59 protein-coding genes and 1 tRNA gene (1 of these 60 running past the window's edge) are annotated in these 54188 nt (G+C 66.1%); 28 read left to right on the top strand and 32 right to left on the bottom strand.

From position 1 onward, the window contains the following. From lon to AC1DNE_RS27510, 5 genes are all read right to left on the bottom strand, one after another. On the bottom strand, positions 1 to 1028 hold the 5' portion of the coding sequence (gene lon, locus AC1DNE_RS27530) for an endopeptidase La (protein ID WP_441470349.1). It extends 1399 nt beyond the left edge of the window; the window shows 1028 of its 2427 coding nt (coding positions 1-1028); the start codon lies at positions 1026 to 1028; its stop codon lies beyond the left edge, outside the window. A gap of 349 nt (positions 1029 to 1377) precedes the next feature. Continuing rightward, positions 1378 to 2646 carry an ATP-dependent Clp protease ATP-binding subunit ClpX gene (gene clpX / locus AC1DNE_RS27525; RefSeq protein WP_441470350.1) on the bottom strand — a complete coding sequence of 423 codons (1269 nt, stop codon included), beginning with the start codon at positions 2644 to 2646 and terminating at the stop codon, positions 1378 to 1380. Positions 2647 to 2919: 273 nt separating this feature from the next. Then, entirely contained in the window at positions 2920 to 3543 is a 624-nt protein-coding gene (locus AC1DNE_RS27520) for an ATP-dependent Clp protease proteolytic subunit (RefSeq protein ID WP_441470351.1), read from the bottom strand. Positions 3544 to 3705: 162 nt separating this feature from the next. Next, entirely contained in the window at positions 3706 to 5136 is a 1431-nt protein-coding gene (gene tig, locus AC1DNE_RS27515) for a trigger factor (protein ID WP_441470352.1), read from the bottom strand. A gap of 91 nt (positions 5137 to 5227) precedes the next feature. Beyond that, positions 5228 to 5312 (bottom strand) — tRNA-Leu (locus tag AC1DNE_RS27510). A gap of 189 nt (positions 5313 to 5501) precedes the next feature. Between AC1DNE_RS27510 and AC1DNE_RS27505 the strand changes: the two genes are divergently transcribed. Then, positions 5502 to 6938: a multicopper oxidase family protein gene (locus tag AC1DNE_RS27505; RefSeq protein ID WP_476767348.1), complete on the top strand. Its 1437-nt coding sequence runs from the start codon at positions 5502 to 5504 to the stop codon at positions 6936 to 6938. 10 nt (positions 6939 to 6948) lie between these two features. On the opposite strand, the gene AC1DNE_RS27500 is transcribed toward AC1DNE_RS27505, so the two are convergent. From AC1DNE_RS27500 to AC1DNE_RS27490, 3 genes are all read right to left on the bottom strand, one after another. Beyond that, positions 6949 to 7473: a gluconokinase gene (locus AC1DNE_RS27500; protein WP_476767347.1), complete on the bottom strand. Its 525-nt coding sequence runs from the start codon at positions 7471 to 7473 to the stop codon at positions 6949 to 6951. A gap of 5 nt (positions 7474 to 7478) precedes the next feature. Further along, positions 7479 to 8474 carry a phosphogluconate dehydrogenase (NAD(+)-dependent, decarboxylating) gene (gene gnd, locus AC1DNE_RS27495; protein ID WP_476767346.1) on the bottom strand — a complete coding sequence of 332 codons (996 nt, stop codon included), beginning with the start codon at positions 8472 to 8474 and terminating at the stop codon, positions 7479 to 7481. 73 nt (positions 8475 to 8547) lie between these two features. Next, positions 8548 to 9420 (bottom strand): AraC family transcriptional regulator, encoded by an 873-nt coding sequence (locus AC1DNE_RS27490; RefSeq protein ID WP_476767345.1) that lies wholly within the window; start codon positions 9418 to 9420, stop codon positions 8548 to 8550. Here AC1DNE_RS27490 and AC1DNE_RS27485 point away from each other — a divergent pair. The 3 genes from AC1DNE_RS27485 (at position 9419) to AC1DNE_RS27475 (ending at position 10698) form a co-directional block, all read left to right on the top strand. Beyond that, positions 9419 to 9829, top strand: a complete 411-nt coding sequence (locus AC1DNE_RS27485; protein ID WP_476767344.1) for a DUF2000 family protein — start codon at positions 9419 to 9421, stop codon at positions 9827 to 9829. The two genes, AC1DNE_RS27490 and AC1DNE_RS27485, sit on opposite strands and share 2 nt — an antisense overlap. 100 nt (positions 9830 to 9929) lie before the next feature. After that, positions 9930 to 10358, top strand: coding sequence for a MerR family transcriptional regulator (locus AC1DNE_RS27480; RefSeq protein ID WP_441470358.1), 429 nt, complete (start codon positions 9930 to 9932; stop codon positions 10356 to 10358). Then, positions 10294 to 10698: a carboxymuconolactone decarboxylase family protein gene (locus AC1DNE_RS27475; protein WP_441470359.1), complete on the top strand. Its 405-nt coding sequence runs from the start codon at positions 10294 to 10296 to the stop codon at positions 10696 to 10698. The genes AC1DNE_RS27480 and AC1DNE_RS27475 overlap by 65 nt, the downstream gene beginning before the upstream one ends. A gap of 48 nt (positions 10699 to 10746) precedes the next feature. Here the strand turns inward: AC1DNE_RS27475 and urtE are convergent, their stop codons facing one another. From urtE to urtA, 5 genes are all read right to left on the bottom strand, one after another. Then, complete coding sequence (urtE, locus tag AC1DNE_RS27470) at positions 10747 to 11442, bottom strand: urea ABC transporter ATP-binding subunit UrtE (RefSeq protein WP_441470360.1); 696 nt, start codon at positions 11440 to 11442, stop codon at positions 10747 to 10749. Between the two features lie 188 nt (positions 11443 to 11630). Then, positions 11631 to 12395 (bottom strand): urea ABC transporter ATP-binding protein UrtD, encoded by a 765-nt coding sequence (gene urtD, locus AC1DNE_RS27465; RefSeq protein WP_441470361.1) that lies wholly within the window; start codon positions 12393 to 12395, stop codon positions 11631 to 11633. Positions 12396 to 12400: 5 nt separating this feature from the next. Continuing rightward, positions 12401 to 13513: an urea ABC transporter permease subunit UrtC gene (gene urtC / locus AC1DNE_RS27460; protein WP_476767349.1), complete on the bottom strand. Its 1113-nt coding sequence runs from the start codon at positions 13511 to 13513 to the stop codon at positions 12401 to 12403. Positions 13514 to 13536: 23 nt separating this feature from the next. Then, the gene (gene urtB, locus AC1DNE_RS27455) at positions 13537 to 15138 is read right to left on the bottom strand and encodes an urea ABC transporter permease subunit UrtB (RefSeq protein WP_441470362.1); all 1602 of its coding nucleotides are present in this window, start codon (positions 15136 to 15138) and stop codon (positions 13537 to 13539) included. A 299-nt stretch (positions 15139 to 15437) separates the two neighbouring features. Then, positions 15438 to 16733, bottom strand: coding sequence for an urea ABC transporter substrate-binding protein (gene urtA, locus AC1DNE_RS27450; protein ID WP_441470363.1), 1296 nt, complete (start codon positions 16731 to 16733; stop codon positions 15438 to 15440). A gap of 625 nt (positions 16734 to 17358) precedes the next feature. Here urtA and rnr point away from each other — a divergent pair. The 6 genes from rnr (at position 17359) to AC1DNE_RS27420 (ending at position 22144) form a co-directional block, all read left to right on the top strand. Beyond that, entirely contained in the window at positions 17359 to 19674 is a 2316-nt protein-coding gene (gene rnr / locus AC1DNE_RS27445; RefSeq protein WP_476841290.1) for a ribonuclease R, read from the top strand. Further along, positions 19674 to 20120: a DUF983 domain-containing protein gene (locus tag AC1DNE_RS27440; protein WP_476767231.1), complete on the top strand. Its 447-nt coding sequence runs from the start codon at positions 19674 to 19676 to the stop codon at positions 20118 to 20120. Before rnr ends, AC1DNE_RS27440 begins: the two co-directional genes overlap by 1 nt. Further along, complete coding sequence (locus tag AC1DNE_RS27435) at positions 20117 to 20851, top strand: NUDIX hydrolase (RefSeq protein WP_441470366.1); 735 nt, start codon at positions 20117 to 20119, stop codon at positions 20849 to 20851. The genes AC1DNE_RS27440 and AC1DNE_RS27435 overlap by 4 nt, the downstream gene beginning before the upstream one ends. Positions 20852 to 21016: 165 nt before the next feature. Next, positions 21017 to 21184 carry a 50S ribosomal protein L33 gene (gene rpmG / locus AC1DNE_RS27430; RefSeq protein ID WP_038367996.1) on the top strand — a complete coding sequence of 56 codons (168 nt, stop codon included), beginning with the start codon at positions 21017 to 21019 and terminating at the stop codon, positions 21182 to 21184. A 354-nt stretch (positions 21185 to 21538) separates the two neighbouring features. Continuing rightward, the gene (locus tag AC1DNE_RS27425; RefSeq protein ID WP_476767230.1) at positions 21539 to 21814 is read left to right on the top strand and encodes a hypothetical protein; all 276 of its coding nucleotides are present in this window, start codon (positions 21539 to 21541) and stop codon (positions 21812 to 21814) included. A 171-nt stretch (positions 21815 to 21985) separates the two neighbouring features. Further along, the gene (locus tag AC1DNE_RS27420) at positions 21986 to 22144 is read left to right on the top strand and encodes a hypothetical protein (RefSeq protein WP_441470368.1); all 159 of its coding nucleotides are present in this window, start codon (positions 21986 to 21988) and stop codon (positions 22142 to 22144) included. A gap of 446 nt (positions 22145 to 22590) precedes the next feature. Here AC1DNE_RS27420 and AC1DNE_RS27415 read toward each other — a convergent pair whose 3' ends face one another. Further along, on the bottom strand, positions 22591 to 23967 hold the full coding sequence (locus AC1DNE_RS27415; protein ID WP_476767229.1) for a PleD family two-component system response regulator: 1377 nt from the start codon (positions 23965 to 23967) through the stop codon (positions 22591 to 22593). A gap of 18 nt (positions 23968 to 23985) precedes the next feature. Continuing rightward, positions 23986 to 24357, bottom strand: a complete 372-nt coding sequence (locus tag AC1DNE_RS27410; protein ID WP_441470415.1) for a response regulator — start codon at positions 24355 to 24357, stop codon at positions 23986 to 23988. 129 nt (positions 24358 to 24486) lie between these two features. Between AC1DNE_RS27410 and AC1DNE_RS27405 the strand changes: the two genes are divergently transcribed. After that, a complete protein-coding gene (locus AC1DNE_RS27405) occupies positions 24487 to 24777 on the top strand; it encodes a DUF3572 domain-containing protein (protein ID WP_476767228.1) in 291 nt (96 codons plus the stop codon). Next, entirely contained in the window at positions 24774 to 26123 is a 1350-nt protein-coding gene (locus AC1DNE_RS27400; protein WP_476767227.1) for a DNA polymerase IV, read from the top strand. Before AC1DNE_RS27405 ends, AC1DNE_RS27400 begins: the two co-directional genes overlap by 4 nt. Here AC1DNE_RS27400 and AC1DNE_RS27395 read toward each other — a convergent pair. Further along, positions 26080 to 26940 carry a cell envelope integrity EipB family protein gene (locus AC1DNE_RS27395; protein WP_476767226.1) on the bottom strand — a complete coding sequence of 287 codons (861 nt, stop codon included), beginning with the start codon at positions 26938 to 26940 and terminating at the stop codon, positions 26080 to 26082. The genes AC1DNE_RS27400 and AC1DNE_RS27395 overlap by 44 nt on opposite strands. A 194-nt stretch (positions 26941 to 27134) precedes the next feature. On the opposite strand from AC1DNE_RS27395, the gene AC1DNE_RS27390 reads away from it, so the two are divergent. From AC1DNE_RS27390 to AC1DNE_RS27355, 8 genes are all read left to right on the top strand, one after another. Beyond that, positions 27135 to 27608, top strand: a complete 474-nt coding sequence (locus AC1DNE_RS27390) for a RidA family protein (RefSeq protein ID WP_441470373.1) — start codon at positions 27135 to 27137, stop codon at positions 27606 to 27608. Beyond that, on the top strand, positions 27608 to 28384 hold the full coding sequence (locus AC1DNE_RS27385) for a glycerophosphodiester phosphodiesterase family protein (RefSeq protein WP_476767225.1): 777 nt from the start codon (positions 27608 to 27610) through the stop codon (positions 28382 to 28384). The genes AC1DNE_RS27390 and AC1DNE_RS27385 overlap by 1 nt, the downstream gene beginning before the upstream one ends. After that, positions 28381 to 29619, top strand: a complete 1239-nt coding sequence (locus AC1DNE_RS27380) for a GNAT family N-acetyltransferase (RefSeq protein WP_476767224.1) — start codon at positions 28381 to 28383, stop codon at positions 29617 to 29619. The genes AC1DNE_RS27385 and AC1DNE_RS27380 overlap by 4 nt, the downstream gene beginning before the upstream one ends. After that, on the top strand, positions 29612 to 30388 hold the full coding sequence (locus tag AC1DNE_RS27375; protein WP_441470376.1) for a 2'-5' RNA ligase family protein: 777 nt from the start codon (positions 29612 to 29614) through the stop codon (positions 30386 to 30388). The genes AC1DNE_RS27380 and AC1DNE_RS27375 overlap by 8 nt, the downstream gene beginning before the upstream one ends. An 87-nt stretch (positions 30389 to 30475) precedes the next feature. Further along, entirely contained in the window at positions 30476 to 30904 is a 429-nt protein-coding gene (locus tag AC1DNE_RS27370; RefSeq protein ID WP_441470377.1) for an HIT family protein, read from the top strand. Between the two features lie 62 nt (positions 30905 to 30966). Then, positions 30967 to 31437 carry a carboxymuconolactone decarboxylase family protein gene (locus AC1DNE_RS27365; protein WP_441470378.1) on the top strand — a complete coding sequence of 157 codons (471 nt, stop codon included), beginning with the start codon at positions 30967 to 30969 and terminating at the stop codon, positions 31435 to 31437. A 69-nt stretch (positions 31438 to 31506) separates the two neighbouring features. Continuing rightward, positions 31507 to 31974 (top strand): carboxymuconolactone decarboxylase family protein, encoded by a 468-nt coding sequence (locus AC1DNE_RS27360; protein ID WP_441470379.1) that lies wholly within the window; start codon positions 31507 to 31509, stop codon positions 31972 to 31974. 21 nt (positions 31975 to 31995) lie between these two features. Beyond that, on the top strand, positions 31996 to 32886 hold the full coding sequence (locus tag AC1DNE_RS27355; RefSeq protein ID WP_441470380.1) for a sigma-70 family RNA polymerase sigma factor: 891 nt from the start codon (positions 31996 to 31998) through the stop codon (positions 32884 to 32886). Here the strand turns inward: AC1DNE_RS27355 and AC1DNE_RS27350 are convergent. The 5 genes from AC1DNE_RS27350 to clpS form a co-directional block, all read right to left on the bottom strand. After that, positions 32883 to 33245 carry an AzlD domain-containing protein gene (locus AC1DNE_RS27350; RefSeq protein ID WP_441470381.1) on the bottom strand — a complete coding sequence of 121 codons (363 nt, stop codon included), beginning with the start codon at positions 33243 to 33245 and terminating at the stop codon, positions 32883 to 32885. The genes AC1DNE_RS27355 and AC1DNE_RS27350 overlap by 4 nt on opposite strands. Beyond that, positions 33242 to 33967, bottom strand: coding sequence for an AzlC family ABC transporter permease (locus AC1DNE_RS27345; protein WP_441470382.1), 726 nt, complete (start codon positions 33965 to 33967; stop codon positions 33242 to 33244). Before AC1DNE_RS27345 ends, AC1DNE_RS27350 begins: the two co-directional genes overlap by 4 nt. 148 nt (positions 33968 to 34115) lie before the next feature. Then, positions 34116 to 34355 (bottom strand): hypothetical protein, encoded by a 240-nt coding sequence (locus AC1DNE_RS27340; protein ID WP_476767223.1) that lies wholly within the window; start codon positions 34353 to 34355, stop codon positions 34116 to 34118. Between the two features lie 55 nt (positions 34356 to 34410). Beyond that, a complete protein-coding gene (clpA, locus tag AC1DNE_RS27335; RefSeq protein ID WP_476767222.1) occupies positions 34411 to 36939 on the bottom strand; it encodes an ATP-dependent Clp protease ATP-binding subunit ClpA in 2529 nt (842 codons plus the stop codon). Positions 36940 to 36984: 45 nt separating this feature from the next. Further along, positions 36985 to 37326 (bottom strand): ATP-dependent Clp protease adapter ClpS, encoded by a 342-nt coding sequence (gene clpS, locus AC1DNE_RS27330; RefSeq protein ID WP_441470385.1) that lies wholly within the window; start codon positions 37324 to 37326, stop codon positions 36985 to 36987. 575 nt (positions 37327 to 37901) lie between these two features. On the opposite strand from clpS, the gene kdsA reads away from it, so the two are divergent. Together kdsA and AC1DNE_RS27320 are read left to right on the top strand one after the other, a co-directional pair. After that, complete coding sequence (gene kdsA / locus AC1DNE_RS27325; RefSeq protein WP_441470386.1) at positions 37902 to 38771, top strand: 3-deoxy-8-phosphooctulonate synthase; 870 nt, start codon at positions 37902 to 37904, stop codon at positions 38769 to 38771. Further along, positions 38764 to 39960 carry an MFS transporter gene (locus AC1DNE_RS27320; protein WP_441470387.1) on the top strand — a complete coding sequence of 399 codons (1197 nt, stop codon included), beginning with the start codon at positions 38764 to 38766 and terminating at the stop codon, positions 39958 to 39960. Before kdsA ends, AC1DNE_RS27320 begins: the two co-directional genes overlap by 8 nt. A 216-nt stretch (positions 39961 to 40176) precedes the next feature. Here AC1DNE_RS27320 and queF read toward each other — a convergent pair whose 3' ends face one another. Then, positions 40177 to 40632 carry a preQ(1) synthase gene (gene queF / locus AC1DNE_RS27315; RefSeq protein WP_441470388.1) on the bottom strand — a complete coding sequence of 152 codons (456 nt, stop codon included), beginning with the start codon at positions 40630 to 40632 and terminating at the stop codon, positions 40177 to 40179. Positions 40633 to 40900: 268 nt separating this feature from the next. Between queF and AC1DNE_RS27310 the strand changes: the two genes are divergently transcribed. Further along, entirely contained in the window at positions 40901 to 41095 is a 195-nt protein-coding gene (locus tag AC1DNE_RS27310; RefSeq protein WP_441470389.1) for a hypothetical protein, read from the top strand. A 14-nt stretch (positions 41096 to 41109) separates the two neighbouring features. On the opposite strand, the gene AC1DNE_RS27305 is transcribed toward AC1DNE_RS27310, so the two are convergent. Next, complete coding sequence (locus AC1DNE_RS27305; protein ID WP_441470390.1) at positions 41110 to 41235, bottom strand: hypothetical protein; 126 nt, start codon at positions 41233 to 41235, stop codon at positions 41110 to 41112. Positions 41236 to 41439: 204 nt separating this feature from the next. On the opposite strand from AC1DNE_RS27305, the gene eno reads away from it, so the two are divergent. Then, the gene (gene eno / locus AC1DNE_RS27300; protein WP_441470391.1) at positions 41440 to 42723 is read left to right on the top strand and encodes a phosphopyruvate hydratase; all 1284 of its coding nucleotides are present in this window, start codon (positions 41440 to 41442) and stop codon (positions 42721 to 42723) included. A gap of 21 nt (positions 42724 to 42744) precedes the next feature. On the opposite strand, the gene AC1DNE_RS27295 is transcribed toward eno, so the two are convergent. Next, on the bottom strand, positions 42745 to 43401 hold the full coding sequence (locus tag AC1DNE_RS27295) for a hypothetical protein (RefSeq protein ID WP_441470392.1): 657 nt from the start codon (positions 43399 to 43401) through the stop codon (positions 42745 to 42747). Between the two features lie 171 nt (positions 43402 to 43572). Between AC1DNE_RS27295 and AC1DNE_RS27290 the strand changes: the two genes are divergently transcribed. After that, the gene (locus AC1DNE_RS27290) at positions 43573 to 44529 is read left to right on the top strand and encodes a DMT family transporter (protein ID WP_441470393.1); all 957 of its coding nucleotides are present in this window, start codon (positions 43573 to 43575) and stop codon (positions 44527 to 44529) included. On the opposite strand, the gene AC1DNE_RS27285 is transcribed toward AC1DNE_RS27290, so the two are convergent. From AC1DNE_RS27285 to AC1DNE_RS27275, 3 genes are all read right to left on the bottom strand, one after another. Then, a complete protein-coding gene (locus AC1DNE_RS27285; RefSeq protein ID WP_476767221.1) occupies positions 44473 to 45258 on the bottom strand; it encodes a hypothetical protein in 786 nt (261 codons plus the stop codon). The two genes, AC1DNE_RS27290 and AC1DNE_RS27285, sit on opposite strands and share 57 nt — an antisense overlap. Further along, positions 45255 to 46418, bottom strand: coding sequence for a tRNA guanosine(34) transglycosylase Tgt (gene tgt, locus AC1DNE_RS27280; protein ID WP_476767220.1), 1164 nt, complete (start codon positions 46416 to 46418; stop codon positions 45255 to 45257). The genes AC1DNE_RS27285 and tgt overlap by 4 nt, the downstream gene beginning before the upstream one ends. Before the next feature lie 186 nt (positions 46419 to 46604). Beyond that, entirely contained in the window at positions 46605 to 46961 is a 357-nt protein-coding gene (locus AC1DNE_RS27275; protein ID WP_476767219.1) for an ArsC family reductase, read from the bottom strand. Between the two features lie 125 nt (positions 46962 to 47086). On the opposite strand from AC1DNE_RS27275, the gene AC1DNE_RS27270 reads away from it, so the two are divergent. After that, on the top strand, positions 47087 to 47677 hold the full coding sequence (locus AC1DNE_RS27270) for a phosphoribosyltransferase family protein (protein WP_441470397.1): 591 nt from the start codon (positions 47087 to 47089) through the stop codon (positions 47675 to 47677). Positions 47678 to 47691: 14 nt separating this feature from the next. On the opposite strand, the gene AC1DNE_RS27265 is transcribed toward AC1DNE_RS27270, so the two are convergent. The 3 genes from AC1DNE_RS27265 to AC1DNE_RS27255 form a co-directional block, all read right to left on the bottom strand. Then, a complete protein-coding gene (locus AC1DNE_RS27265; RefSeq protein ID WP_476767218.1) occupies positions 47692 to 48396 on the bottom strand; it encodes a glutathione S-transferase N-terminal domain-containing protein in 705 nt (234 codons plus the stop codon). A gap of 390 nt (positions 48397 to 48786) precedes the next feature. Next, complete coding sequence (gene guaA / locus AC1DNE_RS27260) at positions 48787 to 50355, bottom strand: glutamine-hydrolyzing GMP synthase (RefSeq protein WP_441470400.1); 1569 nt, start codon at positions 50353 to 50355, stop codon at positions 48787 to 48789. Positions 50356 to 50400: 45 nt separating this feature from the next. Next, positions 50401 to 51699 carry an RsmB/NOP family class I SAM-dependent RNA methyltransferase gene (locus AC1DNE_RS27255; protein ID WP_476767217.1) on the bottom strand — a complete coding sequence of 433 codons (1299 nt, stop codon included), beginning with the start codon at positions 51697 to 51699 and terminating at the stop codon, positions 50401 to 50403. Between the two features lie 182 nt (positions 51700 to 51881). Here AC1DNE_RS27255 and AC1DNE_RS27250 point away from each other — a divergent pair, with 182 nt between their 5' ends. Together AC1DNE_RS27250 and AC1DNE_RS27245 are read left to right on the top strand one after the other, a co-directional pair. After that, positions 51882 to 52022, top strand: coding sequence for a hypothetical protein (locus AC1DNE_RS27250; RefSeq protein ID WP_441470402.1), 141 nt, complete (start codon positions 51882 to 51884; stop codon positions 52020 to 52022). A gap of 168 nt (positions 52023 to 52190) precedes the next feature. Then, positions 52191 to 53351, top strand: coding sequence for a glycerophosphodiester phosphodiesterase (locus AC1DNE_RS27245; RefSeq protein WP_441470403.1), 1161 nt, complete (start codon positions 52191 to 52193; stop codon positions 53349 to 53351). Positions 53352 to 53464: 113 nt separating this feature from the next. On the opposite strand, the gene AC1DNE_RS27240 is transcribed toward AC1DNE_RS27245, so the two are convergent. Next, positions 53465 to 53743, bottom strand: coding sequence for a PepSY domain-containing protein (locus tag AC1DNE_RS27240; protein ID WP_476841289.1), 279 nt, complete (start codon positions 53741 to 53743; stop codon positions 53465 to 53467). A 166-nt stretch (positions 53744 to 53909) separates the two neighbouring features. Continuing rightward, positions 53910 to 54188: AAA family ATPase (locus tag AC1DNE_RS27235; RefSeq protein ID WP_465247581.1), on the bottom strand; the 279-nt coding region annotated here is incomplete at its 5' end.

Raw genomic sequence — 54188 nt, 5'->3', positions numbered from 1 at the left:
TCGACGATGCGATCCTTGACCTTGTCCAGGCCGAAGTGATCGTCGTCCAGCACCAGCTGGGCGGCGTTGAGGTCCTTCTTGATCTTCGAGCGCTTGCCCCACGGGATGCCGAGCATCCAGTCGAGATAGTTGCGCACGACAGTCGCCTCCGCCGACATCGGCGACATCTGGCGAAGCTTCTTCAGCTCGGCCGTCGCCTTGTCGCGGGCTTCCTTGGTCAGCTTGGTCCGGGCGATGCGCTCTTCCAGCTCGGCCAGCTCGTCACGGCCTTCCTCGCCGTCGCCCAGCTCCTTCTGGATCGCCTTCATCTGCTCGTTGAGGTAGTACTCGCGCTGGGTCTTCTCCATCTGACGCTTGACGCGCGAGCGGATGCGCTTCTCGACCTGGAGCACGGACATCTCGCTTTCCATGAGCGAGAGCACCTTCTCCAGACGATGAGCGACGTTGGTGATCTCCAGCACGCCCTGGCGATCGGCGATCTTGACCGCCAGATGCGAGGCGACCGTATCGGCGAGCTTGGCCGGCTCGTCGATCTGCGAGACCGCAGCGACGATCTCTCCCGAGATCTTCTTGTTGAGCTTCACATAGCTCTCGAACTCGCTGACGACCGAGCGGGCCAGCGCCTCGACCTCGACCTTCTTGCCTTCCTCCTCGGCCTGGCCGGTGGCCTCCGCCTCGTAGTAGGATTCGGTCGCGGAATAGGACACCGCCTTGGCGCGGCCGACGCCCTCGACCAGCACCTTCACGGTGGAGTCGGGCAGCTTGAGAAGCTGCAGCACGCGGGCGAGCGTGCCGATTTCATAGATATCCTTGGTCTGCGGGTCATCGTCGCCGGCGTTCTTCTGGGTCGCCAGCAGGATGAGCCCGTCCGTCTTCACCACTTCCTCGAGCGCGCGGATCGACTTCTCGCGCCCCACGAAGAGCGGGACGATCATATGCGGGAAGACGACGATGTCGCGCAAAGGCAGAACCGGGTAGGTGCCGGTCTCGCCTGGGACGAAGGGAGCGCGTGGCGTCGAGCCAGTCATGGCAGTTCCTTTGCAGTTGCGCCCGGCGGACCCCCAAGATGGGCGGAGCGATCGGACGTATGCGGCCGGAGCGACCATTCGCTCCTCCGCCCCTGCGCATCGCACCCTAGCTAGGCATGCGACTCTCGCAAGTGCACCTAAAGTGGAGACTTCCTCGCCGGCTTTCAAGCGAGGTATCCGGGCCATGCACCGCTGTCCTGCAGCGGGCGAAGGGCGGAAACCACGACCTGCGACGGTTCAGTCCCGGACGGAGCTGTCGCAGTGCGGCACTGCGATCAGCCCATGCCCATCACAACGCAAAACGCGCGCCAATGGCGCGCGTCGCGTTGTCGCAAGGCCTGAGAAAACCTCAGGCCGAGGCCGTCTTGGTTTCGTCCTCGCGCTCGGCGTAGATGAACAGCGGCCGCGCCTTGTTCTCCACGGCCTCCGGCCCGATCACGATCTGCTCAACGCCCTCGAGCCCGGGCAGCTCGTACATGGTCTCGAGCAGAATGCCCTCCATGATCGAACGCAGGCCGCGCGCGCCGGTCTTCCGCTCGATCGCCTTGCGGGCGATCAGGCTGACGGCCTCGTCGGTGAAGGTGAGCTGGGTGTCCTCCATCTCGAAGAGACGCTGATACTGCTTGACCAACGCGTTCTTCGGCTCGGTCAGGATGGTCTTCAGCGCCGGCTCGTCAAGGTCTTCCAGCGTCGCCAGGACCGGCAGGCGGCCGACGAATTCCGGGATCAGGCCGAACCTCAGCAGATCCTCGGGCTCGACCTCGCGGAAGATCGCGCCCGTGCGGCGCTCGTCGGGCGCCTTGACGGTCGCGCCGAAGCCGATCGAGGTGCCCTTGCCGCGGCTCGAAATGATCTTGTCGAGACCGGCGAAGGCGCCGCCGCAGATGAAGAGGATGTTGGTCGTGTCGACCTGCAGGAATTCCTGCTGCGGATGCTTGCGCCCGCCCTGCGGCGGCACGGAGGCGACGGTGCCTTCCATGATCTTCAGCAGCGCCTGCTGGACGCCCTCGCCCGACACGTCGCGGGTGATCGAGGGGTTGTCCGACTTGCGGCTGATCTTGTCGATCTCGTCGATATAGACGATGCCGCGCTGGGCCCGCTCGACATTGTAGTCGGAGGCCTGGAGCAGCTTGAGGATGATGTTCTCGACATCCTCGCCGACATAGCCGGCCTCGGTCAGCGTCGTGGCGTCGGCCATGGTGAAGGGCACGTCGAGGATACGGGCGAGCGTCTGCGCGAGCAGCGTCTTGCCCGAGCCGGTCGGCCCGATCAGCAGGATGTTCGATTTGGCCAGCTCGACGTCGTTGTGCTTCGTCGCGTGGCTGAGGCGCTTGTAGTGGTTGTGGACCGCTACCGAGAGCACCTTCTTGGCGTGATCCTGGCCGATGACATAGTCGTCCAGAACCTTGCGGATCTCCTTAGGCGTCGGCACGCCGTCCTTCGACTTCACCAGCGCGGATTTCGATTCCTCGCGGATGATGTCCATGCAGAGCTCAACGCATTCATCGCAGATGAACACGGTCGGGCCCGCGATGAGCTTGCGGACCTCGTGTTGGCTCTTGCCGCAGAAAGAGCAGTACAGCGTGCTCTTCGAGTCGCCGCCGGGCTTATTAGCCATTGTCCATCTCCAGTTCCGGAGACCGGGACCACACCAGCCGAGGCGGATGCAACCGTCGTCTCTCCGTCATAAATAAGCGCTCAGATCACGATGATTAGGTTAACGACCCGTTCCGATACATCCGGATACGCTGGGCCAATCCAAACCGGATCATAGTGGAGCGCTAGTCCGCTCACCCCCGACCCCATGCAAACACGGGGCCGATCTGCTTTCAATATGGCCCCTGTGAGCCGGCGCGCCAACCCACAGGTTCCACACCCCGCGTCGCAGGGCTCAGGCCGCCTCTTCCGGCCGCTTCTCGATGACCTGATCGATCAGACCGAACTCCTTGGCCTGCTCCGCGGTCATGAAATTATCGCGCTCCAGCGCGTTGTGGACGTCCTCGTAGGGACGGCCGGTGTGCTTCACGTAGATTTCATTGAGCCGCTTCTTCAGGCTCTCGACTTCCTTGGCATGGATCAGGATGTCGGTGACCTGGCCCTGATAGCCGCCGGAGGGCTGGTGAACCATGATGCGGGCGTTCGGCAGCGCGAAGCGCATGTCCTTGGCGCCGGCCGTCAGCAGCAGCGAGCCCATCGAGGCGGCCTGGCCGACGCAGAGCGTCGTCACCGGGCAGCGGATGAACTGCATCGTGTCGTAGATCGACAGGCCGGAGGTGACCACGCCGCCGGGCGAGTTGATGTAGAAGGAGATCTCCTTCTTGGGGTTCTCGGCCTCGAGGAAAAGCAGCTGGGCGACGACCAGCGAGGCGGAGAAGTCCTCGACCGGGCCGGTCAGGAAGATGATGCGCTCCCGCAGCAGGCGCGAGTAGATGTCGAAGGCGCGCTCGCCCCGGCTCGACTGCTCGACCACCATCGGGACGAGATTGTTGTAGGTCTCGATCGGATCGCGAAGCATTGATCTGTCCTCGATGAGTGCGCCGGATTGCGGCGGTTTTGTCGAATCAGCGGCTGTCTCGGAAGACATTCACATAAGCACGCCGAACGTGACTGAAAAGGGAAGCGCCGCCGGTCACGAAGGCCGGCGGCGCGAATGCTGAAATTAAGGTTGCCGGCAGCCTCAGGCGGAGGCTTCGTCGGCCTTGTCCTCGGCCTTCTTGCTCTTCTTGGCAGCAGCCTTCTTCGGCTTGGCCTCGGCGGTCTCCTCAGCCTCGTCGTCGGCGTAGAGCGCCTCGCGTGACACCGTCTGATCGGCGACCTTCACCTGGCCGAGCAGATGGTCGACGACCTTCTCCTCGAAGATCGGGGCGCGGATCTCGGCGAGCGCCTGCGGGTTCTTGCGGTAGAACTCCCAGACCTCCTTCTCCTGGCCCGGGAACTGGCGGGCGCGCTCGATCAGGGCCTGGGTGACCTCGTCATCCGAGATCTGGACCTTGGCCTGCTCGCCGATCTCGGCCAGCACGAGGCCGAGGCGCACGCGGCGCTCGGCGATCTTGCGGTAATCCGCGCGGGCGGCGTCCTCGGTGGTGTCCTCGTCGGCGAAGGTCTTGTTGGCGGCCTTCATGTCGGCCTCGACCTGGCTCCAGACGCTGCTGAACTCCTGCTCGACCAGGGTCGGCGGCAGCTCGAAGGTGTACTTGCCGTCGAGCGCGTCGAGCAGGCCCTTCTTGAGCTTGCGACGGGACTGAGCCTGGAAGTCGCGGCCGATCTGCTCGCGCACGGCGGTCTTCAGGGCGTCGAGCGACTCCATGCCGAAGGCCTTGGCGAGCTCGTCGTCGATCTTGGCCGCATCGGCCTTCTGGATCTCGGTGACGGTGACCTCGAACTCGGCGGGCTGGCCGGCGAGGTGGGCCGCCCCGTAGTTCTCCGGGAAGGTGACCTTGATCGTGCGGGTCTCGCCCTGCTTCGCGCCTTCGAGCTGCTCCTCGAAGCCAGGGATGAACTGGCCGCCGCCGAGATCGAGCGGGATCCCCTCGCCGGTGCCGCCCTCGAAGGCCTTGCCGTCGATGGTGCCGACATAGGAGATGATCAGGCGGTCGCCGCTCTCGGCCTTGGACTTCTCGCCCTTCGGCGAATAGGTGCGGTTGCCGGCAGCCATGCGCTCCAGCGCGGCGTCGACATCGGCGTCAGGAACCTCGGCGACGGGCTTCGTCAGCGAAACGTCGGAGATGTCCGCAAGTTCGATCTTCGGCAGCACCTCGAGCGCGACGGTGAAGGCGAGATCGCCCTTGGCCTCCATCGCGGCCTCGATCTCTTCCTTGTTCTCGGGGAAGCGGATCTGCGGCTCGAAGGCGAGCTTCAGGTTGTTGTCGGCGACGATCTTCTGGTTGGCTTCGTTGACGGCGTTCTGCAGCACGTCCGACATCACCGAACGGCCATAGAGGCGGCGCAGATGCGCGACCGGCACCTTGCCGGGACGGAAGCCGTTGATCTTGGCCTTGCCCTGAAGGTCCTGCAGGCTGTCGTCGAGCCTGGTCTTCAGGTCGGCGGCGTTCAGCACCACCTGGAATTCGCGCTTGAGGCCCTGGGACAGGGTTTCGGTCACGTTCATTTTTTTACCGCCAACAGCTCGTTTACGTCTCAATGTCCAAAGCGCGACGCCGGTTCCGACCGCCGCCGCGCTCGCGAAAAAACCATGCCGATGGTGCGGGCGGAGGGACTCGAACCCCCACGACTTTCGCCGCTGGTACCTAAAACCAGTGCGTCTACCAATTCCGCCACGCCCGCCGGCCCGATAGCGCTGCGCGCGAGCAAACGCAGCGCGGCCATCGTCAAGCCGCAGCGCTATACGCATTTCGGCCGCGCCATGCAGCAAAAAAATGACGGTTCTGCAAAGAACGCCTTTGGCGGCGGTTTTTGCCGCGGGCGCCGCCGCGCCTCTCGCTTCGGAGGCCTGCCCGGATTATGCGATATCCCATGACGATATCGCGCCCTGCCCGACCACCGCTTCCGTCCCGTCGGCTCGTGCTCGCCGGCCTTGGCGGCGCCGGGCTCTTCCCGGCAGCGAAGGGCTTCGCACAGGCACCGGCCGACGCACCGAAAGCGCCGGATGCCGCGCAGCCCCGCGCGCTCACGGCCGCATCAGCCAAAGCGCGGCTGCGCCCGACGCCACCGGTCGACACCGAGATCTGGGCCTTCGATGGCGCAACACCGGGCCCGACGCTGCGAATCAAGCAGGGCGAAACGCTGAGCCTGAAACTGGAGAACCGGACCACCGCTCCGCTCGGGCTGCATTGCTACGGCCTGCGCGGCCAAGCAGCACGCGACGGCGTCGGCGGCTTCAGCCAGCCGCCGATCCCTCCCGGCCAGACCGGCGAGATCCGCCTGACCCCGCCGGACGGCGGCACCCTGCTCTACCGGCCACTGGTCCTCGGCGGCTCGTCGGAGCCCTGTGGCCGCGGTCTGAGTGGCCTGCTGATCGTCGAGGAGCCGGAGCCGCCTGCGGTCGAGCTCGACCTGCCCGTGCTGGTGACGGACTGGCTCCTGGGTGACGACCAGTCGCTTCAGCCCTTCGTTCTGCAAGGGAACCCCGCCGCTTCCGCCGGACGGCTCGGCAGCTGGCTCACTGTGAATGGCCGCTCGCCGCCCCTGCCGGTGACGGCAAGGCCGGGCGCGCGGATCCGACTGCGCCTCGCCAATGCCTGCAACGCCCGGATCATGCGGCTGCGCTTCGACGGCGGCAAGCCGACCGTGATCGCGGTCGACAGCCAGCCGACGGAGAGCTTCGAGCCGGTCCGCTCGCAACTGCCCTTCGCGCCGGGAACGCGCTACGACGTGATCCTCGACCTGCCGGTGGAAGTCGGTGCCTCGGTCAACGTCACCGCCCTGATCGGGCCGGGCCTGCCGCTGGTGCGAATCGTGACCGCGGGAGAGCCGAGGGTCCCGCCCGCCGCAATTCCCCAGCTCAAGCTCAACCCGACGCTGCCCGCAGCTGTCCGCATGCAGGATGCCACGCGCCCGGAAATCGTGATCGAAGGCGGCGCGAAGCTCTCCGACGACCAGAAGCTCGATTTCTCGGGCCTCGACCTCGCCAGGCCTTGGCTCATCAATGGCGGGGTCGGCAGCCTCGACAGCAAGCCCCTGTTCAGCGTGAAGCGCGGCACGCCGATGGTGATCGCCATCGACAACCGCACCGCCTTCATCCAGCCGATGCACGTCCATGGCCACAGCTTCCGGCTGCTGCACCCGCTCGACGACGGCTGGGAGAACTACTTCCTCGACACGGTGCAGATTCCGGAGCGAAAGAGGCTGCACATCGCCTTCATCGCAGACAATCCCGGCCGCTGGCTGATCTCCTCGACCGTGCTGGAACGCTTCGACCTCGGCGTCTGGACCTGGTTCGAGGTGACGTGAGGCCGGGCCGTCAGAGGCCCAACCGGTCGACCACGTCCTGCACGATCGCGTCCTTGCTGTCCTCAACCGAGACGACCAGCGGCCGCTCGTCCGGTCGGGGCTCCTCCAGCGCCGCGAACTGGCTGTCGAGCAGCGCCGGCGGCATGAAATGGTGCTGGCGGGCGGCCATGCGCCGGCCGATCAGCTCGCGCGAGCCCTTGAGATAGACCAGCGCCACGTCCGGCCGATCGCCGACGATCACCTGCCGATAGGCGCGCTTCAGCGCCGAGCAGGTGACAATGCCGTGCTCGTCCTTCCCCCTCAGATCGTCGATCCAGGCGGCGATGGCAGCGAGCCAGGGCTTGCGATCCTCGTCGGTCAGCGGCGTGCCGCCGGCCATCTTGGCGACGTTCTCGGGAGGGTGGAAGGAATCGGCGTCGCGGAAGGGCCAGCCGAGACGCGCGGCCAGCCGCTCGCCCAGCGAGGTCTTGCCGGAGCTGGCGACGCCCATGACGACGATCACGGCCGGATCGCCGTCCTTATGCTCTGCACTCACGCTGATCAGCCCTGCTTCTTCGGCTCGACATGGCCGCCGAAGCCGGCGCGCATGGCGGAGAGGATCTTCTCGCCGAACGTATGGTCCACCCGCGAGCGGAAGCGCGCGAACAGCGCCGAGGTCAGCACTTCGGCCGGCGTCGCCGTCTCGACGGCGGCATCGACCGTCCAGCGCCCCTCGCCCGAGTCCGAGACGTTGCCGGTGTAGGAGGACAGCTCCTCATCTGCCGCCAGCGCCTCCGCCGTCAGGTCGAGCAGCCAGGAGGTGACGACCGAGCCGCGCCGCCAGACCTCGGCGATCTCGGTGACGTCGAAGTCGAAGCCGTATTCGGCCGGCAGGCCCTCCTTGGCGGAGGCATTGCGGAGCAGGTCGAAGCCTTCGGCGAAAGCCTGCATCATGCCGTACTCGATGCCGTTATGGACCATCTTGACGAAGTGGCCGGCGCCGGTGGGACCACAATGCAGATAGCCCTGCTCAGCCGTCGGGTTGCGGCCCTCGCGATGCCGGGTCGGTTCGATGTCGCCCTTGCCAGGCGCCAGCGCCTTGAAGATCGGCTCCAGCCGGTCGAAGGCCGCCTTGTCGCCGCCGATCATCAGGCAGTAGCCACGCTCCAGCCCATGGACGCCGCCGGAGGTGCCGATGTCCATGTAGTGGATACCCTTGGCCGCGAGTTCCTTGCCGCGGCGGACATCGTCCTTCCAGAAGGCGTTGCCGCCATCGATGAGGATGTCGTCGGCACCGGCAAGGCTGGCGAGCTCGGCGAGCGTCGCCTCGGTGATCTTGCCGGCCGGCAGCATCACCCAGATCGCGCGCGGCGCCTTGAGCTTGGCGACCATGTCCTTGAGATCGGCCGCCACGATCGCGCCGTCGGCGGCGAGCGCCTGCCCGGGCTTCGGATCGCGGTCATAGACCACGCATTCATGGCCGGCGCGCATCAGGCGGCGCACGATGTTGGCCCCCATGCGGCCGAGGCCGATCACTCCAAGCTGCATATCCGACACTCCGCGAAGCCCGCTTTTATCGCTGCTTCAAGCATGGAGGCGGCGGGCGGGGCAAGCCGGCGCAGTTCGGACGCTAGCCTTCGACGCGCTTCTGGAGGGCGCGCCAACGCCCCGGCGTAACGCCATAAGCGCGGCGGAACTGGCGGGTCAGATGGCTCTGGTCTGCGAACCCACAGGCGAAGGCGGCGTCCGCGAGGGAGACGTCCCGCACCAGCATGCGGCGAGCGCGCTCGAGCCGGCGCATCACCAGATAATTGTAGGGGCTCGTGCCGAAGGCGGCGCGAAACTGGCGCGCCAGCGCAAAGCGGTCGAGCCCGGCAACAGCTTCGAGCCGCGCCGAATCGACGGCCTCCGTCGCGTGGGCATCGAGATAGTCGCGCGTCCGCTCCAGCGCGACCGGGTCGATGCGCTGCGCCCGGGAGCAAGCCGCCGAGGGATCGAGCGCGAGCAAGGCCCCGGCCAGCCGCTCGAGCATGTCATCGACGGCCATCGGATCGAGCGGCATCTCCAGGTCGCGCAGCGCGCGAGCAATGGCGCCTGCCAGCCGCGCGTCCTGCGACACCGCAGCCGAGACGAAGGGCAAGGCCCGGCCGCGCTCGCCCATCGCATCGCGGATCAGCCGCGGCTCGACATAGAGCATGCGGTAGCGGAAACCCTCGGCGATGCCGGAACGCCCGTTATGGACCTCGTCCGGGTGGATGACGATCGCGTGTCCGCTGAGGCTGTCTCGCCGGGTGCCGCGATAATCGAAGGACTGCACGCCCGAGAGCGTGAGGCCGAAGGCATAGGTGTCGTGGCGGTGTGGATCATAGGCGTAGCCGCGGAAGAAGGCCTCGATCCGCTCGATCCCGGGCGCGCCGGTGCCGAGGCGGATCCAATCCTGCCGCTCCGGTCCGCACGATCGTTCAAGACGGGCCTTCCCGGCCTCGGTTAGCGATGAGCCCATGCGCTACGATACCAAGATCGCCCTCGTGGTTCGCGAAAATCTCGCAGCCTGGCAGAAACTCAACGTCGCCAGCTTCCTGGCCGGCGGGCTCGTCGGAGCAACCCCGGAAATTTCCGGAGACCCATACCACGACGGATCAGGCCGGTTCTACGGCCCGCTGATCCGACAGCCGGTACTGATCTTCGCCGCCACGAGCGAGGAGCTGAAGCAAGTGCTGCAACGCGCCCAGGGGCGCGGCGTGCGGGCTCACCTCTACACCAACGAGCTGTTCGCAACCGGCAACGACATCGATAACCGCGCGGCGGTGGCCGGCGTCGCGACCGACGATCTCGACCTTGTCGGCCTCGGGCTCCACGCCGAGCGCAAGGAAATCGACAAGATCGTCAAGGGGCTGAAGCTGCATGGGTGAGATTTCGATTCAGCCGGCGGATTTTCCGGGAATGAGCGCTTGACTTAGAGTGCGCTCGAACCCGTAGCTTCCCGGGCGTCGTGATGAGAAGCGTGTGCTCATGAAGATCGGCGAACTGGCCAGGCGTTCAGGACTATCGGCCCATACGATCCGCTACTACGAGCGGATCGGGCTCCTGCCCTATGCCGACAGGGACCGGTCGAGCCAGCGTGACTACGACGCTTCGATCCTCGTCTGGATCGAGTTCCTCGGCAGGCTGAAGACCACGGGCATGCCGATCCGCGAGATGCTGCGCTACGCGGCCTTGCGGGAACGGGGTTCCAGCACGGAATCCGAGCGTCGCGCGCAGCTGGAACGCCACCGCGAGCAGGTTCGCGCCCGCGTTGCCGAACTCCAAGCCTGCCTTCTCGTCCTCGACACCAAGATCGCCGGCTATGCCGACGTCGAGAAGAGGATCGAAGACCATGACGCATATCAACGCAAACGCCGAAACCAACAGGCGGGAGCGCGGCAGGCGCGCCCTCGCTGAGATCGACGGCGAAGCCGGCCACAAGGTGATTGCAGCGCTCGCCGACATTGCACCCGATTTCGCCGACTACGTGTTCGAATTTTCGTTCGGAGACATCTACTCGCGGCCGGGGCTCGACCTGCGCTCCCGCGAGATCGCGACGATTGCGGCTCTGGCCGCGATGGGTAACGCCCAGCCGCAGCTCAAGGTGCATATCGAGGCGGGTTTGAACGTTGGATTGTCGCGCCAGGAGATCACCGAAATCCTGATACAGATGGCGGTCTACGCCGGCTTCCCGGCAGCGCTCAACGGGCTGTTCGCGGCGAAGGAGGTGTTTGCGACGCGCGATCTCGCGGCCTGAGGCGAGGCGCATCTCGACCCGCTGACTCTTAATCAGCGTGTCTTGCCCTCACACCTGAATGAGCCGCTGCACCTGATTGCCGTCGAGCGTGTCCATCGGGCCGGAGAGCACGACCTCGCCGCGATCCATCACGAACATCGTATCGGCGAGATCGCGGGCGAAGTCGAAATACTGCTCGACGAGCACGATCGCCATGCCGCCCTTCTGGCGGAGATAGTCGATGGCGCGACCGATGTCCTTGATGATCGAGGGCTGGATGCCCTCGGTCGGCTCGTCCAGCACCAGCAGCCTGGGTCGGGTGACCAGCGCCCGCGCGATTGCGAGCTGCTGCTGCTGGCCACCCGAGAGGTCTCCGCCGCGCCGGCCGAGCATCGACTTCAGCACGGGGAACAGGTCGAAGAGTTCATCCGGGACGTAGCGCTCCTTGCGCTTCAGCGGCGCAAAGCCCGTCTCCAGATTCTCCTTCACCGTCAGCAACGGGAAGATCTCCCGCCCCTGCGGCACATAGGCAATGCCGGCGCGCGCGCGCTCCTCGCTGCGCAGGCCGGAAATCTCCTCTCCGTCGAAACGGATATGCCCCGCCGAGATCGCCTGATGGCCGACGATGGCGCGCATCAGCGAGGTCTTGCCGACGCCGTTGCGGCCCATCACGCAGGTGACCTTGCCGGGTTCGGCCGTGATGGAGACGTGGCGCAGGGCCTGGGCGGCGCCGTAGTGCAGGTTGATGGCGTCGACGGTCAGCATGCCTTCGCCTCCACTGCGATCGTGCAGGAGAAAGCGCGGGTCATCCCGGGCAGAGCGCAGCGCAGACCCGGGATCCATGCCTGAACCTCTGTCGGAGGCGCTCCGGCAAGGATTCCGGATCGGCGCGGCTGCGCCGCTTGTCCGGGATGACGGCAGAGGAGAACCGAGGCGTGTGTCGCGATCATCCCTCACCGCCCCAGATAGACTTCGACGACGCGCTCATTGGCGCTGACCTGGTCGAGCGGCCCCTCAGCCAACACCGAGCCTTCGTGCAGCACCGTGACCTTCACGCCGAGTTCGCGGATGAAGCCCATGTCGTGCTCGACGACGATGACCGAATGATCCCGCGCGATCTCCTTGAGCAGCACAGCGGTCTGCGCCGTCTCGCCGTCGGTCATGCCGGCAGCGGGCTCGTCGACGAGCAGGAGCCTGGGGTCCTGCGCGAGCAGCATGCCGATCTCGAGCCACTGCTTCTGGCCGTGCGAGAGCGAGCCCGCGAGCCGGTCGCGTTTGTCGGCCAATTTCACGATGCCAAGGATGTCGTCGATGCGCTTCTGCTGCGGCGGCTCGGTTTTCCAGAACAGCGTTTTGCCGACCGTGCGCTTCGATTTCAGCGCCAGCAGGATGTTGTCCTCGATGGTGTGGAAGTCGAAGACCGTCGGCTTCTGGAATTTACGGCCGATGCCGAGATTGGCGATCGCGGCTTCGTCGAGCTTGGTGAGATCGACGGTGCCGCCGAACATGACGGTGCCGACATCGGGCTTCGTCTTGCCGGTGATGATGTCCATCATCGTGGTCTTGCCGGCGCCGTTGGGGCCGATGATCGCACGCATCTCGCCGGGCGCGATGGTGAGCGACAGGCCGCGGATCGCCTTGAAGCCGTCGAAGGAGACGCTGACGCCGTCGAGATAGAGCAGCGAAGAGGTCAATGCGCCGGGCACGGGAGCGTTCATCGCATTCACTCCGCCGGGGCCGGCTCGGCGGCCGGTGTCGCGTCGGGTTTGCGGCGGCACGCCCAGAGCGCCTCGGCGGTGCCAAGGATTCCCTTGGGCAGGAAGAGCGTGACGACGACGAAGAGACCGCCCAGCGCGAAGAGCCAGTAAGGCGCCATGAAGCCCGAGGTGAACACCGTTTTGGCCCAGTTCACCACGCCCGCGCCGAGTGCTGCGCCGACCAGTGTGCCGCGCCCGCCGACCGCGACCCAGATCACGGTCTCGATCGAGTTGGCCGGGGCGAACTCGCTGGGGTTGATGATGCCGACCTGCGGCACGTAGAGCGCTCCCGCGACGCCGGCCATGCAGGCCGAGACGGTGAAGACGAAGAGCTTGAAGCGGTCGACCCGGTAACCGAGGAAGCGGGTACGTGACTCCGCATCGCGGATCGCGATGACGACCTTGCCGAGCTTCGAGACCACGATGCCCCGCGCGATGAGAAAGCCGGCGGCCAGCATCACGCAGGTCATCGAAAACAGAGCGGCGCGAGTCCCTTGCGCCTGGACGTTGAAACCGAGGAGATCCTTGAAGTCGGTCAGGCCGTTGTTGCCGCCAAAGCCCATGTCGTTGCGGAAGAAGGCGAGCAGCAGCGCATAGGTCAGCGCCTGGGTGATGATCGAGAGATAGACGCCGGTGACGCGCGAGCGGAAGGCGAACCAGCCGAAGACGAAGGCGAGCAGCCCGGGCACCAGCAGCACCATCAACATGGCGAAGGGAAAGGAGGAAAAGCCCCACCAGTACCAGGGCAGTTCCTGCCAGTTCAGGAAGACCATGAAGTCGGGCAGGATCGGGTTGCCGTAGACGCCGCGGGTGCCGATCTGGCGCATCAGATACATGCCCATGGCGTAGCCGCCGAGAGCGAAGAAGGCGCCGTGACCGAGGCTCAATATGCCGCAATAGCCCCAGACGAGATCGAGCGAGACCGCCAGCAGCGCGTAGCAGAGATACTTGCCCCAGAGCGACATGGTCGAGGTCGGGACATGGAAGGGCGAGCTTGCCGGCAGCAGCAGGTTCGCCAGCGGCACCAGCACCGCGAGGCCGATCAGGATGGCGAGGAAGACCCCGCCGCGCTTGTCCATGTTCTGGAGGAGGAAGCGGGTGATCATGCTTCCACCGCCCTGCCCTTGAGCGCGAACAGTCCGCGCGGTCGCTTCTGGATGAAGAGGATGATGCAGACCAGCAGCGCGATCTTGCCGAGCACGGCCCCGGCATAGGGTTCGAGCAACTTGTTGGCGACGCCGAGCGTCATGGCGCCGACCAGCGTGCCCCAGAGATTGCCGACGCCGCCGAAGACCACCACCATGAACGAGTCGATGATGTAGCTCTGGCCGAGATTCGGACTGACATTGTCGATCTGCGAGAGCGCAACACCCGCAAGCCCCGCGACGCCCGAGCCGAGCCCGAAGGTGAGCGCGTCGATGCGGCCGGTGCGGATGCCCATGGCCGAGGCCATGCGCCGGTTCTGGGTGACGGCGCGCATCTGCAGGCCCATCGGCGTCAGCTTGAGGATGGCGAGCAGCGCGGCGAAGACCAGCGCCGCGAAGACGATGATCCAGAGTCGGTTATAGGTGATTGCTAATCCACCGAGTTCGAATGCGCCCGACATGAAGGCGGGCGCGCCGACCTCGCGGTTGGTCGGGCCGAAGGCGGTGCGCACCGCCTGCTGCAGGATCAGGCTGATGCCCCAGGTCGCGAGTAGCGTCTCCAGCGGGCGGCCATAGAGGAAGCGGATGACGCCGCGCTCGATGGCGATGCCGACCGCACCGGCGACGATGAAGGCCGCCGGGAGCGCAATCGCCAGCGACCAGTCGAACAGCCAGGGCGCATTGGTGCGGATCAGCTCCTGCACCACGAAGGTCGTGTAGGCGCCGAGCATCACCATCTCGCCATGGGCCATGTTGATGACGCCCATCACGCCGAAGGTGATGGCGAGACCGATGGCGGCGAGCAGCAGCACCGAGCCGAGCGAAAGGCCGTACCAGAGGTTCTGGACGACGGCCCAGAGCTTCAGCCTGCCCTCTATGGCAGCGACCGCTCTGCTCTGCGCATCGCGGAGCGTCGGCGTGATCTCTCCGGAGAGGCTGCGCAGCGCCGCCAGCGCATCCTGATCGCCGCGCTCGCGCAGCACCTCGACGGCCGCGACCCGGTCGAGCGGCTGGGCATCGGGCTTGGCGATCAGGATCGCGGCCTGGGCCTGGCGCAAGGCGGCGAGCGCGCGCGGATCGGTCTCCTTGCCGATCGCGGCCTCGACGATCGGCAGCAGGCCAGCATCGCGCGACTTGAACACGGCCTCGGCCGCAGCGGCGCGCCTCGCCGGATCGGGATTGAGCAAGCCAAGACCGCCGAGCGCGGCCTGTACGGCGCGACGTACGGCGTTGTTCAGGCGGACGGGCTTCACACCGGCGGGAGCGGCGGCCAAAGCCTGCCCTGTACGGGCATCGACGAAGCCTCCGGCGGCCGTCTTCACCGCCACACCGCCCGGCCCCGCCTGCAAGCGTCCATCATTGAGAGCTTCGACGATCAGCGCCGCATTCGGATGGGCGGTCGAGACGAGGATTTCGATCGCGCGGGAGGTATCGGAATAGCTGTCGGCGGCGAGCCGCGTGAAGGCTTCGTCGGCGGTCTGCGCGAAGGATGCGACCGAGGCCGCGACCAGCGCGACGAGGATGACAAGAGCATGCTTCAGGCGGTGGAACAGGGACATCGGTTCGCTTTTCATCGTGAAGCACGGCGTGAGAAAAGGAAGCGTGGGGAACCCCTCTCCCGGATGGGAGAGGGGTAGGGGTGAGGGCCCGCCCGAAAACGCCGAGGCTCGCCTCTTGCCAAACCGCCGAAGCGGAAGTCGCTCGCCTTGTTCGGCACCGGCCTTCCCTCACCCCTGCCCCTCTCCCATCCGGGAGAGGGGTTCCCCGCGCCTTCTCGCTCTCGGTCGGCACACCCGGCATGGGCGGCGAATGAAGGGCGGCCGGGATTTTTCCCGTGCCGCCCTTCCCCCTCATGATCTCAGACGGCGCCGCACTTGCCGGTCTTAACGTTGAAGTTGCCGCACTTCTTCTCAACCCAGTCGCCGATCAGGTCCTTGGAGCCGTCGAGTTCCTTCGACCAGGCATCGCCGGGGACAAGGCCGCTGGTCTTCCAGACGACGTCGAACTGGCCGTCTTCCTTGATCTCGCCAATGAAGACCGGCTTGGTGATGTGGTGGTTCGGGAGCATCTTCGAGATGCCGCCGGTCAGGTTCGGCGCCTCGATGCCCGGCAGCGCGTCGATGACCTTGTCCGCGTCGGTGCTCTTCACCTTCTCGACCGCCTTCACCCACATGGCGAAGCCGACGACATGGGCTTCCATCGGGTCGTTGGTGACGCGCTTCGGGTTCTTGGTGAAGGCCTGCCACTGCTTGATGAAGGCCTCGTTCTCCGGCGTCTTGATCGACTGGAAGTAGTTCCAGGCGGCGAGATGGCCGACGAGCGGCTTCGTGTCGATGCCGGCAAGCTCCTCCTCGCCGACCGAGAACGCGACCACGGGAATGTCGGTCGCCTTGATGCCCTGGTTGCCCAGCTCCTTGTAGAACGGCACGTTCGCGTCGCCGTTGATGGTCGAGACCACGGCGGTCTTCTTGCCGGCCGAGCCGAACTTCTTGATGTCGGAGACGATGGTCTGCCAGTCGGAATGGCCGAAGGGCGTGTAGTTGATCAGGATGTCCTCGGGCTTCACGCCCTTGGACTTGAGATAGGCCTCGAGGATCTTGTTGGTCGTGCGCGGGTAGACGTAGTCGGTGCCGGCGAGCACCCAGCGCTCGACCTTCTCCTCCTTGGCGAGATAGTCGACGGCGGGGATCGCCTGCTGGTTCGGCGCGGCGCCGGTATAGAAGACGTTGCGCTCGCTCTCCTCGCCCTCGTACTGGACGGGGTAGAACAGGATGTTGTTGAGCTCCTTGAAGACCGGCAGCACCGATTTGCGCGACACGGAGGTCCAGCAGCCGAAAGTGGCCGCAACCTTGTCTTTGGTGATCAGTTCGCGTGCCTTCTCGGCGAAGAGCGGCCAGTTCGAGGCGGGATCGACGACGACGGCCTCGAGCTTCTTGCCGAGCAGGCCGCCCTTCTTGTTCTGCTCCTCGATGAGCATCAGCATGACGTCTTTCAGCGTCGTCTCGGAGATGGCCATCGTGCCCGAGAGCGAATGAAGGATGCCGACCTTGATGGTCTCCTGCTGCGCCGCCGCCGGCAGATGGGAGGATCCGAGGAAAGCGGCGCCGGCCAGAGCCGTGCCGAGGAATTCGCGACGATTGCTGTTCACGGACATCTCCGAAGGATGTTTGTTGGCGGCGCCCCTCGACGCCGGCAGGCCTCCCTGGCCCGGAAGCGACGTTCGCAAGGGCCGTGCCAAGGGCACGCAACGTCCGCCACCTGACGCAAATCTCTGCCGCGAGACGCGCCCTTGAGGAATTTCCTGCGATCATAAGCCAACGCCGCGCAATCATCGGGCTTCAGGCGGTAATTTTGGCTATTTCTTGGTCAAATCCCCTGCCGCATGTTTGTGCACCGCACCATATGCCCGCAATTTCATCGACGGACACGGGCTTTCCTTTGACGGGCACAGCTTTTTTTTTGGCATTTACGAGTCGCAGAGAATCGCCTTAGCCTCGTCTTCGTCGGTAACAACTGAAAGGAGGTGATCCAGTGTCTCATTGTCATCAACCGCTGGTGCAGGGCGGCTGGAGCTGGACCTCTTCTTGCTGGGGTACTTGTTCCGCGTGAGTTTTCGCACCTTTGATCCGGCTCGCTGGATCGCGGTTCGACAATGGAAGGGCTGTCCGAAAGGACGGCCCTTCTTCTTTTGATCTCGCGAATGCTGGCGCGAGCCCAAAAGGCGTGGCAGACAGGCGGGGTGACCTCCTTTCCCAGCCTTTACCCGTCGAGTACCAGCATTGTCCGTTCCTGAACCGAGCCGCGTGGCAATCCTCGACTTCATCGAGGAGGAGCGCGCCGCCGGCCGCGAGGTCGGCCGCCGCGAGATCGCCAAGGCCTTCGGGCTGGACCAGGGCGGCAAGATCTGGCTGAAGCGGCTGCTGAAGGAACTTGCCGAGGAAGGCGAGATCGGCGGCGACGGCAAGGATCGCCCGGTGCATCCGCGCGGCGCGCTGCCTCCCGTGCTGCTGTCCGAGATCAAGCGCCGCGACCGCGAGGGCGACCTCGTCGCCCAGCCTCTCGAATGGGACGAGGCGGAAAGCGGTGCACCCCCGCACATCCTGGTCGAGCGCGTCCGCGACGGACGACGGAAACCGAACGCAGCGGCCCCGGCACCCGGCGTCGGCGATCAGGTCATCCTGAAGCTGACCCGGCTGAGGGGCGTCGAGGGCTTCGCCTATTCCGGCCGCGTGCTCAAGATCATGGGCAAGGCCAGGGCCGCCGTGCTCGGCATCTTCCGGGCCCTGCCCGACGGGTCGGGCCGGCTGGTGCCGATCGACAAGAAGGCGCAGGGGCGCGAGGCGATCATCCCCAAGGGCCGCACCGGCGAGGCCGAGGATGGCGACCTCGTCTCGGTTTCGCTGCGCCGCGAGAGCCGCTTCGGCCCGCCAGAGGCGCATGTGCGCGAACGGCTGGGGTCGATCAAGTCCGAACGCGCCGTCAGCCTGATCGCGATCCACGCCCACGGCATCCCGCATGAATTCCCGCCGGCAGCCCTTCAGGAAGCGGCGGACGCACCGACCGCGACGCTGAAGGGGCGCGAGGACTGGCGCGAGCTGCCGCTCGTCACCATCGACCCGGCGGACGCCAAGGACCATGACGACGCGGTCCATGCGGCGCCCGATGAGGATCCGTCCAATCCAGGCGGCTTCGTCGTCACCGTCGCCATCGCCGATGTCGCGGCCTATGTCCGGCCGGGCTCGGCGCTCGATCGCGAGGCGCTGCAGCGCGGCAATTCGGTTTATTTCCCCGATCGCGTCGTGCCGATGCTGCCGGAACGGATCTCGAACGACCTGTGTTCTCTTCGCGAGAATGAAGACCGCCCGGCTATGGCGGTGCGGCTCGTACTCAAATCCGACGGATCGAAGAAGAGCCACTCCTTCCATCGCGTGCTGATGCGCTCGGCCGCCAAGCTCTCCTACCAGCAGGCGCAGGCCGCCATCGACGGCAAGCCGGACGGGAAGACCGGACCGATCCGCGAGAGCGTGCTGATGCCGCTCTGGGCGGCCTATGGCGTGGCGGCCCGCGCCCGCGACCAGCGCCAGCCGCTCGATCTCGACCTGCCCGAGCGCAAGTTGATCCTGAAGCCCGACGGCGCGGTCGAGCGCGTGATCGTGCCGGAGCGATTGGCGGCGCATCGGCTGATCGAGGAGTTCATGATCCTCGCCAATGTCGCGGCGGCCGAGACGCTGGAGAAGGCCGGGAGCCTGCTGGTCTATCGCTGCCATGACGAGCCTTCGCTCGAGAAGATGCGCGCGCTCGGCGAGGTCCTGGCCTCGATCGGCATCAAGCTGCCGAAGGACGGGGCGCTCAGGCCCGTGCTGTTCAACCGCATCCTGGCGATGATCAAGGGTTCGGAGAACGAGACGCTGATCAACGAGGTGGTACTGCGCACGCAGGCGCAGGCCGAATATGTGGCCGAGAATTACGGGCACTTCGGGCTCAATCTGCACCGCTATGCGCATTTCACCTCGCCGATCCGCCGCTATGCCGATCTGATCGTCCACCGCGCGCTCGTCACCGCGCTCAAGCTCGGCGATGATGGCCTGCCGAAGAACACGACGCTCGCCGAACTGCGCGAGGTGGCGACCCGCATCTCCGCCGCCGAGCGCCGCGCCATGGCGGCGGAGCGCGAGACCACCGACAGGCTGATCGCGCACTTCCTCGCCGATCAAATCGGCGCGAGCTTCGACGGACGCGTCGGCGGGGTGAACCGCGCCGGGCTTTTCGTGAAGCTCAACGACACCGGCGCCGACGGTTTCATCCCCGCCTCCACGCTCGGTGGCGACTATTACCGCTATGACGAGGCTGCCCATGCCCTGATCGGCGAGCGCACCGGCGAAAGCTGGCGCCTCGGCGATAAGGTGCACGTCAAGCTGGTCGAGGCCGCCCCCGTCGCAGGTGCGCTGCGCTTCGAGTTGCTCTCTGCCGGCAGAACTGTGGCGACTGGCCGCGCTGGCAAGCGCCGCGGCGGCGCGCCATATGGGGAAAGCCGGCCGGCGACCTTTGGCAAAAGGGCCAAGCCGGGCCGGGCCAAGCCCGGCAAGAGGCGGTGATGAGCGTCCAGATCCACAGCGCGGAAACGCATGTCGAGGCGCGCGACTGGCGCGAAGCCGTGGCGCGCGGGCTGAAAGGCCGCTGCCCGCATTGCGGGCAGGGCCGGCTGTTCCGCGCCTTCCTGAAGCCGGTCGATGCCTGCGAAGCCTGCGGCGAGGAGTTGCATCATCAGCGCGCCGACGACCTGCCGCCCTATATCGTCATCACCATCGTCGGCCATATCGTGGTCGGCGGCATCCTGCTCGCTGAGAAGTACGGCGACTGGCCGATGTGGTGGCACATGGCGCTCTGGCCGGCGTTGACGCTGATCCTGTCCATCGCCCTGATGCAGCCCGTGAAGGGCGGCGTCGTCGGCCTGCAATGGGCCGTGCGCATGCACGGCTTCGGCGGCGAGCCCGACCGGCCCGAACGCCAGCCCCTGCCCTCACCTGGACCGCGCGCATGACCGATCATACCGTCACCCTGACCCAGGCCGAGCGGGTCCGCACCACGGTCAACCTGCGTCCGAAGGACGCCGCCACCATGCTGATCCTCGACAGGAGCGGCGCGCGCCCGAAGGTTCTGATGGGCAAGCGCCATCCGGGCCACAAGTTCATGCCGGGCAAATACGTCTTCCCCGGCGGGCGGATCGACGAGGGCGATCGACGCATGGTCGCCACCGGGGCAGTGCCGCAGATCTGCGAAGACCGTCTCGGCAAGCGCTGCCTGCGCCCCAGCGCCGGCAAGGCGCGCGCGCTGGCGCTCGCCGCGATCCGGGAGACCTTCGAGGAGACCGGGCTGCTCTTCGGCTCCGACGAATTCGGCACGCCCGAGAACCCGCCGGCCGGCAGCTGGAGCGACTTCGCGGCCCAGGGCATCTTTCCCGATCTCTCTGCCGTCACCTTCGTCGCCCGCGCGATCACGCCGCCGCGCCGGCCGAAGCGCTTCGACACGCGCTTCTTCACGATCGATGCCTCCGCCGTCGCCAAGAAGATCGACGGCGTGATCGGACCCGATTCGGAACTCGTCGATCTCGTCTGGGTCGACTTCGACGAGGCCAAGGCGCTCGACCTGCCGACGATCACCACGGTCATCCTGCAGGAGGTCGAATCGCGCATAGCCGGCGGCTTCGCGCCCTATCTGCCGGTGCCATTCTATTGGGAGAAGCGTGGCAGCTTTGTCCGTGAGGAACTCTGAAAGCCCCGGTTTTCCGCCCCGGGCGCCGGCTGCGTCATCAGATCGTCTTTCTTTCTTGACTTCGCCGGCCCTTTGCGGCATCTCCCACGCCGACGGTTTGCCGGGTTCGCCCGGCCATTTTCTTTTCCGAGGGCCCTGCGGCCCGCATGGTTCGAGGATAGACCCATGGCCAAGGCCGTGACGATCAAGATCAAGCTGCTTTCGACCGCAGACACCGGTTTCTTCTACGTGACGAAGAAGAACTCGCGCACGATGACTGAGAAGATGTCGAAGAAGAAGTACGACCCGGTCGCGCGCAAGCACGTCGAGTTCAAGGAGACCAAGATCAAGTAAGGCACAGCCTTACCGATCCGGTCGACAAAGAACCGCCCTTTCGGGCGGTTTTTTGTTGCCTGCACGTCAGGCTGCATTTCTGTCGGCTGAGCGGCTCAGCTATCATCCCGCCGGCTCGGCCGGAGAAGCCCCGCGGGTCACATTTCAAGCGGAAGATGCGTGAGATCGGCGATCAGCCACGACAACAAGCCCGTGCCGATCATCAGCACGGCCACCAACACGGCCTGGACCATAACGCTACACCGCCCCCGTTTCCCGCGCGGCAATAGCTAGAGTTTTAACGATTTGTAAATGAATTTATTCGGCAGAATCACGCTCATGAAGGCTGCATGACGCCAGTGGAGGCAGCCCGACATGGATGAACTCTCTGAAGCCGGGCTGGATCTCGAGCTCCGCGAATTCGGCAAGCGATTGGATTCGCTACTGATCTCCCGCGGATGGAATCCCCGAGCACAGCGGAGCCCGCGTTCGAGCTTCGAGTTTTCGGCGAAGCGGTATTCGCCGGACACGGTCCACATCGTCCTGGATGCAGTCATGCCGGAAGCCGCAGCCAAGGAAATCATGGCCCTCGCTCTCCGGCACGGCCTGGCCGAACCGACCAAGCAAGACGCGCCGCCCGAGCCCCGCTGAACGAAGCGGCTCGCCGTGCAACCGCTCTGCGCGCACCTCAGTGCGTTCAGTCGCGCTCACCCCGCTTCGCAGCGGGGTCATTGACTCTTCCAGGAAAGCCCCCACCTGTTGCGCTTTGCGCCGTCGCCCGGATGTCGAGCCGGGATAGCAGAATAGCGAGGCCCGAACGGCATGGTGCGACAGTTGCTGAAGCTGCTGGTAGAGATTGATTCCTCGCGCTTCCTGACCACACGCATCGGCGCCGCGATCGGCGTGCTGGCTTTGCTCGCGGCCTTCGGCGCTGCAGGGTACTGGTTGCCGGCGGCGATCTCGGGCTATCTCTACCGCTGAAGCGGCAGCTCCAGAAACAAGGTGGCCGGCCGGCGGCGGTTCTGAGGAGGCCAGAATTCCGTCACCGACCGGCCGAGCCCTTCGGTTACCCAGGAGATGCGGCGGACCTGAGCTCCCGAGGGGCGTTCCGGAGCGGTCACCGGGACCGCTGCGTTGCAACGACCCTTACAATGCAACGTATCCGAATCAATCAAATCCAACCGATTCCCCTGCGTTCATCGATCGTTAACCCTACCGGCTAATCTTAAATTTCCGCGCGACGCAGCTGACTCTACGGCAATTCCAGAAACAACTTCAGATCGTTGCCGATTGTTGTTCACGCACCGCCTTAGCATTTTGCCGGAAGTGCCCTCATGTCGCAGATCACCGCCGTGGAGGGCAGCCAGACAAGGCCCGCCAGGCGAGCCCCCACGCCCATCGATCTGGCTTGAGCGAAGCTTGGTCGCCTACGCCGCGCTTGCCGCGACGACGCGGTTGCGGCCGCCAGCCTTGGCCCGATAGAGGGCGTCATCGGCGCGCTTCATGATATCGGCCGAGGAGGCGTCCCCGGCTCGGCGGTTCGCGACGCCCACCGAAACCGTGACCCTGATATCGTGCGTATCGCTCTGGATCGCGAAGGGCTCGCTTTCGACCCGCTCGCGAATGCGTTCCGCGACCTGGCAGGCGGCATCGCGCCCTGTATCGGGCAGGACGACGACAACCTCTTCGCCGCCCATCCGAGCAACGAGATCGATACCGCGGGTGCAGGCGCGGACGCGGTTGGCGAACTCGCGCAGCACCTCGTCGCCGGCGTCATGCCCCCAGCTGTCGTTGACAGCCTTGAAGTGATCGACATCGAGCAGAAGGATCGAGAGCGAGCGGGCACGCAGCGCCGACTCGTCGAACATCATGGCGAGCCGGCTGGTCATGAAGCGACGATTGTGCAGCCCCGTGAGCTGATCCATCACGGCCATCTCCATCGAGGACTGCACACTGTCGCGCAGCCGCTCGGTGAAGCGCTTCCGGCGCACCTGGGTACGAACCCGGGCGAGCAATTCGTTGCGGTCGATCGGGCGGAGCAGGAAGTCATGCGCGCCGATATCGAGACCGCGCAGGATGCGGGCGCGATCCTCGGCCTCCCCCATCAACAGCACGGAGATGTTGCGCGTGCGCTCCAGCGAGCGAAGCTGGCTGCACAGGCGCAAGCCGTCCTGGTCCTGCAGGTCGAGGCTGATGATGACGCTGTCGAAGCCGCCCTCGGCAGCCCGCTGCGCAGCCTGCTGGGCATCTTTCTCGACCTCGACGGCATGGAAGGCCGAGAGCGCGCTCTGAAGCCGCTCGACCACGCTGAGCCGGTCCTCGACCAGCAGGATGCGGCCATTGAGCCCGGTTTCGGCGGCGGCGGCGGCCAGCGGATCGGCCATGCCAAGCCGGACCGAAGCGACGGCACGGCCGCGCAGCTCGTCAGTCATCTCCTTCAGCCGCGCCAGGCTCCGCACCCGGGCGAAGAGCGCGGCATCGTCGAGCGGCTTGGTCAGGAAGTCGTCGGCGCCGGCATCGAGCCCCTGCAGGCGGTCTCGCGGCTGATCCAGCGCGGTGACCATGACGATCGGAATATGCGCGGTCGCCGGCGTGCCCTTCAGATAGCGGCAGACCTCGAAACCGTTCATGCCGGGCATCATAACGTCGAGCAGGACGATGTCTGCCTCGCCGCGCTCACAGATCGCAATCGCGTCCGCGCCGTTCAACGCCGTCACCACGCCGAAGTACTCTGCCGAGAGCTTGGCCTCGAGCAGCTTCACATTGGCGACGATGTCATCGACGACGAGGACGCGGGCAGTCATGGAACGCTCTTGCGCGGCTCAGGCAGCGCCGGCATAGGCGCGGACGGTCTCCAGGAACTTTGCAACCGAAATGGGCTTGGAGAGATAGGCCTCGCAGCCGCCCTCCCGAATCCGCTCCTCGTCGCCCTTCATGGCAAAGGCCGTGACGGCCACCACGGGGATCGACTTGAGGTCGTCGTCCTCCTTGATCCATTTGGTGACTTCGAGCCCGGAAACCTCCGGAAGCTGGATATCCATCAGGATCAGCGCCGGATGGTGCGTCCGCGCCAGCTCGATGGCTTCGATGCCATCCGACGTCTTCAAGGTCGCATAGCCATGCGCCTCGAGAAGATCGTTGAAGAGCTTCATGTTGAGTTCGTTGTCTTCGACGATCAGAACCGTCTTCATCAGGCCGCCCTTCATTTGCGCCAGGGATGTCCGCCGCCAGGCAGCGGTCTTCCCAAAATGGCGGCGTCGTTCGATGATTGCTATCACGCGAGCAGTTGACGAAACGCAAACCGGATACGCGACTCCCAGGCCATGGCACCACGACTGACCACCGAGGACGCAGAGACACTGGCGCTACGCGCCCTCGGCTTCCTGGCCGCCGAACCGGAACGGATCGAGCCGTTCCTGAGCGCGACCGGCCTCAATCCGGCCAATCTGCGCTCCGCCGCGAGCGAACCCAGCTTCCTCGCAGCCGTGCTCGACCATATCGCAGGAAGCGATTCTCTCCTGCTCGAATTTGCCGAAAATTTAAGGCTGAATCCGGAAATCATCGGCGAGGCGCGCCGCCTGATGGCCGGGCCGGAGCCGGACGACTTCTCTTGACCGCGAATCCCCTTTCGCTGCGCAGCCTGTGCCGCGACTGCCTGGCGGATCACGAGGCGGCAGGGCCGCTCCGGCGCTGCCCGGCCTGCGGCTCGCCGCGCCTGATCCGCCACGCCGAGCGCGACACGCTCAGCCTCGCCCATATCGACTGCGACGCCTTCTACGCGACGATCGAGAAGCGTGACGATCCGAGCCTGCAGGACAAGCCGGTGATCGTCGGTGGCGGCAAACGCGGCGTGGTCTCGACCTGCTGCTACATCGCCCGCACCTTTGGGGTGCGCTCGGCGATGCCGATGTTCAAGGCGCTGAAGGCCTGTCCCGAGGCGGTGGTGGTCAAGCCGAACATGGCGAAATACGTCACCGTCGGCCGCGAGGTCCGGCAGATGATGCGCGAGTTGACACCGCTGGTCGAACCGCTCTCGATCGACGAGGCCTTCCTCGACCTCGGCGGCACAGAGCGTCTCCACCACGCCAGCCCGGCCGCGACTCTGGCGCGCTTCGCCAAACGCATCGAGGCAGAACTCGGCATCACCATCTCGGTCGGCCTGTCCTATGCAAAGTTCCTGGCCAAGGTCGCGTCCGACCTCGACAAGCCACGGGGCTTCTCGATCATCGGCCGAGGCGACGCGGTCCCATTTCTGGCCGACAAGCCGGTCAGCCTGATCCCCGGCATGGGGCCGGCGAGCGTGGCGAAGCTGGCGGAAGGCGGGTTCAAGTTGATCGGAGACCTCCGCGAGGCGCCGGTCGAAAAGCTCTTCCGCATCGCCGGCAAGGACGGCCCGCGGCTCAAGAACCTCGCCAACGGCATCGATCCGCGCGAGGTCACGCTCGAGCGCGAGACCAAGAGCGTCTCGAGCGAAACCACGCTCGACGTCGATCTCTCCGCCTTCGACGAGCTGGAGCCGATCCTGTGGCGGCTCTGCGAGAAGACGTCGAAGCGACTGAAGGCGCAGGAACTCGCCGGCCGGACCATCACGCTGAAGCTGAAGACCGCCGACTTCCACAGCATCACCCGCGCCACGCGGCTGCCAGAGCCGACACAGCTCGCCGCCCGGCTCTTTGCCGCCGGGCGCGACCTGCTGAAGCGCGAATGCAACGGCCCGCGCTACCGGCTGATCGGCATCGGCACCAGCGATTTCAGTCCGCCTGCGGAGGCGGACCATGGTGACCTCGCCGATACCGCGACGCCGCGCCTCAAGGCGATGGAAGGCGCGCTCGACAAGCTGCGCGCCCGCTTCGGCGACGAGGCGATCGGCAAGGGGCTGAGCCTCAGGCTGCCGGAGCGCCGATCGTCCAATCTGGCTATTTCACGCAAGCTTCCTGAGGAAGAAGATCCAGACGCGTGAGCGTGCCGCGTAGTGCGAAGCTGCCATAGTCGAGCTTGATCGCGCCGGTGACGCCGTTTTCGTAGAGCTCGAACGATATCGAATAGGACGGCGTCGATTCACCCGAGTCGACCTTGAAATAGGAGATCGTCACTGGCCAACGCGCCATCTTCTCGAATTCAGGACGCTGCAGCGGCTTTTCGGAAGGCTCGCTCTCGATGCGCTTCCCGATGACCGAGAGCGTGTCGTAGACCTCCTTGCCCGAATTGGCGCCGTCATAAAGCCGCACGTTGAGGGTGTGCTTGCCAGTGCGCGCGGCCTGGATGACAGCCTTCATCTGGGCATTCGGGAACAGCGCATCGGCGCCGTCGCGATGGATTTCGGCCTTGGGCTGGCGCAGCTTCACCTCATAGCCGCCGCTGTTCTTCTCGGCAGTGCCGTCGACGGTTTCTGGTGTGGCGCCGCCCGAGGAGCTTTCGGTCTTGAAGCGATAGCTTGCGCCGTCGCCTGCCTCGAAGCTGGTCGTGCGCGCATCGATGACGCGCGGCCCCGCTTCAGTGCCGAGCTGCGTCACCTGCCGGAACGACAGGGCGTAGCCCTCACAGGCGTCGCCGGTGAACTCGAAGGCGATGCGGCCCTTGGCCGTCTCGATGTTGCCGGATGGCTTGGCGTTGTCGAGGACGAGGTCGTAGACCGCGCGATGCGGCGCGAGCACCACCCGGTCCGGCGCGGGTTGCGCCGCATTTGCCTGCGCCCAGGCCGGCCCGCCGGCCAGCATCAGGGCTGCGATACCGACCTGTCTCGCATGGGCCGCGAGCCTCAAACCTGTGTCGTTCATGCGCCGCTTTCCGTTCGATCCTCGATGGAAATCTAGGTGCATTGCGGCAATGGCGCAAACATGGCGATGAGCCCGCTTCCTGACGCCGCATCACCCCTGCTGGCGTCGCATGCCGCAATGCTTGCGGGCCGTCCGGGCTTCGGCCATGAAAGACCAGTCTTGAAAGACCCTGCCTCGCTCGCGGAGCCATGCCCATGAACGTCGTCGAAACGCGCCTCGCCGAACTCGGAATCACCCTGCCGAGCCCGGCCGCTCCCGTCGCCAACTACGTCCCCTATGTCATCACCGGCAACCTGCTGATCATCTCGGGGCAGATCTGCTTCGGCCTCGACGGCAAGCTTTCCGACAAGCACAAGGGCAAGCTCGGTGCTGAAATCTTCAACGAGGCCGGCCTCGAAGCGGCGCGGCTCTGCGCGATCAACGTTCTGGCCCAGGCCAAGGCGGCGCTCGATGGCGATCTCGGCCGGATCGTGCGCTGCGTGCGTCTCGGCGGCTTCATCAATGCCGCCCCGCATTTCGCGGCCCTGCCGGCGATTATGAACGGCGCCTCCGATCTCATGGTCGAAGTGCTCGGCGACAACGGCCGCCATGCCCGCTCGACCGTGGGCGTCGCCGAATTGCCGGCCGATGCCGCCGTCGAGGTCGAGGCGATGTTCGAGATTCTCTGATGGCACAGGCTTCCAACAATGCCGGCCGGCCCGACCTGGGCTGGCTGGTCGCGCGGCCGATCGCGCATCGCGGCCTGCATGATCTCGCTGCTGGCGTCATAGAGAACAGCTCCTCGGCGGCGCAGGCTGCGATCGCCGGCGGCTTCGGCATCGAGTGCGACGTCCAGCTCACCGCCGATGGCGAGGCGGTCGTGTTCCACGATTTCGTGCTCGACCGGCTGACGGGTGAGAGCGGTGCCGTCGTCGAACGCAAGGCCGAGGCGCTCTCCGCCATCATGCTCAAGGGCAGCGGCGACCGCATCCCGACCTTGTCGGCCTTCCTCGACCTGATCGGCGGGCGGGTGCCTGTTGTCATCGAGATCAAGAGCCGCTTCGACGGCGATCTGGCGCTGACGCGCCGGACGGTCGAGGTCGTCGCCGGCTACCGGGATCATCCGATCGTGATCAAGTCCTTCGATCCCGCGATCGTGACCGCTCTGCGCGAGATTGCGCCGGAGATTCCGCGCGGCATCGTGGCGATGAACGCCTATGATTACGGGGACTACGACAAGCTCTCCGCGGAACGGAAACATGCGCTGGCGAATCTGCTGCATTTCACCGAGAGCCGGCCACACTTCCTGTCCTGGAAGGTCACAGACCTCGAAAGCGCCGCGCCCTATCTCTGCCGCAACGTGCTCGGGCTGCCGCTGATGAGCTGGACCGTACGCACGCCGGAGGAACGGCAGCGGGCGGCGAGGTTCGCCGACCAGATGGTCTTCGAGGGCTTTCGTCCTTGAGCAAACGCGAGAGCGACGATCTGATCGTTCGCGTCGCGACCTCGCTCAAGGCCGTAGCTGCAGGCGCATGGAACGCCTGCGCCAACCCTCTCGCCTTGCAGGACGCCGTCTCGGCGCCCTGCCCCGCCGATGCGGATGGTGGCATCGACCGGGACAACCCCTTCGTCAGCCATGAATTCCTGACCGCGCTGGAGGAAAGCGGCTGCACCGGTGGCCGCAGCGGCTGGTCGCCAGCCTATCTCCTTGTGGAGGATAGCGCGGGCGAACTGCTCGCCGCCGCGCCCAGCTTCCTCAAGAGCCACAGCCAGGGCGAATACGTCTTCGACCATGGCTGGGCCGATGCCTATGAACGCGCCGGCGGGCGCTACTATCCCAAGCTCCAGGTCGCGGCGCCCTTCACCCCGGCGACGGGCCCGCGCCTGCTGGTTGCCGACGGGCCGCGCGCTGCCGAGGCCCGCGCAGCCTTGATCGCCGGGCTGGAGGCGCTGCGGGGGCAGACGCAGGCCTCCTCGGTGCATGTCACCTTCGCGCAGGAACCGGATGTCGCCGCGCTGAAGCAGGCCGGATATCTCGAGCGCAACGATCTGCAGTTCCATTGGCATAACGAAAGCTTCGGGAGCTATGACGACTTCCTGGCCACACTGGCCTCGCGCAAGCGCAAGGCGCTGAAGCGCGAACGGCGCGAGGCGCTCTCGGCCGGCATCACCATCGAGGCGCTGTCGGGCCGCGATCTGACCGAAGCGGTCTGGGACGATTTCTTCGCCTTCTACGAGGATACCGGCTCGCGCAAATGGGGCCGGCCCTATCTCAACCGCGCATTCTTCTCGCGCGTCGGCGCGGCGATGGGCGAGCGCATCGTGCTGATGATGGCGAAACGCGCCGGCCGCTACATCGCGGGGGCCATCAACTTCCGCGGCGCCAACACGCTCTACGGCCGCAACTGGGGCTGCATCGAGGACCATCCCTTCCTGCATTTCGAGGTCTGCTATCATCAGGCCATCGATTATGCGATCGCGCATGGGCTTGCCCGCGTCGAGGCCGGAGCGCAGGGCGAGCACAAGCTGGCGCGGGGCTATCGGCCCGTCATCACCCACTCCCTGCACCATATCGCCGATCCCGGGCTGCGCCGGCCGGTCGCCGCCTATCTGACGCAGGAGCGCGAGCAGATCGCCGCCGCACAGGCCGCGCTCGCGGCCGAAACTCCGTTTCGCAAGACGGGAGTGCTCGATGAATGACGCGGTGACGTTCGCAGCGGCGGTAGATCAGTCGATGTTCTGCCGAGATGCCGAACTCGGCTATCGGCGCAGCCTGACCGATTTCTCCGCTCCGCTGCTGCTCGATGATAGCTACAGGCTGGCGCATCTGCCGCTGGTGGCACCGGAGCATCCGCGCGTGATCGCCCGGCGCGAAGGCAAGTTTTACGAGATGGGCCGGCATCCGCGGGTATTCTCGCTGGTGTTGCCGGTTCATGATGCCGCCCTGCAGACATCGGCCGCCTTTCGCGCCTTGGAAGAAGAGCTCAGGACCGCGCCCTTCGCCGACAAGATCGCCTGGGAGATCCTGCCGAAGCGGCGCGACAAGCTGCACGCCACGGTGTGCGGCTCGCTCGGGATCGAGGAACCGCCAGCGATCGCGCAGGCCACGCGCGACGCGCTCGCCCAGATCGAGCCCTTCGCCGTCGAGTTGCGCGGATTGTTCTCCGGCAACGTCAACCGCGGCCGGCTCTATCTGGCCGTCTATCCCGAGAAGCGCGATGGCGCGAATATGCTGCAGGCGGTGCAGGGTGCCTTTGGGCGCCCTCCCGGCGATCTCTGGCTCGTTGGCCTCTACAACCTCCGGGATGATCTCGATGCCGCCGAAACGGCAGCGCTGGCTGATATCGTCGCGCGCTGGTGGGACCAGCCGCTCTTGCGTTTGGACGTGACGGCGCTGCAGGTGATGAGCGCTGGCGACGACCTCGTTTTCGACGGTGCCGTCGAGGAGACATTGTCGCTGGGCGCCTGACGCGGGCGAGACCCGCCTCCCCGGCCTTGACGCCCTTGCGTGGGGGCCACAGGTTCAGCGCTCCGCTTCCAAGCCATCGGAACCGCCATGACCGCCTATGATCCGTCCAACGTCTTCGCCAAGATCCTGCGCGGCGAGCTGCCTTCCCACACGGTCTATGAGGATGCCGAGACGATCGCGATCATGGACATCATGCCGCGCGCCGAAGGGCATGTGCTGGTGCTCCCGAAGATTGCGTGCCGCAACGTCTTCGACGCGCCGGCAGAAGCGCTGAATGCCGTCGCCTCAACGACCCAGAAGCTGGCGCGTGCCGTCAAGGCCGCCTTCGCCGCCGAGGGCGTCACCATCCAGCAATTCAACGAGGCCGCCGGCGGTCAGGTCGTCTTCCATCTCCATGTCCACGTCATGCCGCGGTTCGATGGCGTGGCGCTGCGTCCGCATACGGGCGCGATGGAGAAGAACGAGGTGCTCGCCAGCAATGCCGAGAAAATTCGGGAGGCCCTGAAAAAAATCTGAGGGGCATGTCACAAGGGGCCTGGCTGCCTCGTCTTGTCGTCATCAACCGATGGAGAAAGACCATGAGCCAACGCCTCAATGCCTTCCAGGTCGCCCCCGGCGCGATCGAAGCGCTGCTGAAGACCCAGAATTACGTCAACGAGAGCGGGCTGGAGCACAGCCTGCTCGAACTGGTGAAGATGCGGGCGTCGCAGATCAACGCCTGCGCCTATTGCCTGCACATGCACTCCATGGATGCCCGCAAGGCAGGGGAGAGCGAAGCCCGGCTCTACCTGCTCGATGCCTGGCATGAATCCGACCTCTACACGCCGCGCGAGAAGGCCGCACTCGGCTGGACGGAAGCGCTGACCCGTCTTTCGGAGGGCAGCCCGAGTGACGAGGCCTTCGCCGGGCTGCGCGCCCATTTCAGCGAGAAGGAGTGCGTCGATCTCTCGCTCTCGATCGCCACGATCAACGCCTGGAACCGGATCAATGCCGGCTTCCGCTCGCGCCACCCGGCCGACCGTGCGCGCAAGACCGAAGCCGCCGCCTAAGCAGGTAACGTGCCTCCTGCCGGCGGGCTTCGCCCGCTGGCCGACACCTGTCCCACAGCGAGAACCACCATGAGCAAACGCCTCAACCCCTATACGACAGCGCCGGAGACGATGAAGCCACTGATCGCGCTCGAAGCCGCGATCAAGGAGTCCGGCCTCGAACACAGCCTGATCGAACTGGTGAAGATGCGGGCATCGCAGATCAATGGCTGCGCCTATTGCCTGCACATGCATTCGGCCGACGCCCGCAAGGTCGGCGAAAGCGAGGCGCGGCTCTATCTGCTGAGCGCCTGGCGCGAATCCGCGCTCTACACGCCGCGCGAGCGCGCCGCGCTGGCCTGGACAGAGGCGTTGACGCTGCTGCCGCAGACCCATGCGCCCGATGCCGATTACGAGGAGGCCTTGCGCCATTTCAGCGGGGAGGAGATGGTCAAGCTCACGTTGCTCATCGGCACGATCAATGTCTGGAACCGGATCGCGGTCGGCTTCCGCTCGCATCATCCGAACGACAGGGCACCCAAGGTCGACGCCGCCTAGGATCCGCACTCACAGGATTGCATGACGGACGTCACCGCCGCCGGCTTCGAGACCCACCGGTCCTATCTGACCCGCCTCGCCTACCGCATGCTCGGCTCGCTCAGCGACGCCGAGGACGTGGTGCAGGACGCCTGGCTGCGCTGGCACGATTCCGCGCCGGAAGCGCTGGCGAATCCGCGCGCCTGGCTCGGGCGCGTGGTCACGCGGCTCTGTCTCGACCTGATGAAATCGGCTACGCGGCGGCGCGAGAACTATGTCGGCGCCTGGCTGCCCGAGCCGCTGATCGAGGAGATCGGCGGCACCGCGAGCAGTGACGAGGGCCTCGACGTTCCCTATGTGCTCCAGCTCGCGCTGGAGCGCCTTTCGCCGCTCGAACGCGCCGCCTTTCTGCTGCACGACGTGTTCGACCTGCCCTTCTCCGAGATCGCCGAGACGCTCGGGCGCAGCGAGGCCGCCTGCCGGCAGCTCGTCTCGCGGGCACGCCGGCATGCAAGGCAAGAGGGTCCGCGCCACCCGCTCTCAGCCGAAGAGGCGCGTCGCTATGCCGTCGCCTTCTTCGAAGCGGCCCATAGCACCGACCCGACGAGCCTGAAGGGCTTGCTGGCGCAGGATGCAGTGCTGCATGGCGATGGCGGCGGCAAGGCGAGTTCGGTGCTCAACCCGATTTTCGGCAGCGAGAAGATCGGCCGCTTCTTCGCCGGCCTCGCCCGCAAGCCGGAACGGCAGGGCTTCGTCCCGCGCTACGAGCCGGTGCTGATCAACGGCATGCCCGGCTATATCAGCATGGAAACCGACACCGCGCAGGCGCTCGTTCTCGACATCCGCGACGGGCAGGTCCAGGCGATCTACGTCATTCGCAACCCGGACAAGCTCCGCCCTGTGCGGGATCGGCTCGAGGCCGGAAGGGGCTAAGCCGCCCCGAACAGCCAGACGCCGCCGACCAGCACGACTTCACCGACCAGAACGGCCAGCATCATCCGGCGGCGGCTGACGGCCATCACGGCCGCGGAGGCGGCGAGCGCAGCGACCCGCACGAACAGCGGGGCATAGGCCAGCGCGCCCGGTGGTGTGACCATCAACTTGGCAACGATGCCGGCAAGCAGCGCCGTCGCGACCGCCCTCACCCATTCGAGCAGCGGCGAGTCGGCATCGAGCCCACGCGCGAAGCCGACGGCGAGCCAGCGCCAGATCTCGGTCGGCAGCACGGCGAAGAGCATCAGCGCGAGATAGGGCCAGAGCGGCCCGTCGAGCAGGGCGATCGGTTGGGTCATGCGGCCGCCTTGCGCTTGCGGCCCACCATGAAGGCGATGCTGCCGGCGATGAGCCCGGCGACGATGAGGTCGAAGCCGCCACCGATGAAGCGCTCGCAGAGCGGCGCGAGCGCCAGCCCCAGAACCAGTGCGGTGACGTCGCCGCGATGGCGTAAGCCAGCCGTCAGCGAGACCAGGAAGAAGATCGGCGTCAGGCAGAGCAGTCCGGCTGCAAAGGGAATCGGCAGGGTGTCGAGCAGGTAGTAACCGGCGAATGTGCCGACCGAGCTCACCGCCATGCAGGTATTGGCGAAGCCGAGGAAATAGGCCACGCGCTGGTGCACCGGGATGCCCGGCAGGCGGCGCAGCCCCTCGGTCCAGGCCGTCACTGCGACGTAGTGCGAAAGAAAGAGCTGCTGCCAGATGCTCTGACCGGGCCGGCGCAGCAGCGGCAGGATCGCCATCGTCATCGGCAGGAAGCGCAGCGAGGCGAAGGCTACCGCGATCGCGATCGCGCTCCAGGCGGCGCCGGCAGCGATGGAGGCGAAGAACAGCACCTGCGAAGGGCCGGCCCAGACGAGAATAGTCGAGAGTACGGCGACATCGACCGGGTAACCGACGTCACGGGCGAGCGAACCGATACCGATCAGCCCGAAGCCGACGATCCAGGCCGGGAGCCGCAGCGCATCGCTCACACCGGCCAGCGCGACGCGCTGCCAGGTCCAGTCGGCGGATACGCTCATGGGATCATCGCTGCGAGCAGCCTCGGGGAAAGCAAGACGGCCCGTGCAAAGCGCACGGGCCATTCAACCCCTATGGCTTACCTCGCAAGGGCCCGCCAAGCTTCGGGAAGGAGGAACGGCCCTGCGCTCCCTGCAAGGCCGCGGGTGCTCAGCCCTTGCCGCCCTTCATCGCCATGGTGACGAGCTCATTGGCGAAGTCGATCAGCTCTTTGGGTATGCCGCCGACCGCCTGGACGCCGAGATAGATCAGATAGATGAAGGCCGGCACGAGGATCCAGCCCAGCACCTCCTCGAAGATCTTGCGGCGGCGGCGGCGGCGGTCGCGCTTCTCGAACCAGCCCAGTTTTTCCTTGGGCGGGCGCTGCGGCGCGGGAGCCGCCGTGGGCATTATGCCCTCGCCGGTTTCGGCGAGGGCTGCTTTCTTGCGTCGGAACAACACGTTCTCAGGCCTTCGTCAGCGGTACTTTCGGAACAGTACGGACCGTGCGTCCGGATGTCTTCGGCGGATTGCCGGTGTCGTCATCCGGGCCAGAGCCCCCCTTGGGAGCCTTGCGGGGCGGCATCTTCGTGGTCTTGTCGCCGCCGACAGCCTTGGCGCGCGGCTTTGTCGCTCGCTTGGCCGTCGCGGTCGCGACGTCCTTCTCCGGCTTGGGCTTGGCCGGGCCGTCGGGGAATTCGAGCCCGAGCACCTTGATGCCGGTCTCGGACTGGACCACCACGACCCTGACGGCGCCACCGTTCTTGAGCCGGCCGAACAGAACCTCATCGGCAAGCGGCGTCTTGATCGTCTGCTGGATGAGCCGGGCCATCGGCCGGGCGCCCATCGCCTCGTCATAGCCGTTCTCGACCAGCCATTCGCGCGCCTCGTCCGAGAGCTCGATGGTGACGTTGCGGTCGGCGAGCTGGGCCTCGAGCTGCAGCACGAACTTGTCGACCACGCGGGCGACCACGCTCTTCGGCAGATGGCTGAAGGAGATGGTGGCGTCGAGACGGTTGCGGAACTCCGGCGCGAACAGCTTGTTGATCGCCTCGGTGTCGTCACCCTCGCGCTTCTGGCGCGTGAAGCCGTAGGCGTTGCGGGCCATGTCGGCGGCTCCGGCATTGGTGGTCATGATCAGGATGACGTTCCTGAAATCGACCTGCTTGCCGTTGTTGTCGGTCAGCTTGCCGTGGTCCATCACCTGCAGGAGGATGTTGAACAGGTCGGGATGGGCCTTCTCGATCTCGTCGAGCAGCAGCACGCTGTGCGGATGCTGGTCGATCTGATCGGTCAGCAGGCCGCCCTGATCGAAGCCGACATAGCCGGGAGGCGCGCCGATCAGCCGCGAGACGGTGTGGCGTTCCATGTATTCCGACATGTCGAAGCGGATCAGCTCGACACCCAGCGAGGAAGCGAGCTGGCGCGCCACCTCGGTCTTGCCGACGCCGGTCGGGCCGGCGAAGAGGTAGCAGCCGATCGGCTTCTCGCCGTCGCGCAAGCCGGCGCGGGCGAGCTTGATCGCGGAGGACAGCGCCTCGATCGCCTTCTCCTGCCCATAGACCGAGCGCTTCAGCGTCTGCTCGAGATTGCGCAGCACCTCGGCATCGTCCTTCGAGACGGTCTTGGCCGGGATGCGCGCCATGGTCGAAACCGCGACCTCGACCTCCTTCACGCCGATGACCTTCTTGCGCTTGCCCTCGGGCAGCAGCATCTGCGAGGCCCCGGTCTCGTCGATGACGTCGATCGCCTTGTCCGGCAGCTTGCGGTCATGGATGTAGCGCGCCGAGAGCTCCACCGCGGCCTTGATGGCGTCGCTGGTGTAGCGCAGCTTGTGGAACTCCTCGAAATAGGGCTTGAGGCCCTTCAGGATCTCGATCGTGTCCGGGATCGACGGCTCGTTGACGTCGATCTTCTGGAAGCGGCGCACCAGCGCCCGGTCCTTCTCGAAATACTGGCGGTATTCCTTGTAGGTGGTCGAGCCGATGCAGCGCAGCGTGCCGGAGGCCAGCGCCGGCTTGAGCAGGTTCGAGGCGTCCATCGCACCGCCCGAGGTCGCACCGGCGCCGATCACCGTGTGGATCTCGTCGATGAACATGATCGCCTTGGGGTGCTGCTCGATCTCCTTCATCACCTGCTTGAGGCGCTCCTCGAAGTCGCCGCGATAGCGTGTGCCGGCGAGCAGCGTGCCCATGTCGAGCGAGAAGACGGTCGCGTCCTTCAGCACCTCGGGAACTTCCCCGCGGGTGATCTTCAGGGCCAGGCCCTCGGCAATCGCCGTCTTGCCGACGCCGGGGTCGCCGACCAGGAGCGGATTGTTCTTCTGACGGCGGCAGAGGATCTGGATCGTGCGCTGCACCTCGGCCTCGCGTCCGATCAGCGGATCGATCCGCCCGTCCTTCGCTTTCCGATTCAGGTTGACGCAATAAGCCTCTAGCGCGCTTTCCTTTTTCTTCTTGTCCTTGTCCTCGGTGTTGCCCTGCTCGGAACGCTGCTCGCGCTGGGGCTCGCTCTCCTCCTCGGAGCCGCGCACCGGGCGGCTCTCGGTCGCGCCGGGGCGCTTGGCGATGCCGTGGCTGATGTAATTGACCGCGTCGTAGCGGGTCATGTCCTGCTCCTGCAGGAAATAGGCGGCGTGGCTCTCGCGCTCGGCGAACATGGCGACGAGCACATTGGCGCCGGTCACTTCCTCGCGGCCGGAAGACTGGACATGAATGACGGCGCGCTGGATCACGCGCTGGAAGCCGGCGGTCGGCTTGGAATCGTCGCGCCCGTCAGTGACGAGATTCGTCAGCTCGGCGTCGATGTAGTCGACGAGATTGCGCCTGAGCAGGTCGAGGTCGACGCTGCAGGCGCGCATCACGGCGGCCGCGTCCTGATCGTCTACCAGGGCGAGCAGGAGATGTTCGAGGGTGGCGTATTCGTGACGGCGCTCATTGGCGAGAGCCAGAGCCCGGTGAAGCGCCTGTTCGAGACTGCGCGAGAAACTCGGCAAGGGAGCGCTCCTATCTGTTTCCGGAAGGTGAGTTCTGACCCAAGGCTACTTCTTCTCCATCACGCATTGCAGCGGGTGCATATGCTTGCGCGCCAGATCCATGACGAGCGTAACCTTGGTCTCGGCGACTTCGTAGGTGAAGACACCGCATTCGCCGACGCCGTTCTGATGCACATGCATCATGATCCGCGTGGCTTCGGCGCGGTCCTTGTTGAAGAACCGCTCCAGAACGTGAACGACGAACTCCATCGGAGTGTAGTCGTCGTTCAGCAGCAGGACACGATAGAGATTGGGCTTACGCGTCCGCGTGCGGGTCAACACCGCAGTGCCGGTGCCTTCCTTGCTGCCGTCGGCCGGTGGGCCGGCACGCCGCGGGCGATCAGCCATGGCCTCCGCGCCCGCGCCCCCCGGCAGGCGCGAGGTCGGTTCGGCTTGCATTGCTGTGCCCTGACCTGCCTGCATCACTTGCGCCCCGCCATGCCTATCGCATTCCAATCCAAATCGATCTTCGTTTCCCACCCGAGATAGTGCTTCGCGTACGAATTTACAGACCTCTCTCCTGCTTCGCCAGTCCGTTCCCGCCAGCTACACGCAACTCTTCGCGACATGGCTGCCAACCGCCTGCCGCGGCTTGACCCGCCCCGGCCCGGCCAGACATAGAGGCTGCCAGGGATCATGGACAGGATTTGGGCGTCGGCGATTTTTGCCCGAGGGCCAGGAGCCTGGCGCGGGCAAGCCTTCCAGCTTACCCGCGACGGGCGACGCCGCGATCGGACAAAAGCGACACGCCGGTGCGCGGTGAGGTGGAACAGGGCGACTGCAGCGTCGCGTGGCTTGCCGATAGCAATGATATCGGCTGCGCGACGCTCCTGGCATTCGACCTGCTTGACCGGCCCAAACCCTGTCCATGATCCCTGGCAGCCTCTAAGCCTCTCGCGGGCCCGCTGGACAAGGACACCACCATGACACCCAACGCCGTCGTCACCATCGGCGAGGAACTCGCCAGGCCCGTGCGTTTCGGCAATGCCTTGCCGCTCGCGCTGATCGCCGGCCCCTGCCAGATGGAAAGCCGCGACCATGCGCTCGAATGCGCGCTGGCGCTGAAGGAAATCGCGGTCGCTCTCAACATCGGACTGGTGTTCAAGGCCTCCTTCGACAAGGCGAACCGGACCAGCGTCAGAGGCGCGCGCGGCATGGGCCTGAAAACCGCCCTGCCCGTCTTCGCCGAGATCCGCGAGCGCACCGGAATGCCGGTCCTGACCGATGTGCACGACGCGGGCCAATGCGCTCCTGTCGCCGAGGTCGTCGACGTGCTGCAGATTCCCGCCTTCCTCTGCCGCCAGACCGATCTGCTCGTCGCGGCGGCCCAGACCGGCCGGGTCGTCAACGTCAAGAAAGGCCAGTTCCTGGCGCCCTGGGATATGGTCAACGTCGCCGCGAAGCTGACCGAGAGCGGCAACCCGAACGTCATGCTGACCGAACGCGGTGTCTCCTTCGGCTACAACACGCTGGTTTCGGATATGCGCGCCCTGCCGACCATGGCCGAGATCGGCGCGCCGGTGATCTTCGACGCCACCCATTCCGTGCAGCAGCCGGGCGGCAAGGGCGCCTCCACGGGCGGCCAGCGCGAGTTTGTGCCGGTGCTGTCGCGGGCAGCCGTCGCCGTCGGGGTCGCCGGACTCTTCATCGAGACCCATCCCGATCCCGATCGCGCACCGTCCGACGGCCCGAACATGGTGCCCCTCTCCGAATTCCAGGATCTGATCGCCGAACTGCAGGGCTTCGACCGACTGGCCAAGAACCGCCAGGCGCCAGCCGTCGCCTATGTCTAAACCCGCGCAGGCGTCCAAATCCGATCTGGGCGCCCTGATCCCGATCCTGGGGCTCTGCGGCTTCGCCTCCACCTTCACCATGCGGCTGATCGACCCGCTGGTCCCGACCCTCGCGGGCGAGTTCGGCCAGAGCGTCCACCAGATCGCCTTCGTAGCGACCGCCTTCTCCAGCTGCTACGCCCTGGGCCAGCCCTTCCTTGGTCCCATCGCCGACTCGGTCGGCAAGCTGCGCAGCATCTCGACCTGCCTCGCCGCGCTCTGCGTGCTCTCGATACTCGCGGCCTTCGCCACCAGCTTCGGCGCCCTCCTGGTACTGCGTGCGGCCGGCGGCGCGATGGCGGGCGGCGTCATTCCTGCTGCGATGGCCGCCATAGGCGACCGTGCGCCGATGGCGGAGCGGCAGATCATGCTCGGCCGCTTCCTGGTGATCATGATCATCGGGCAGATGGCCGGCGCCACCTTCTCCGGCCTCGTTGCCGACTATATCGGCTGGCGTGCCGTGCTCGTCATTGCAGGCGTGCTCGCCGGCGGCGGCGCGCTCCTGGTGCGGGTCGTGCTGAAACCGCGGCCGGACGCCGCGCGTGCGCCGCTCAGCCTCGCGGGCGCGATCACGAGCTACAAGGCGGTCTTCGCCAATCCGCGCAGCAAGCTGCTTTATCTGCTCGTCCTGCTGGAAGGATCGCTCGTCTTCGGATTGTCGCCTTTCATCGCCGCCATCCTGCACGAGCGTTCGGGCACCAGCTCTTCACAGGCCGGCCTTGCCATCGGCGCAATGGGTCTCGGCGGGCTCGTCTACGGCGTGCTGACGCGCATCCTGGTCGAACGGGTCGGGCCACGGCAGATGATGCGCTATGGCGGCCTCGCGGTGGCGCTGGCCTATTTCGCCTTCACCGTGCCCGCGCCGTGGTGGACGGCCATCGGCGTATTCCTGCTGACCGGCTTCGGCTTCTTCCTGCTCCATGGCACGTTCCAGGCGCAGGCGACGGAGCTCGCGCCGACGGCGCGCGGCTCGGCGATGGCGCTGTTCGCCTGTTTCTTCTTCATGGGGCACGCCACCGGGCCGCTGGTCATGGGTGCATTGCTGAATCTGCTCGGGACTCAGCATGCACTGATCGTCTTCGGTATCGGGATCGGTGTGCTCGGGCTCCTCACGCCGCGCCTGCTGCCGCCGCTCGGCTCGCGGAGCTGAACAGAGCCCGCCGCCCGAACGGAATTTCGCCGCTGATCGCGCGGAGCCCCTTCTCCTGCGTCGAAGTCGGCTGTTGCCGACTTCGACGCATCAAATGCTGATCTCTGGCCGGCCCGTGATCATTTGGAGGCGCAGGGGTGAGGCGCAGGCCCTTCGCCGAGCAAGCTGCGCTATCCCCGCCGCAGCCGTCCGAGCCTCGCTCTCGCGCCCGGTGCCTCAGCGTCCGCGATAGGGCGCGACGCCCTGATCCGGCAGCCAGAGGCCTTTCGGCGGCTCGCCGGTCTGCCAGAACACGTCGATCGGAATGCCCCCGCGCGGATACCAGTAGCCGCCGATGCGGAACCATTCCGGCTCGAGCAGATCGACCAGCGTCTTGCCGATCGAGACGGTGCAATCCTCGTGGAAGGCGCCGTGATTGCGGAACGCGCCGAGATAGAGCTTCAGCGACTTCGACTCCACCAGCCACTGGCCCGGCAGATAATCGATGACGAGGATGCCGAAATCAGGCTGTCCCGTCACCGGGCAGATCGAGGTGAATTCCGGGCAGGTGAAGCGCGCGAGATAGCGCGTGCCGGCATGGGGGTTGGGCACGCGGTCGAGCCGCGCTTCCTCGGGCGAGGTGGGCAACGGGCCGCTCTGGCCGAGCTGCAAGGTCGAGGCGTCGATGGCCATGGAAGATGCTCCTCAAGTTTGCCGGAGCGTGTAGCTCATCTTCCGCGAAGGGGGAAAGCCGCGAATGCCACGCGCTCGCCATCGTCGGACGCTACGAGCGCGCATCGACGCCCAAAGCTCATGCCTGCTTCAACTCGATCAATATTTATCGAGTTTCCACACGCTTCCTTGCTTCGACGGAAGCCAGACTATAGCCCCAAAGCAACTATTCGGCACCGATCAATACAATTCTATGATAATTGCAGGCATATTGTTTCTGGTCGGGTTCTTGATCGGTCTCTCGCACGGATATCCGGCGATCGTGCTCGCCAGCGCGATCATGACCTTTGTTGCCTTCCCCCTCTGGCTGGTTCGGGGGGAGCTCGGCCTGTTCAGTATCCTCGTCTGGATCGGCTATCTCTTTGCGCTGCAGAGCGGCTTCATGCTCGGCACCTATCTCGGCATGTCGAACGACGAGAGTTAGATCTCCCGGCTGTCCTACCAGAACCAGATCGGCCGCCCGGCGAAGGCGCACAGCCCGGCCCACCACAGGATCGTCAGACCGCACCAGAACAGGACAGCAAGCAAGGAGGGTCGGTGGCGGCCCGTAAGATTCTGGAACATGTTCGTTTCTCGAAGGAAAGCTGGACGGCGTTCGTCCGGCTCTCCCGCAACCTGCGAGCCAGCAGCGAGGTCGGTACGCGCGGCTTTGCCACCCACGACCGAACATCGATGGCTCGAAGCGCCCGGATGCGGATCGGGGCTTTCGCGACGGCAGGCTGTTGGCTAGAAGCGCCTCACTCTTCCTCGTCCTCTCCGGAGCCTGCCATGACCGCGATCATCGACATCATCGGACGCCAGATCCTCGATTCCCGCGGCAACCCGACGGTCGAGGTCGATGTCGTGCTCGAAGACGGCTCGATGGGCCGCGCCGCCGTCCCTTCCGGCGCCTCGACCGGCGCGCATGAGGCGGTCGAGCTGCGCGACGGCGACAAAAGCCGCTATCTCGGCAAGGGCGTGCTCAAGGCCGTGGAGTCGGTGAACATCGCTATCGCGGAGGCGATCGTCGCGATGGACGCCGAAGACCAGACCGCCATCGACCAGACGATGATCGAGCTCGACGGCACGCCCAACAAGGCGAAGCTCGGCGCCAACGCCATCCTCGGCGTCTCGCTTGCCGTCGCCAAGGCTGCGGCGGAAGCCTCGGGCCTGCCGCTCTACCGCTATGTCGGCGGCACCTCGGCCCGCGTCCTGCCCGTGCCGATGATGAACATCGTCAATGGCGGCGCCCATGCCGACAACCCGATCGACTTCCAGGAATTCATGATCATGCCGGTCGGCGCGGAGTCCTTCGCCGAAGGCCTGCGCATGGGCTCGGAGATCTTCCACACGCTGAAGAAGAAGCTGCACGACGCCGGCCACAACACCAATGTCGGCGACGAGGGCGGCTTCGCCCCCAACATCAAGTCGGCGGAAGCCGCACTCGATTTCGTGATGCAGGCGATCGAGAGCGCCGGCTATCGGCCCGGCGAGGACATCGCGCTGGCCCTCGACTGCGCCGCGACCGAGTTCTTCAAGGATGGCGCCTATGTCTATGAGGGCGAGCGCAAGACGCGCGACCCCAAGGCGCAGGCCAAGTACCTCGCCAAGCTCGTCGGCAACTACCCGATCGTCTCGATCGAGGACGGCATGTCGGAGGATGACTGGGAGGGCTGGAAGGCGCTGACCGACCTCGTCGGCGCCAAGTGCCAGCTCGTCGGCGACGATCTGTTCGTCACCAATGTCGAGCGCCTGTCACAGGGCATCAAGGGCAAGACGGCCAACTCGATCCTGGTCAAGGTGAACCAGATCGGCTCGCTGACCGAGACGCTGGCCGCCGTCGAGATGGCGCAGCGCGCCGGCTACACCGCCGTGATGTCGCATCGCTCGGGCGAGACCGAGGATTCGACGATTGCCGACCTCGCGGTCGCGACCAATTGCGGGCAGATCAAGACCGGCTCGCTCGCCCGCTCCGACCGGACGGCGAAGTACAACCAGCTACTGCGCATCGAGGAGGAGCTGGGCGCGCAGGCGATCTATGCCGGCCGCGCAGCGCTGAAGGCACTGGCCTGATCGAGGCCTCGGCTGCCGCGCTCACCAGCGCGGCAGCAGGCTCGTTGCCTGGGAGAGCCCCCAGACACCGGCCGCCTGCACGCTGCCGGCGGCGCCCGATACTGCGTCGGAGACTTTGGTCGCCGGCGCCACGACGAAGCGGCTCCAGGAATCGTCGCGGGACTCCTCGCCCCCCTGTGCCATTTCGATTGCCGTCGCCGCGGCCGGAGGCAGGATCACGAGCGGGGTTGCGACGACGACGTTGCGCTCTGGCGGTGAAGCGGTTCGCCGCGCCGGGGGCGAATGTCTCGCCTTGCCCGGCGTTTCCAGCCGCGGCTTGCCGAGCTCCGCGAATTGCGGTGGGGCCCATTCGTCGCCCTCCGGCCAGCTCACCGACATCGGCATCGCCAGGGCGGCCGGCGTAACCTGCTGATTGGCCGCGAGACCCTCGTTCGCAGCAAGGTCAGACCCATCGAGCCGATCGGCGATCTTGCCGTCCCGGAGCAGCGCGAGTTTCGGCAGCGCCGCCTGCTCGACCCGCGCATGCGCGGCCCTATGGCGCGGCACGGCGCCGGACAGCAGGCCGGGAAGCGTCGCGACCACCGCTGTCGCTGTGGCGATGCCCAATGACAGTAGGAGATGGTGGCCGAGGCGGCTCGCCATGGCAGCAGGCCTGGGGGAATAGCGGTTGCCGGGCATCGGCGATCACTCCGGTGGCTGGCCGATCTTGATATCGCAGTGCAAGGAAACCGGCGCGTCACGGCGCCAGCGGGGCCGAAACGCGGCGCAATTGCGGTCCGTCGCCGCAGGCGCAGGTGCCATGCACAGCGGCCGGTAACGGCACCGCAGCAATCCACGCTATGCCGGCGCATGGATCAGCGCGTCGTCAGCCTTCCTGCGCCTCACGACAAGGAGCGCCGCCGGCGCAGGCTGGCTGTAGCCGGGATGCTGCTCAGCGTCCTGATCTTCGGCTCGAACTTCGCCATCAGTCGCCATGCCGTGCTGCACGGCATCACGCCTTACGATCTGCTGGCACTTCGCTTCGCCACGGCCGGCCTCCTGCTGCTGCCGCTTTTCCTGCGGCCGGGCCTCGCCAGCTGCGGCGGCGTCGGGTGGGGGCGCGGATTGCTGCTGACGCTGTCGAGCGGCTTCCCCATGACCTTCCTGATGCTGATGGGATTGACCCTCGCACCGGCGGCGCATGGCGCCACGATCGGACCGGGCACCGTGACGCTCATCGGTATCGTCGGCTCGATCGTGCTGTTCGGCGCGGTGCTCACACGCAATCTCGTGATCGGCATCTGCGGCGTGCTCGCCGGTCTGGCCTGTCTCGCCATCGCCGGCACGAGCGGCTCGAGCGCCGGTACGCTGCGAGGAGACCTGATGTTCCTCGGCGTCGGCCTGCTCTGGGGCTTCTATCCGCTGATGATCCAGCTCTGGAAGGTCGATGGCCTGCGCGCCGCAGCTATCGTCTCGGTACTGTCGCTGGTGTGGCTGCCGATCTACGCCCTGTTCTTCTTCCGCGGCTTCGACATCGCACCATGGTGGCTGCTGTCGCTGCATGCGCTCTATCAAGGCGTGGCCAATGTCATTATCGGCCTGTGGATCTGGGGCTGGGCAGCGCATGTCCTGGGACCCGCGGTCGTCGGCCGTTTCCCGCCGCTGATCCCGGTCACCGGCACATTGCTGGCGATCCCGGTGCTGGGCGAGATCCCCTCCTCGCTGCAGCTCGCCGGCATCATGCTGATCATCGCCGGGCTGTTCGTCGCCTCATGGCGCAAGCCGGCGCGCAAGGCCGGTCAGGACCAGATTCCAGCCGACCGATAAGGCGAGCCCCATGGCGAGCGCCGTCCACGAGCCGAACGGCACCGCCATCCAATGTACGACGGCAAGCCCAAGCCCCGTGCCCAGCAGCCCGAGAGCCCCGCTGCCGATCACCGCTGCGGTGGCCTTCCCGCCGATGCGGGGATGCAGGATCACGATCAGGCTCGACAGGACGATCGGCAGACCGGCAAGGACACCCGACCAGAGCGGCCCGACCCGATCGCTCGCGGTTGTGACGATTCCCGCCAGCATCGCGACGCAGCCTGCCCGGATCGGAATGGCATAGCGCGAAAGTGCGGCGGGGGCGGCCGTGCGCACGGAGAGATAAGGCCGCACCAGCATATGCACGACACCGAAGGCAAGGACGGTCAGGACGGTGAGCGGCAGCGCCGGCAGGGCCAGGCTGCGCACGCCGGCCAGCACGAGAACCCAGACGGCCGCGGCGGCCACGAGCGAGGGCAGCATCGTCAGGCGCTGGGCCAAAAGCACATAGCTCAGGATGAAGGCGGAATGGGTGAGATTGGCGTTCATCGTGCCCAGCGCACTGGCGGCAATGAAAGCGGCGTCGTGATCGAGCGCAAGGAAGACAAGCACCGGCCCGAGCGAGATCGGCAGCGTCGCGATCATCGCCGCGACCAGCGGCCCCGTGCGCTCGGCCAGAACGGAACAGCCGACCACCACCGAGGCAGCGATTGCCATCTTGATCGGTAGAAGAGCCAGCCCTGCGCTCAAGCCGTCTCGCCCCTGGCCCAGCCTTCCTTGGTCTCGGCGATGAAATCGGCGAGGCGCCCGGCCGCAATGGCGGCGCGCAGGCCTGCCATCAGATCCTGGTAATAGGCGAGGTTAGCCCAGGTCAGCAGCATCTTCCCGAGCATCTCCTCGGCCTTGACGAGATGATGCAGATAAGCGCGCGACCAGCTGTTCGCCGCAGGGCAGGAGGACTGCTCGTCGATCGGCCGCGGGTCCTCGGCGTGCTTGGCGTTCTTGAGGTTCATCCGGCCGAAGCGGGTGAAGATCTGGCCGTGGCGGCCGGCGCGGGTCGGCATCACGCAATCGAACATGTCGATGCCGCGCGCCACCGCTTGGACGATGTCGTCCGGCGTGCCGACGCCCATGAGGTAGCGTGGCTTTTCCTGCGGCAGATGCGGCTCGACCGTCTCGATCATCGCCAGCATGATTTCCTGCGGCTCGCCGACCGCGAGACCGCCGACGGCGTAGCCCTTGAGGTCCATGGCGGCGAGTTCGCGCGCGCTCTCGACGCGCAGATGCGGCACCGCCCCGCCCTGCACGATGCCGAACAGCGCCCGTCCGGGATGGTTGCCGAAGGCCGCCCTGCAACGCTCGGCCCAGCGCAGCGACAGGCGCATGGCCTTCTCCGCCACCTTGTCCTCGCAGGGCAGCGCGACGCATTCGTCGAGCTGCATGACGATGTCGGAGCCGAGCAGATTCTGGATCTCGACCGAGCGCTCGGGCGTAAGGACATGCTTCGAGCCGTCGATATGCGACTGGAAGGTGACGCCCTCCTCCGTCAGCTTCCTCAGCTGCGACAGCGACATCACCTGGAAGCCGCCGGAGTCGGTCAGGATCGGATGCGGCCAGTTCATGAACTTGTGCAGCCCGCCGAGCCTGGCGACGCGCTCGGCGCCGGGACGGAGCATCAGGTGATAGGTGTTGCTGAGCACGACATCGGCGCCGAGCGCCCTCACCTGATCGGGATACATGCCCTTCACGGTCGCGGCGGTGCCGACCGGCATGAAGGCAGGCGTGCGGATGACGCCGCGCGGCATGCTGATCGCGCCGGTGCGGGCGGCGCCATCGCGGGCGGCGACATGGAAGGCGAAGTCGGTTGTCGCGGCGGTCTGGGGCTGCGCGAGTTCGGGCTGTGCGTTCATGCGCTGCGAGGTAGAGCAGCACGCGCCTTTAGGGAAGAGGCGCGCGCGCTGGATGGGCGTTCGCCGCCGTCATGCTCGAGCTTGCCCCGAGCATCTCGGGACTAGAGGGCTCTTGAGCCTCATTCGACAGGAGATTCTTAGGTCGGCGCTGGGCGCCGCCCGATAATGACGGGCAGTCGCCCAGGCTCAGCCCTTCGCCAACGCCGCCTCGTAAATCTCCGGCCTGAAGCCGACGACCGTCCTGCCCCTGCCGAGATCGAGCACCGGGCGCTTGATCATCGAGGGCTGGGCGAGCATCAGCGCGATGGCCTTGGCCGCATCGAGCCCCTGCTTCTCGGCGTCGGGAAGCGCACGGAAGGTCGTGCCGGCGCGGTTGAGCACCGTCTCCCAGCCATGCTCCTTCACCCAGCTCTCGAGCGAGGCCTTGTCGATGCCGCTCGCCTTGTAGTCGTGGAACGCGTAGGTCGCGCCATGGCCGTCGAGCCAGCTGCGCGCCTTCTTCATCGTGTCGCAGTTCTTGATGCCGTAGATGGTGATCGTCATGCCTTCGCCCGGACTGTGTGGAATGTCGCAGCATCCGCCACCCAACTGTCATCCGGGTTTGTCAGCAAGACTGCAAACAGGCATGACATGGCGGATGAAATCGTCGGATGCAGGCAGGAGATAGCATGGATATCGTCTCGGCCTCAGCGCAGAAAACGCCGGCTCCACCTGCTTTTCCCCATCGCCGCTGGAAGGACCATCCGGTCGTCGGCGTCGATTTTCCTGATGCCACGACCTTCACCTGCGACGGCCGCTGGATGCAAACGGCCTGCGAAGCCCTGGCGGCCCATCTTGATGAGGAAACCGACCTTCTTGCCGGAATCGACGTCGGCGGCCTCGGCTTTGCGGGCGCGCTGGCATTCCGAAACGGCCTCGGCTTCATCGATATCCGCAAGGTCGGTTCGATCCGCGCGGACGTCGTCCGCAGTCTCGCGGCCAATTACGAGCTCGGCAACGGCGTCGCCCTGTCGAAGGGCCATCGGCTCGACGGACGTCATGTCGCCATCATCGACGACTGCCTGATCACGGGCGGCATCGCGCTGGCGACGGCGCAGCTGCTTCGCCGACTTGGCGCACACTGCACGCATGCGCTCTTCGTCTTCGAACTCGACGGGCTGGGAGGCCGCGAACGACTTGCCCAGGGCGGCATCTCCGTGCACGCCCTGGAAAGACTGGCACCGGTTCAGCCCGTGCCCTCCCCCAGCGACATGCCCTGAGGGAGTGCCGGCATTCAGGGGCGCTTCGGGATGTCGAGGCCGCGCTGCACCGCGGGGCGCGACAGGCAGCGCTCCAGCCAGATCGGCACATGCGTCAGCGTGGAATAGTCGACGAGTTCGCCTGCCCCGTAGAAGCCAACGAGATTGCGCACCCAGCCGAGGATCGCGATGTCGGCGATGGTGAATTCGTCACCCATGATCCAGGTGCGGCTCGCCAGCCGCTCCTCCAACACGGCGAGCAGGCGCTTGCTCTCGCTGGCGTAACGGTCGCGCGGGCGCTTGTCCTCGTACTCGCGGCCGGCGAACTTGTGGAAGAAGCCGAGCTGGCCGAACATCGGGCCAATCGCCGCCATCTGGAAGAACACCCACTGGATGGTCTCGTAGCGCGCGGCCGGATCCTTCGGCAGCAGCTTGCCGGTCTTCTCGGCGAGATAGAGCAGGATCGCGCCCGACTCCCACAGGCCCAGCGGCTTTCCGTCCGGCCCGTTCGGATCGATGATCGCGGGAATCTTGCCGTTCGGGTTGAGCGAGAGGAATTCCGGGCCCCAGGTCTCGTTCTTGCCGATGTCGATGAGGTGGGGCTCGTAAGGCAGTTCCAGTTCCTCCAGCGCGATCGACACCTTCACGCCGTTCGGCGTCGGCAGCGAATAGAGCTGGATACGGTCGGGATGGCTGGCGGGCCAGCGCCTGCTGATCGGGAAAGCGGAGAGATCGGCCATAGGGTGCTCCGGTTGAATCGGAAGAGCTTCGGTGCCGGACGATAGAGCCGCGCGCGCCCAAAGCAACGGGGCGCCCGGCTCAATCACCACAAGGCCGGCTTGCGAGGTTGCACGATCGCGGGTCGACCAAGGGCCAACGGCCGAGGATTTCGTCCGGTTCGCGGGGAACGCTGCGGATCAGGACGAAATCCTTCTCCGTGCAGCTCAACGGCCGCACGCGAAACGCCAACGTGCGATAGCGGTCGTAGAGCAATGTCAGCTGGAGCCTGCACGCAAGCCGCTTGCCGCGAAAACCACCTGCCCTCATTTCCCCATCCAGGGCGAGCGACGGGCAGCGCCGTCAGGGCAGCATGCGCTCATGGCCGATGATGCGGCCGCGAGCGCCCGCGCTCACTCCCACTCGATCGTGCCGGGGGGCTTCGAGGTCACGTCGTAGACGACGCGGTTGATGCCCTTGACCTCGTTGATGATGCGGGTCGCGGCGCGGCCGAGGAAGTTCATGTCGAAGGGATAGAAATCCGCGGTCATGCCGTCGACCGAGGTCACGGCGCGCAGCGCGCAGACATGATCGTAGGTGCGGTAGTCGCCCATCACACCGACGGTGCGCACCGGCAACAGCACGGCGAAGGCCTGCCAGATCACGTCGTAGAGACCGGCCTTGCGGATCTCGTCGAGATAGATCGCATCCGCCTTGCGCAGGATGTCGAGCTTCTCCTTGGTGATCTCGCCGGGGCAGCGGATGGCGAGGCCGGGCCCCGGGAAGGGATGCCGGCCGACGAAGGCCTCGGGCAGGCCGAGCTCGCGGCCGAGCACGCGGACCTCGTCCTTGAACAGCTCGCGCAGCGGCTCGACGAGCTTCATCTTCATGCGCTCGGGCAGACCGCCGACATTGTGGTGGCTCTTGATCGTCACCGAGGGGCCGCCGGAGAAGGAGACGCTCTCGATCACGTCAGGATAGAGCGTGCCCTGCGCCAGGAAATCGGCGCCGCCGAGCTTGGCCGCCTCTGCGTCGAAGACGTCGATGAAGAGCCGGCCGATGGTCTTGCGCTTGGCCTCGGGATCGGCACCGCACTTGGCAAGCTCGGAAAGGAACAGCTCCTCGGCCTCAACATGGACCAGCGGGATGTTGTAGTGATCCCGGAACAGGCGAACGACCTCTTCGGCCTCGTTCATCCGCATCAAGCCGTGGTCGACGAAGACGCAGGTGAGCTGATCGCCGATCGCCTCGTGGATCAGCACGGCCGCAACAGCCGAGTCGACGCCGCCGGAAAGGCCGCAGATGACGCGGCCGGTGCCGACCTGCTCGCGGATCTTCTTCTGCATCTCGGCGCGATAGGCCGACATGCTCCAGTCCGGCTTGCAGCCGCAGATCTCGACGACGAAGTTGCGCAGCAGCTTGCCGCCATCCGGGGTGTGGACCACCTCGGGGTGGAACATCGTGGTGTAGAAGCGCCTTATCTCGTCGCTCGCCACCGCGAAGGGCGCGTTCTCCGAGGTCGCCTTGACCGAGAAGCCCTGCGGCAGCTCAGTGACGCGGTCGCCATGGCTCATCCAGACCGGGTAGCGGGAGCCCTTCTCCCAGACGCCGGCGAAGAGCGCCGAAGGAGCAAGGATTTCGACATCGGCACGGCCGAACTCGGCGGCGTGCCCGCCCTCGACCTTGCCGCCGAGCTGATGCGCCATGGTCTGCTGGCCGTAGCAGATACCCATCAGCGGGATATCAGCCGTGAAGACCGCCTCGGGCGCGCGCGGGCTGCCCTCGTCCGGCACCGAGGCCGGGCCACCCGAGAAGATCACGCCTTTGGGCTTCAGCCGCCCGAACGCCTCATCCGCAGACTGGAACGGGGCGATCTCGCAATAGACGCCGATCTCGCGGATGCGCCGCGCGATCAGCTGCGTCACCTGCGAGCCGAAATCGATGATGAGGATGGAGTCGTGATGGGGCTGAGCGCTCGTCATCGCGTCCCGTTAATGGATAGCGCGGGCGTGCGCAACGGCCGCGTCTCAATCCCCCCGCTGGAGGCAAGCCAGATAGAACCCGTCCGTGCCGGCGCGCAGCGGCGAGAGCTGCAGGCCGAATTCCGTGGCGAAGCGGGCGAGCAGGGAGAAGTCGCTTTCCGCGCCCTTGAGCACGTCGATCGGTGCGACCAGAGCAAAGCCGGGATGGCGGCCGAGGAAGGCGCGGATGGCCTCGTCATTCTCGTCCGGCAGCATGGAGCAGGTGATGTAGGCGATGCGTCCACCGGGGCGCACCAGCTTGGCGGCGCGGGCCAGCACCTCGGCTTGGTCCTTGATCCGCTCGGCGAGCGCACCGGGGCGCACGCGCCATTTCGCATCAGGGTTGCGCCTCCAGGTGCCCGAGCCCGTGCAGGGCGCATCGACGAGCACCAGATCGGCGTGGCCGGCAACATCCGCCAGGGGCTCGTGGCCGCGCGAGCGTGGGATGCGCACCTCGACGATACCAGCGCCCGAGCGGGCCACGCGGTCGTGCAACGGTGCGAGCCGCCGGCTGTCGAGATCGGTGGCATAGAGGCTACCGCGGTTCGCCATCAGCGCGGCGAGCGCCAGCGTCTTGCCGCCTGCCCCGGCGCAGAGATCGATGACGGTCTGGCCCGGCCGGGCGCCGGCGAGCAATGTCACCAGCTGCGAGCCTTCGTCCTGAACCTCGAACGCGCCGGCAAAGAAGCCGGGCTCCGTCTGCAGCGAAGGGCCGCGCCCGTCATGACCCGGCTGGAAACGCAGCGCATCGGGCGACCAGGCGCCGGTCTCGGGCTGATGGTGAGCGAGATCCTTGAGCACGGCGTCGCGGGTCGCCTTCAGGCGGTTGACGCGCAGATCGATCGGCGCACGGGCGGCCAGTGCCTGCCCTTCCGCCATCGCTGCCTCGCCGAAGCCGCGTTCGAATGAGGGCCAGAGCCATTCGGGCACATCGGCCCGCACCCAGTCGGGCGCGCCCTCGTCGGAAAAGGCGGTCAGAAGCGCGGTCTCAGCGGCGGTGAGCGGCGCAGGGGCGTGGTTCTCGCCCGAAAACAGCGCGGCGATCTCGTCCGGCGGCAGGCCTCGCAGCCCCGCGAGCATGCCGAGAACCAGCGCGCGCGGCTCCTCGGAAGCCATGGCGTAGCCGGCGGACGCCTTGCGCCGCAGCGCATCATAGACGAGCGAGGCGACGGCCGCGCGGTCCTTCGAGCCGGCGAAGCGGCGGGACAGCCCCCAATCCTTCAGCGCATCGGCTGCCGGGCGGCGGCGCTCGATGATGTCCTGCAGCACCTCGATGGCGGCGCTGATCCGGGCGGCTGGCGTCATGGTGTTTCAATCCTGGCACGGACGGCTCGGGCCCGGCGCCGCAAGGCGGTGAGTGGGTGTGCTTCGACCAATTCGAACATGACGCCGAGGCATGGTGGCCCATGCGGCATGCACTTGACGCGGTCGTTTCACAAGCGGAAACACGATGCAACCGCATGTCGCGGCCACCGGGATATTCGCACATGAAAAGCGCCAGCCGCATCGTCATTCTGAGCCTTGTCGCCTTCGGCCTTGCCGCTTGCGCAACCCAGCCGCAGCCGGAATTCACGCCGCCGCCCTCCAAGCGCCTCGACGCGAAGACCACGCTCGAAAACCGCCGTTGACAGCGAGCGCACGCAGGATCGCCCGCGCCCTCGACCGGGGTCGCGGGCTTTTTTTGGGGTATCGCATCGCGCGTCAGCCTTTGCTCACGATCCGACGTATTCTTTTCATGGGCCTGTCACATCGCCCGACCTAAGTTCGCGCGCATTTCTGCGAGCCGGGGTCAAACCATGAAAAAAACGCTGCTTCTCTCGACATCGCTTCTCGCCGCACTGGCCATGCAGGCACTGGCGGCCCTCGCCCAGCAGGCGTCCCCCTCGACCGCCCGCAAGCCGCTGATCATCGCCCATCGCGGCGCGAGCGGCTACATGCCCGAGCACACGATCGAAGGCTACAAGCTCGCTATCGAGATGGGCGCGGACTTCATCGAGCCCGACCTGGTGTCGACAAAGGACGGCGTTCTGGTCGTGCGGCACGAGCCGATGCTGAGCGGCACCACCGACGTCGCCGACCGGCCGGAATTCGCCAATCGCAAGACGACGCGCAAGGTCGACGGCATCGACACCACCGACTGGTTCGCCAATGATTTCACCCTGGCCGAGATCAAGACCCTGCGGGCCAAGCAGGCCTTCGCCGATCGCGACCAGTCGCACAACGGCAAGTACCAGATCCCGGCCTTCCAGGAGGTGATCGACCTTGCCAAGTCGGAAAGCGCCCGCACCGGCCACACCATCGGCATCTACCCGGAAACCAAGCACCCGACCTATCACGCCGCGCTCGGCCTCGCCTTCGAGGACAAGCTCCTCGACATGCTCAAGGCTGCCGGCTGGAGCGAGAAGACCTCGCCGGTGTTCATCCAGAGCTTCGAGACCGGCAATCTGAAGTACCTGCGCAAGAAGACGCAGCTGCGCCTCATCCAGCTTGTCGACGGCGACGACGTCGACAAGGACGGCAAGGTCACGCTCGTGGCCCCGTTCGACCGCCCCTATGACTTCGCGGTGCTCGGCGACAAGCGGACGTTCCAGGACATGCTCTCCGCCGAAGGGCTCAAGGAGATCGCGACCTATGCCGACGGCGTCGGCCCCTGGAAGCCCTACATCATGGCTGCCAAGCAGACGATCGGCGCTGACGGCAAGCCGCAGGACCTCAACGGCGACGGCGCCATCGACGAGCGCGACCGCACGCTGATCGCGCCGACGAACGTGGTCAAGGATGCCCATGCCGCCGGCCTTCTCGTCCATACCTGGACCTTCCGCAGCGAGCCGAAGCGGCTGGCCTCGGACTTCAAGGGTGACGCCGCGGCCGAGTACAAGGCCTTCATTGCGCTCGGCATCGACGGCCTGTTCTCGGATTTCTCGGATCAGGCCGTGAAGGCGCGCGACGCGAAGTAAGCTTTTCAACCGGGCAAGGCTAACAGCCGGATAAACCAAAGTCCGCGGCGTCTCCCGCCGCGGGCTTTGGTCGTCAGCGGGCTTCTCGCCCGCTCCCCTTCAAATCAGATTGGTCAATCGCAGACGCGGGTCGTGCGCCGCACCACGCCGCGCGGCGTCTCCCGCTCGGTCGTGACCGTGCGGCAATCGTCGCCGCGGTAATAGTTGGCGCGTCGCCATTCGCGCTCGCGCCTTTGCTCGTAGCGCCCCTGACGCATCTCGCGATCGATCGCCCGCTCATGGGGCGTACGGGGGTCGACGCTCACGCCGCCCGGACCAATGTTGATCGACTGAGCATAGGCACCGCCGCTCGCCAGAAGAGCAAGAGCTATGACTGGGACAAAACGTTTCATCACGTATCCTCCGTTTGCGCCATCAACGCACCGGACGAGGACTCGTTCCGTAGAAGGGTTCGCCTACACCTGAAGATGCTTTGCGCTTCCTTGTGATTCGCTCGTTAAACGAAAAAACGCGCCGGCAAAGCCGACGCGCTTCCATCGCTCGCTGAGCTGTTCTTGGTCAGTGCAGGATCTGGCTAAGGAAGAGCTTGGTGCGCTCGTGCTGCGGGTTCTTGAAGAACTCGTTGGGGGTGTTCATCTCGACGATCTGKCCGGCGTCCATGAAGATGACGCGGTCGGCGACCTGGCGRGCGAAGCCCATCTCGTGGGTGACGCAGAGCATGGTCATGCCCTCCTCCGCCAGCGAGACCATGGTGTCGAGCACCTCCTTCACCATCTCCGGGTCGAGCGCCGAGGTCGGCTCRTCGAACAGCATGATTTTCGGGCTCATGCACAGCGA

It is taken from the genome of Allobosea sp. 05L423, assembly GCF_056397745.1.
This window is presented reverse-complemented; position numbering and strand designations above follow the sequence as displayed.

Coding starts and splice junctions, on each gene's coding strand:
- AC1DNE_RS27255 (WP_476767217.1), bottom strand. CDS start 51,699: ATGACGCCAGCCGCCCGGATCAGCGCCGCCATCGAGGTGCTGCAGGAC.
- AC1DNE_RS27320 (WP_441470387.1), top strand. CDS start 38,764: ATGTCTAAACCCGCGCAGGCGTCCAAATCCGATCTGGGCGCCCTGATC.
- urtD (WP_441470361.1), bottom strand. CDS start 12,395: ATGAACGCTCCCGTGCCCGGCGCATTGACCTCTTCGCTGCTCTATCTC.
- AC1DNE_RS27250 (WP_441470402.1), top strand. CDS start 51,882: ATGAAAAGCGCCAGCCGCATCGTCATTCTGAGCCTTGTCGCCTTCGGC.
- AC1DNE_RS27265 (WP_476767218.1), bottom strand. CDS start 48,396: ATGGCCGATCTCTCCGCTTTCCCGATCAGCAGGCGCTGGCCCGCCAGC.
- AC1DNE_RS27505 (WP_476767348.1), top strand. CDS start 5,502: ATGACGATATCGCGCCCTGCCCGACCACCGCTTCCGTCCCGTCGGCTC.
- AC1DNE_RS27475 (WP_441470359.1), top strand. CDS start 10,294: ATGACGCATATCAACGCAAACGCCGAAACCAACAGGCGGGAGCGCGGC.
- AC1DNE_RS27290 (WP_441470393.1), top strand. CDS start 43,573: ATGGATCAGCGCGTCGTCAGCCTTCCTGCGCCTCACGACAAGGAGCGC.
- urtA (WP_441470363.1), bottom strand. CDS start 16,733: ATGTCCGTGAACAGCAATCGTCGCGAATTCCTCGGCACGGCTCTGGCC.
- AC1DNE_RS27405 (WP_476767228.1), top strand. CDS start 24,487: ATGGCACCACGACTGACCACCGAGGACGCAGAGACACTGGCGCTACGC.
- AC1DNE_RS27440 (WP_476767231.1), top strand. CDS start 19,674: ATGAGCGTCCAGATCCACAGCGCGGAAACGCATGTCGAGGCGCGCGAC.
- AC1DNE_RS27415 (WP_476767229.1), bottom strand. CDS start 23,967: ATGACTGCCCGCGTCCTCGTCGTCGATGACATCGTCGCCAATGTGAAG.
- AC1DNE_RS27365 (WP_441470378.1), top strand. CDS start 30,967: ATGAGCCAACGCCTCAATGCCTTCCAGGTCGCCCCCGGCGCGATCGAA.
- AC1DNE_RS27360 (WP_441470379.1), top strand. CDS start 31,507: ATGAGCAAACGCCTCAACCCCTATACGACAGCGCCGGAGACGATGAAG.
- tig (WP_441470352.1), bottom strand. CDS start 5,136: ATGAACGTGACCGAAACCCTGTCCCAGGGCCTCAAGCGCGAATTCCAG.
- AC1DNE_RS27520 (WP_441470351.1), bottom strand. CDS start 3,543: ATGCTTCGCGATCCGATCGAGACCTACAACAATCTCGTCCCGATGGTG.
- AC1DNE_RS27345 (WP_441470382.1), bottom strand. CDS start 33,967: ATGAGCGTATCCGCCGACTGGACCTGGCAGCGCGTCGCGCTGGCCGGT.
- AC1DNE_RS27350 (WP_441470381.1), bottom strand. CDS start 33,245: ATGACCCAACCGATCGCCCTGCTCGACGGGCCGCTCTGGCCCTATCTC.
- AC1DNE_RS27385 (WP_476767225.1), top strand. CDS start 27,608: ATGGCACAGGCTTCCAACAATGCCGGCCGGCCCGACCTGGGCTGGCTG.
- AC1DNE_RS27305 (WP_441470390.1), bottom strand. CDS start 41,235: ATGTTCCAGAATCTTACGGGCCGCCACCGACCCTCCTTGCTTGCTGTC.
- AC1DNE_RS27370 (WP_441470377.1), top strand. CDS start 30,476: ATGACCGCCTATGATCCGTCCAACGTCTTCGCCAAGATCCTGCGCGGC.
- AC1DNE_RS27420 (WP_441470368.1), top strand. CDS start 21,986: ATGGTGCGACAGTTGCTGAAGCTGCTGGTAGAGATTGATTCCTCGCGC.
- AC1DNE_RS27275 (WP_476767219.1), bottom strand. CDS start 46,961: ATGACGATCACCATCTACGGCATCAAGAACTGCGACACGATGAAGAAG.
- urtB (WP_441470362.1), bottom strand. CDS start 15,138: ATGTCCCTGTTCCACCGCCTGAAGCATGCTCTTGTCATCCTCGTCGCG.
- urtC (WP_476767349.1), bottom strand. CDS start 13,513: ATGGACAAGCGCGGCGGGGTCTTCCTCGCCATCCTGATCGGCCTCGCG.
- kdsA (WP_441470386.1), top strand. CDS start 37,902: ATGACACCCAACGCCGTCGTCACCATCGGCGAGGAACTCGCCAGGCCC.
- urtE (WP_441470360.1), bottom strand. CDS start 11,442: ATGCTGACCGTCGACGCCATCAACCTGCACTACGGCGCCGCCCAGGCC.
- eno (WP_441470391.1), top strand. CDS start 41,440: ATGACCGCGATCATCGACATCATCGGACGCCAGATCCTCGATTCCCGC.
- guaA (WP_441470400.1), bottom strand. CDS start 50,355: ATGACGAGCGCTCAGCCCCATCACGACTCCATCCTCATCATCGATTTC.
- AC1DNE_RS27240 (WP_476841289.1), bottom strand. CDS start 53,743: ATGAAACGTTTTGTCCCAGTCATAGCTCTTGCTCTTCTGGCGAGCGGC.
- AC1DNE_RS27435 (WP_441470366.1), top strand. CDS start 20,117: ATGACCGATCATACCGTCACCCTGACCCAGGCCGAGCGGGTCCGCACC.
- AC1DNE_RS27390 (WP_441470373.1), top strand. CDS start 27,135: ATGAACGTCGTCGAAACGCGCCTCGCCGAACTCGGAATCACCCTGCCG.
- AC1DNE_RS27245 (WP_441470403.1), top strand. CDS start 52,191: ATGAAAAAAACGCTGCTTCTCTCGACATCGCTTCTCGCCGCACTGGCC.
- AC1DNE_RS27270 (WP_441470397.1), top strand. CDS start 47,087: ATGGATATCGTCTCGGCCTCAGCGCAGAAAACGCCGGCTCCACCTGCT.
- rpmG (WP_038367996.1), top strand. CDS start 21,017: ATGGCCAAGGCCGTGACGATCAAGATCAAGCTGCTTTCGACCGCAGAC.
- AC1DNE_RS27375 (WP_441470376.1), top strand. CDS start 29,612: ATGAATGACGCGGTGACGTTCGCAGCGGCGGTAGATCAGTCGATGTTC.
- AC1DNE_RS27295 (WP_441470392.1), bottom strand. CDS start 43,401: ATGCCCGGCAACCGCTATTCCCCCAGGCCTGCTGCCATGGCGAGCCGC.
- AC1DNE_RS27355 (WP_441470380.1), top strand. CDS start 31,996: ATGACGGACGTCACCGCCGCCGGCTTCGAGACCCACCGGTCCTATCTG.
- tgt (WP_476767220.1), bottom strand. CDS start 46,418: ATGAACGCACAGCCCGAACTCGCGCAGCCCCAGACCGCCGCGACAACC.
- AC1DNE_RS27490 (WP_476767345.1), bottom strand. CDS start 9,420: ATGGGCTCATCGCTAACCGAGGCCGGGAAGGCCCGTCTTGAACGATCG.
- AC1DNE_RS27480 (WP_441470358.1), top strand. CDS start 9,930: ATGAAGATCGGCGAACTGGCCAGGCGTTCAGGACTATCGGCCCATACG.
- AC1DNE_RS27485 (WP_476767344.1), top strand. CDS start 9,419: ATGCGCTACGATACCAAGATCGCCCTCGTGGTTCGCGAAAATCTCGCA.
- clpS (WP_441470385.1), bottom strand. CDS start 37,326: ATGGCTGATCGCCCGCGGCGTGCCGGCCCACCGGCCGACGGCAGCAAG.
- clpX (WP_441470350.1), bottom strand. CDS start 2,646: ATGGCTAATAAGCCCGGCGGCGACTCGAAGAGCACGCTGTACTGCTCT.
- queF (WP_441470388.1), bottom strand. CDS start 40,632: ATGGCCATCGACGCCTCGACCTTGCAGCTCGGCCAGAGCGGCCCGTTG.
- AC1DNE_RS27395 (WP_476767226.1), bottom strand. CDS start 26,940: ATGAACGACACAGGTTTGAGGCTCGCGGCCCATGCGAGACAGGTCGGT.
- AC1DNE_RS27425 (WP_476767230.1), top strand. CDS start 21,539: ATGGATGAACTCTCTGAAGCCGGGCTGGATCTCGAGCTCCGCGAATTC.
- AC1DNE_RS27340 (WP_476767223.1), bottom strand. CDS start 34,355: ATGCCCACGGCGGCTCCCGCGCCGCAGCGCCCGCCCAAGGAAAAACTG.